Source organism: Staphylococcus ureilyticus, from assembly GCF_025558845.1.
Taxonomy (GTDB): Bacteria; Bacillota; Bacilli; order Staphylococcales; family Staphylococcaceae; genus Staphylococcus; species Staphylococcus ureilyticus.
Genome location: NZ_CP094825.1, coordinates 346029 through 403699 on the forward strand (window position 1 = coordinate 346029; position 57671 = coordinate 403699).

General features: G+C 32.4%; 59 protein-coding genes (1 of these 59 only partly in view). 42 read left to right on the forward strand and 17 right to left on the reverse strand.

The genetic code is table 11. The features are described from left to right. Positions 1-60: 60 nt before the first annotated feature. The 4 genes from MUA21_RS01590 to MUA21_RS01605 all read left to right on the forward strand — a co-directional run bounded on the left by MUA21_RS01590 (position 61) and on the right by MUA21_RS01605 (position 3044). A complete protein-coding gene (locus MUA21_RS01590; RefSeq protein ID WP_256277550.1) occupies positions 61-726 on the forward strand; it encodes a uracil-DNA glycosylase in 666 nt (221 codons plus the stop codon). A 5-nt stretch (positions 727-731) separates the two neighbouring features. Beyond that, positions 732-1103: a DUF5327 family protein gene (locus MUA21_RS01595; protein ID WP_107525600.1), complete on the forward strand. Its 372-nt coding sequence runs from the start codon at positions 732-734 to the stop codon at positions 1101-1103. Between the two features lie 24 nt (positions 1104-1127). Then, positions 1128-1490, forward strand: a complete 363-nt coding sequence (locus MUA21_RS01600) for a DUF423 domain-containing protein (RefSeq protein WP_046207271.1) — start codon at positions 1128-1130, stop codon at positions 1488-1490. Between the two features lie 63 nt (positions 1491-1553). After that, complete coding sequence (locus MUA21_RS01605; RefSeq protein WP_064209592.1) at positions 1554-3044, forward strand: APC family permease; 1491 nt, start codon at positions 1554-1556, stop codon at positions 3042-3044. A gap of 202 nt (positions 3045-3246) precedes the next feature. Here the strand turns inward: MUA21_RS01605 and MUA21_RS01610 are convergent, their stop codons facing one another. The 3 genes from MUA21_RS01610 to hemQ all read right to left on the reverse strand — a co-directional run bounded on the left by MUA21_RS01610 (position 3247) and on the right by hemQ (position 6083). Then, on the reverse strand, positions 3247-3699 hold the full coding sequence (locus MUA21_RS01610; RefSeq protein ID WP_046207273.1) for a threonine/serine exporter family protein: 453 nt from the start codon (positions 3697-3699) through the stop codon (positions 3247-3249). Between the two features lie 11 nt (positions 3700-3710). Next, entirely contained in the window at positions 3711-4484 is a 774-nt protein-coding gene (locus MUA21_RS01615) for a threonine/serine exporter family protein (RefSeq protein WP_046207274.1), read from the reverse strand. Positions 4485-5333: 849 nt separating this feature from the next. Further along, a complete protein-coding gene (gene hemQ / locus MUA21_RS01620; protein ID WP_046207275.1) occupies positions 5334-6083 on the reverse strand; it encodes a hydrogen peroxide-dependent heme synthase in 750 nt (249 codons plus the stop codon). Positions 6084-6254: 171 nt separating this feature from the next. On the opposite strand from hemQ, the gene pta reads away from it, so the two are divergent. The 6 genes from pta to MUA21_RS01650 all read left to right on the forward strand — a co-directional run bounded on the left by pta (position 6255) and on the right by MUA21_RS01650 (position 12385). Next, positions 6255-7241: a phosphate acetyltransferase gene (pta, locus tag MUA21_RS01625; protein ID WP_107525598.1), complete on the forward strand. Its 987-nt coding sequence runs from the start codon at positions 6255-6257 to the stop codon at positions 7239-7241. Further along, positions 7241-8080 (forward strand): lipoate--protein ligase family protein, encoded by an 840-nt coding sequence (locus MUA21_RS01630; RefSeq protein ID WP_046207277.1) that lies wholly within the window; start codon positions 7241-7243, stop codon positions 8078-8080. Before pta ends, MUA21_RS01630 begins: the two co-directional genes overlap by 1 nt. A 542-nt stretch (positions 8081-8622) precedes the next feature. Next, entirely contained in the window at positions 8623-9546 is a 924-nt protein-coding gene (gene mvk, locus MUA21_RS01635; RefSeq protein WP_073343428.1) for a mevalonate kinase, read from the forward strand. 4 nt (positions 9547-9550) lie between these two features. Then, the gene (gene mvaD, locus MUA21_RS01640; protein WP_064209589.1) at positions 9551-10534 is read left to right on the forward strand and encodes a diphosphomevalonate decarboxylase; all 984 of its coding nucleotides are present in this window, start codon (positions 9551-9553) and stop codon (positions 10532-10534) included. Between the two features lie 12 nt (positions 10535-10546). After that, a complete protein-coding gene (locus MUA21_RS01645) occupies positions 10547-11623 on the forward strand; it encodes a phosphomevalonate kinase (RefSeq protein ID WP_046207280.1) in 1077 nt (358 codons plus the stop codon). A gap of 423 nt (positions 11624-12046) precedes the next feature. After that, the gene (locus MUA21_RS01650; RefSeq protein ID WP_064209587.1) at positions 12047-12385 is read left to right on the forward strand and encodes a YuzB family protein; all 339 of its coding nucleotides are present in this window, start codon (positions 12047-12049) and stop codon (positions 12383-12385) included. Positions 12386-12564: 179 nt separating this feature from the next. On the opposite strand, the gene MUA21_RS01655 is transcribed toward MUA21_RS01650, so the two are convergent. The 3 genes from MUA21_RS01655 to MUA21_RS01665 are packed head-to-tail and all read right to left on the reverse strand — an operon-like array spanning position 12565 to position 16259. After that, positions 12565-13347, reverse strand: coding sequence for an SDR family NAD(P)-dependent oxidoreductase (locus MUA21_RS01655; protein WP_262561680.1), 783 nt, complete (start codon positions 13345-13347; stop codon positions 12565-12567). 19 nt (positions 13348-13366) lie between these two features. After that, positions 13367-14614 (reverse strand): MFS transporter, encoded by a 1248-nt coding sequence (locus MUA21_RS01660; RefSeq protein ID WP_046207283.1) that lies wholly within the window; start codon positions 14612-14614, stop codon positions 13367-13369. A gap of 49 nt (positions 14615-14663) precedes the next feature. Beyond that, positions 14664-16259, reverse strand: coding sequence for a xylulokinase (locus tag MUA21_RS01665; protein WP_107525596.1), 1596 nt, complete (start codon positions 16257-16259; stop codon positions 14664-14666). 275 nt (positions 16260-16534) lie between these two features. On the opposite strand from MUA21_RS01665, the gene MUA21_RS01670 reads away from it, so the two are divergent. The 16 genes from MUA21_RS01670 (at position 16535) to MUA21_RS01745 (ending at position 32004) form a co-directional block, all read left to right on the forward strand. Then, positions 16535-17515: a ketoacyl-ACP synthase III gene (locus tag MUA21_RS01670; RefSeq protein ID WP_070038945.1), complete on the forward strand. Its 981-nt coding sequence runs from the start codon at positions 16535-16537 to the stop codon at positions 17513-17515. 689 nt (positions 17516-18204) lie between these two features. Beyond that, complete coding sequence (locus tag MUA21_RS01675) at positions 18205-19140, forward strand: aldo/keto reductase (RefSeq protein WP_046207286.1); 936 nt, start codon at positions 18205-18207, stop codon at positions 19138-19140. Positions 19141-19445: 305 nt separating this feature from the next. Continuing rightward, positions 19446-19985: a flavodoxin family protein gene (locus tag MUA21_RS01680; RefSeq protein ID WP_262561683.1), complete on the forward strand. Its 540-nt coding sequence runs from the start codon at positions 19446-19448 to the stop codon at positions 19983-19985. 133 nt (positions 19986-20118) lie between these two features. Continuing rightward, entirely contained in the window at positions 20119-20598 is a 480-nt protein-coding gene (locus MUA21_RS01685; RefSeq protein WP_073343407.1) for a GNAT family N-acetyltransferase, read from the forward strand. A gap of 17 nt (positions 20599-20615) precedes the next feature. Beyond that, entirely contained in the window at positions 20616-21932 is a 1317-nt protein-coding gene (locus tag MUA21_RS01690) for an HD domain-containing protein (RefSeq protein WP_262561684.1), read from the forward strand. A gap of 125 nt (positions 21933-22057) precedes the next feature. After that, entirely contained in the window at positions 22058-22570 is a 513-nt protein-coding gene (locus tag MUA21_RS01695; RefSeq protein ID WP_064209582.1) for a YwhD family protein, read from the forward strand. A gap of 254 nt (positions 22571-22824) precedes the next feature. Then, the gene (locus tag MUA21_RS01700) at positions 22825-23277 is read left to right on the forward strand and encodes a YwiB family protein (RefSeq protein ID WP_438873795.1); all 453 of its coding nucleotides are present in this window, start codon (positions 22825-22827) and stop codon (positions 23275-23277) included. Next, the gene (gene argS, locus MUA21_RS01705) at positions 23278-24945 is read left to right on the forward strand and encodes an arginine--tRNA ligase (protein ID WP_262561686.1); all 1668 of its coding nucleotides are present in this window, start codon (positions 23278-23280) and stop codon (positions 24943-24945) included. A gap of 153 nt (positions 24946-25098) precedes the next feature. Then, positions 25099-25734 (forward strand): endonuclease III domain-containing protein, encoded by a 636-nt coding sequence (locus MUA21_RS01710; protein ID WP_262561687.1) that lies wholly within the window; start codon positions 25099-25101, stop codon positions 25732-25734. 76 nt (positions 25735-25810) lie between these two features. Continuing rightward, entirely contained in the window at positions 25811-26692 is an 882-nt protein-coding gene (locus MUA21_RS01715; protein ID WP_107525592.1) for an ABC transporter substrate-binding protein, read from the forward strand. A gap of 228 nt (positions 26693-26920) precedes the next feature. Then, entirely contained in the window at positions 26921-27871 is a 951-nt protein-coding gene (locus MUA21_RS01720; protein WP_070038959.1) for a FecCD family ABC transporter permease, read from the forward strand. 102 nt (positions 27872-27973) lie between these two features. Beyond that, a complete protein-coding gene (locus MUA21_RS01725) occupies positions 27974-28672 on the forward strand; it encodes an HAD family hydrolase (protein WP_046207296.1) in 699 nt (232 codons plus the stop codon). Positions 28673-28675: 3 nt separating this feature from the next. Further along, positions 28676-29473, forward strand: coding sequence for an alpha/beta fold hydrolase (locus MUA21_RS01730; RefSeq protein ID WP_262561688.1), 798 nt, complete (start codon positions 28676-28678; stop codon positions 29471-29473). A gap of 150 nt (positions 29474-29623) precedes the next feature. Further along, complete coding sequence (locus tag MUA21_RS01735) at positions 29624-30130, forward strand: SA0570 family protein (protein ID WP_046207298.1); 507 nt, start codon at positions 29624-29626, stop codon at positions 30128-30130. Positions 30131-30269: 139 nt separating this feature from the next. Then, positions 30270-30980 carry a hypothetical protein gene (locus MUA21_RS01740; protein ID WP_046207299.1) on the forward strand — a complete coding sequence of 237 codons (711 nt, stop codon included), beginning with the start codon at positions 30270-30272 and terminating at the stop codon, positions 30978-30980. Positions 30981-31200: 220 nt separating this feature from the next. Beyond that, positions 31201-32004, forward strand: a complete 804-nt coding sequence (locus MUA21_RS01745) for an alpha/beta fold hydrolase (protein WP_046207300.1) — start codon at positions 31201-31203, stop codon at positions 32002-32004. A 215-nt stretch (positions 32005-32219) separates the two neighbouring features. On the opposite strand, the gene sarA is transcribed toward MUA21_RS01745, so the two are convergent. The 3 genes from sarA to MUA21_RS01760 form a co-directional block, all read right to left on the reverse strand. Further along, the gene (gene sarA, locus MUA21_RS01750; protein WP_019468421.1) at positions 32220-32594 is read right to left on the reverse strand and encodes a global transcriptional regulator SarA; all 375 of its coding nucleotides are present in this window, start codon (positions 32592-32594) and stop codon (positions 32220-32222) included. A gap of 362 nt (positions 32595-32956) precedes the next feature. Continuing rightward, complete coding sequence (locus MUA21_RS01755; protein ID WP_262561689.1) at positions 32957-33880, reverse strand: efflux RND transporter periplasmic adaptor subunit; 924 nt, start codon at positions 33878-33880, stop codon at positions 32957-32959. A gap of 203 nt (positions 33881-34083) precedes the next feature. Next, a complete protein-coding gene (locus MUA21_RS01760; protein ID WP_070657583.1) occupies positions 34084-35013 on the reverse strand; it encodes a DMT family transporter in 930 nt (309 codons plus the stop codon). 252 nt (positions 35014-35265) lie between these two features. Between MUA21_RS01760 and MUA21_RS01765 the strand changes: the two genes are divergently transcribed. Further along, positions 35266-35514, forward strand: coding sequence for a hypothetical protein (locus MUA21_RS01765; RefSeq protein WP_073343377.1), 249 nt, complete (start codon positions 35266-35268; stop codon positions 35512-35514). A gap of 191 nt (positions 35515-35705) precedes the next feature. Here the strand turns inward: MUA21_RS01765 and MUA21_RS01770 are convergent, their stop codons facing one another. Both MUA21_RS01770 and sroA read right to left on the reverse strand, forming a co-directional pair. Further along, on the reverse strand, positions 35706-35924 hold the full coding sequence (locus MUA21_RS01770) for a DUF2922 domain-containing protein (protein WP_070038966.1): 219 nt from the start codon (positions 35922-35924) through the stop codon (positions 35706-35708). 14 nt (positions 35925-35938) lie between these two features. Further along, positions 35939-36145 carry a sigS mRNA-stabilizing protein SroA gene (sroA, locus tag MUA21_RS01775; protein ID WP_070038970.1) on the reverse strand — a complete coding sequence of 69 codons (207 nt, stop codon included), beginning with the start codon at positions 36143-36145 and terminating at the stop codon, positions 35939-35941. Positions 36146-36291: 146 nt separating this feature from the next. Here sroA and MUA21_RS01780 point away from each other — a divergent pair, with 146 nt between their 5' ends. From MUA21_RS01780 to MUA21_RS01820, 9 genes are all read left to right on the forward strand, one after another. Next, positions 36292-36843, forward strand: coding sequence for a tyrosine-type recombinase/integrase (locus MUA21_RS01780; RefSeq protein WP_073343373.1), 552 nt, complete (start codon positions 36292-36294; stop codon positions 36841-36843). A 23-nt stretch (positions 36844-36866) separates the two neighbouring features. Next, on the forward strand, positions 36867-39263 hold the full coding sequence (locus MUA21_RS01785; protein ID WP_262561690.1) for a DUF4040 family protein: 2397 nt from the start codon (positions 36867-36869) through the stop codon (positions 39261-39263). Next, positions 39250-39675, forward strand: coding sequence for a Na+/H+ antiporter Mnh2 subunit B (gene mnhB2, locus MUA21_RS01790; protein WP_019468412.1), 426 nt, complete (start codon positions 39250-39252; stop codon positions 39673-39675). The genes MUA21_RS01785 and mnhB2 overlap by 14 nt, the downstream gene beginning before the upstream one ends. Next, complete coding sequence (gene mnhC2, locus MUA21_RS01795) at positions 39672-40019, forward strand: Na+/H+ antiporter Mnh2 subunit C (RefSeq protein WP_019468411.1); 348 nt, start codon at positions 39672-39674, stop codon at positions 40017-40019. The genes mnhB2 and mnhC2 overlap by 4 nt, the downstream gene beginning before the upstream one ends. Further along, a complete protein-coding gene (mnhD2, locus tag MUA21_RS01800; RefSeq protein WP_107525588.1) occupies positions 40009-41511 on the forward strand; it encodes a Na+/H+ antiporter Mnh2 subunit D in 1503 nt (500 codons plus the stop codon). Before mnhC2 ends, mnhD2 begins: the two co-directional genes overlap by 11 nt. After that, positions 41511-41993 (forward strand): Na+/H+ antiporter Mnh2 subunit E, encoded by a 483-nt coding sequence (gene mnhE2, locus MUA21_RS01805; RefSeq protein WP_262561692.1) that lies wholly within the window; start codon positions 41511-41513, stop codon positions 41991-41993. The genes mnhD2 and mnhE2 overlap by 1 nt, the downstream gene beginning before the upstream one ends. After that, positions 41990-42292 (forward strand): Na+/H+ antiporter Mnh2 subunit F, encoded by a 303-nt coding sequence (mnhF2, locus tag MUA21_RS01810; protein ID WP_046207309.1) that lies wholly within the window; start codon positions 41990-41992, stop codon positions 42290-42292. Before mnhE2 ends, mnhF2 begins: the two co-directional genes overlap by 4 nt. Further along, positions 42267-42716, forward strand: coding sequence for a Na+/H+ antiporter subunit G (locus MUA21_RS01815; RefSeq protein ID WP_046207310.1), 450 nt, complete (start codon positions 42267-42269; stop codon positions 42714-42716). Before mnhF2 ends, MUA21_RS01815 begins: the two co-directional genes overlap by 26 nt. Before the next feature lie 404 nt (positions 42717-43120). Further along, the gene (locus MUA21_RS01820) at positions 43121-45172 is read left to right on the forward strand and encodes a cation:proton antiporter (protein WP_262561693.1); all 2052 of its coding nucleotides are present in this window, start codon (positions 43121-43123) and stop codon (positions 45170-45172) included. 875 nt (positions 45173-46047) lie between these two features. Here the strand turns inward: MUA21_RS01820 and mntC are convergent. The 3 genes from mntC to MUA21_RS01835 are packed head-to-tail and all read right to left on the reverse strand — an operon-like array spanning position 46048 to position 48566. Next, the gene (mntC, locus tag MUA21_RS01825; protein ID WP_262561694.1) at positions 46048-46980 is read right to left on the reverse strand and encodes a manganese ABC transporter substrate-binding lipoprotein MntC; all 933 of its coding nucleotides are present in this window, start codon (positions 46978-46980) and stop codon (positions 46048-46050) included. Further along, complete coding sequence (locus tag MUA21_RS01830; protein ID WP_262561695.1) at positions 46980-47810, reverse strand: metal ABC transporter permease; 831 nt, start codon at positions 47808-47810, stop codon at positions 46980-46982. Before MUA21_RS01830 ends, mntC begins: the two co-directional genes overlap by 1 nt. A gap of 21 nt (positions 47811-47831) precedes the next feature. Further along, on the reverse strand, positions 47832-48566 hold the full coding sequence (locus MUA21_RS01835) for a metal ABC transporter ATP-binding protein (protein WP_046207314.1): 735 nt from the start codon (positions 48564-48566) through the stop codon (positions 47832-47834). A gap of 121 nt (positions 48567-48687) precedes the next feature. Between MUA21_RS01835 and MUA21_RS01840 the strand changes: the two genes are divergently transcribed. Continuing rightward, positions 48688-49332 (forward strand): metal-dependent transcriptional regulator, encoded by a 645-nt coding sequence (locus MUA21_RS01840; protein ID WP_107525584.1) that lies wholly within the window; start codon positions 48688-48690, stop codon positions 49330-49332. Between the two features lie 404 nt (positions 49333-49736). Here MUA21_RS01840 and MUA21_RS01845 read toward each other — a convergent pair whose 3' ends face one another. Next, positions 49737-50486, reverse strand: coding sequence for a M50 family metallopeptidase (locus MUA21_RS01845; protein ID WP_107525582.1), 750 nt, complete (start codon positions 50484-50486; stop codon positions 49737-49739). A gap of 255 nt (positions 50487-50741) precedes the next feature. On the opposite strand from MUA21_RS01845, the gene tarA reads away from it, so the two are divergent. Further along, entirely contained in the window at positions 50742-51488 is a 747-nt protein-coding gene (gene tarA / locus MUA21_RS01850; protein ID WP_107525581.1) for an N-acetylglucosaminyldiphosphoundecaprenol N-acetyl-beta-D-mannosaminyltransferase TarA, read from the forward strand. A gap of 156 nt (positions 51489-51644) precedes the next feature. Here the strand turns inward: tarA and tagH are convergent, their stop codons facing one another. After that, positions 51645-52439 (reverse strand): teichoic acids export ABC transporter ATP-binding subunit TagH, encoded by a 795-nt coding sequence (gene tagH, locus MUA21_RS01855; RefSeq protein WP_073343352.1) that lies wholly within the window; start codon positions 52437-52439, stop codon positions 51645-51647. A gap of 365 nt (positions 52440-52804) precedes the next feature. On the opposite strand from tagH, the gene MUA21_RS01860 reads away from it, so the two are divergent. The 4 genes from MUA21_RS01860 (at position 52805) to tagD (ending at position 56371) form a co-directional block, all read left to right on the forward strand. Then, positions 52805-53605, forward strand: a complete 801-nt coding sequence (locus MUA21_RS01860) for an ABC transporter permease (protein WP_019468398.1) — start codon at positions 52805-52807, stop codon at positions 53603-53605. Positions 53606-53734: 129 nt separating this feature from the next. After that, the gene (tarB, locus tag MUA21_RS01865) at positions 53735-54826 is read left to right on the forward strand and encodes a teichoic acid glycerol-phosphate primase TarB (RefSeq protein WP_107525580.1); all 1092 of its coding nucleotides are present in this window, start codon (positions 53735-53737) and stop codon (positions 54824-54826) included. Continuing rightward, positions 54823-55881 (forward strand): glycosyltransferase family 2 protein, encoded by a 1059-nt coding sequence (locus MUA21_RS01870; RefSeq protein ID WP_262561696.1) that lies wholly within the window; start codon positions 54823-54825, stop codon positions 55879-55881. Before tarB ends, MUA21_RS01870 begins: the two co-directional genes overlap by 4 nt. 91 nt (positions 55882-55972) lie before the next feature. After that, positions 55973-56371 (forward strand): glycerol-3-phosphate cytidylyltransferase, encoded by a 399-nt coding sequence (gene tagD, locus MUA21_RS01875; protein ID WP_019468395.1) that lies wholly within the window; start codon positions 55973-55975, stop codon positions 56369-56371. Positions 56372-56573: 202 nt separating this feature from the next. Here tagD and pbp4 read toward each other — a convergent pair whose 3' ends face one another. Next, a protein-coding gene (gene pbp4 / locus MUA21_RS01880; RefSeq protein WP_064209566.1) for a penicillin-binding protein PBP4 crosses the window boundary here: on the reverse strand, positions 56574-57671 show its 3' portion. 195 nt of this gene lie beyond the right edge of the window; the window shows 1098 of its 1293 coding nt (coding positions 196-1293); its start codon lies beyond the right edge, outside the window; its stop codon occupies positions 56574-56576.

Below are 57671 nucleotides of genomic sequence, written 5' to 3' on the forward strand. Positions count from 1 at the left end.
GTGAGTACTACTAATCTCACGAGCGAGTAAGTAGTGCTTTATGTTACTAAATTAATCGAGGTGAGCGATATGGAGTGGTCGGATGTTTTTCATAAAATTACTACAGAACATGATTTTACTGAAATGCATAATTTTTTAGAAAATGAATATACGACAAAGATAGTCTATCCAGATAGGGAAAATATTTATCAGGCTTTTGATTTAACGCCTTTTGAAAAAGTGAAAGTTGTTATCTTAGGTCAAGATCCTTATCACGGACCAAATCAAGCACATGGTTTAGCATTTTCTGTGCAACCGAATGCTAAATTTCCGCCTTCATTAAGAAACATGTATAAAGAACTTGAAGACGATATCGGTTGTGTAAGAAAATCACCACATTTACAAGATTGGGCAAGAGAAGGCGTTTTATTATTAAATACTGTTTTGACAGTCCGACAAGGAGAAGCGCATTCTCACAGAGATATAGGGTGGGAAACTTTTACGGATGAAGTCATTAAAACAGTTTCAGAAAATTTGAGTAATGTTGTGTTTATATTGTGGGGTAAGCCTGCACAACAAAAAATAAAACTGATTGACACAGCGAAACATCATATTATTAAATCGCCACATCCAAGCCCATTATCTGCATATCGCGGATTTTTCGGTTCAAAACCGTATTCATTAACAAATGCATATTTACAAAAAAATGGTATTGAACCTATAAACTGGTGTGAAAGTGGGTTGTAAAATAAATGGAAAAAGAGAAAATTATTCAACTTATTGAGCAAGAATTAGTTCAAGCAGATGAAGCTAAAAATGATGCAGAATTTGAAAAGCATATCTATGCCATTCATACACTAACGTCACTCGTAAATAGTTCAAATAGCAAACATCATTTTAAAGATAATACGTATTCAGTATCTGATTCATTCAAATCATCTCGAAATGTAGAACAAACTGCTGCAAGTAAGAAGCAAGGCATCTCACCAGAAGAAATTCAAGCAATGGGCGGAAAAGTACCTGCCTCATCGACAAAATTTGCAAATGCTAATACTTCACTAAATGCTAATAAATTGGTAACAGATGATGAAATTGGTAATGGAGATTCAATATTTGATTTTTAATTCAAGAAAGAGAGGTTAATTTTTATGAAATTATTTATTATTCTCGGTGCTTTAAATGCTTTAATGGCTGTTGGTACTGGTGCATTTGGCGCGCATGGTTTGGAAGGTAAGTTATCGGATAAATATTTATCCGTATGGGAAAAAGCAACTACTTATCAAATGTATCACGGCCTTGGTTTACTATTAATTGGAATTATAAGTGGTACAACGTCAATTAATGTGAATTGGGCAGGATGGCTATTATTCTTAGGTATTGTATTTTTCAGTGGTTCGCTATATATTTTAGCATTAACTCAAATTCGTATACTTGGAGCAATTACACCAATTGGAGGTATTTTATTTATTATAGGTTGGTTAATGTTAGTGATTGGTACGATTAAATTATAAATTTATAATTGTTATAGAATTCATCTTAGGGGTATAATACATCCCATGAGGTGAATTTTATTTATGGGAAAAAATGATAGGAAAGTAGATAGAGGAGATTTAAAACAAAACTTATCTGAGAAATTTGTTTGGGCAATTGCCTATGGTTCATGTATCGGCTGGGGTGCATTTATTTTACCTGGTGATTGGATTGGTCAATCTGGACCTATTCCAGCAGCTATAGGTATTGTAATTGGCGCATTATTAATGATTTTAATTGCGGTAAGCTACGGCGCACTTGTTGAACGCTTCCCAGTTTCTGGTGGGGCTTTTGCGTTTAGCTTTTTAGGTTTTGGTAGATACGTAAGTTTTTTCTCATCTTGGTTTTTAACTTTTGGTTATATTTGTGTAGTAGCCTTAAACGCAACTGCATTCAGTTTATTAATTAAATTTTTATTACCTGATGTTTTAGAAACAGGTAAATTATATACCATCGCAGGATGGGATGTTTATATTACCGAAATATTAATTGCATCATTGTTATTGATTGTATTTATGTTTATTGCGATTAAGGGCACGAGTGTTTCAGGCTCACTACAATTTTATTTCTGTGTGGCAATGGTCATTACAATCTTATTGCTATTTTTCGGCTCGTTCTTTGGTAATAATTTTTCATTGGAAAATTTACAACCATTAGCGAACAAAGAAAAAGGCTGGCTTACATCAATTGTAATGATAGTTGCAGTAGCACCGTGGGCTTATGTAGGTTTTGATAATATCCCACAAACTGCCGAAGAATTTGATTTTTCTCCAAATAAAACGTTTAAACTGATTGTGTATAGTTTATTAGCAGCAGCATTCACATATGTGTTAATGATTTTATATACAGGCTGGCTAAGTAGCTCAGAAACGAGTTTGAACGGGCAATTATGGTTAACAGGTGCCGTCACGAGTGGTGCATTCGGCTATATAGGTTTAGCAATTTTAGCGATTGCTATTATCATGGGTATTTTTACTGGTTTAAATGGATTTTTAATGAGTTCAAGTCGTCTATTATTCTCAATGGGACGTTCAGGTATTATGCCTTCAGTATTTAGTAAACTGCATAATAAATATAAAACACCATATGTCGCAATAATATTCCTTGTAGCTATCACATTGATTGCACCTTGGTTAGGTCGTACAGCATTGACATGGATCGTTGATATGTCATCTACAGGTGTTTCAATCGCTTACTTTATTACATGTTTATCAGCAGCGCGTTTATTTAGCTATGACAAAACAAGTAACACTTATGGTCCGGTATATAAGACATTTGCGATTATAGGTACAGTAGTATCATTTGTTTTCTTATTACTATTATTAATTCCTGTTTCACCAGCTGGACTATCAATGCCATCTTATATTGCATTATTTGGTTGGTTAATTATAGGATTAATCTTTTTCGTAATTCGTTATCCTAAATTAAAACAAATGGATAATGATAAACTAAGTAAATTGATATTAAATCGTTCTGAAGATGAAGTAGTGAATCTGATTAATGAGAATAAAGTGACGAACCAAACACATAAATAGAAGTTAATCATTGATTATTTATGAAATAAACATATAAATCATTGGAAACGGATTTTCTGAAAAATTTTGAATATGAAACGACTCCTATCAATAGCAGTGGACTTTAAGTTCATATTGATAGGAGTTTTTAAAATCAAATAATGATATTTAATACAAAAAATCTGAGGACTTTAAAGATCCTCAGATTTTTTATGTTCAATGCTCATATGTGTTTTTTGCTAAATTTTGTGCCAGAAACGATGAGTTTAGATATTTGATCAGCAAATAATAAGCCTAAAGCGATTGCGCCGGCAATTAGCGTTACTTCTAGCATCGTGTTAATAGCTTTACTAAAGTCTAACAAAATAAGATTTTTAGTAGCGTCAAAGGCTAATCCTCCAGGCACCAATGGTATAATACCTGGTACCATAAATAGAATCACTGGTTCTTTTTTGTAGCGAGCCATTACATGACTAAGTAAACCCAATGCTAGACTTCCAAAGAAGCTTGAATAAATTGTATGAAGTTCGAGACCATCATAAAACAATGTATAAACCATCCAACCACATGCACCAACAATTCCAACAGCATTATATAAATATTTTGGAACATCAAATATAATACCGAAGAAGAGTGAAGCGGTATAACTAAATATTAAATTTAAAATCCAAAACATAAGCATTGCTCCTAAGAAATAATAAGTATTGTACCGACACCTGCACCAATACCAAAGGCAGTTACTAGGGCTTCTAATGATTTAGTAGTAAACATTAACATATGCCCGCTAAATAAATCTTGAATTGCATTTGTAATTAAAACACCAGGTACGATTGGCATCACAGCTGATATAATAATTGTTGAAATAGAGCCACCTTGTATGATGGCATTTCCAAACACTGCCACTGCTCCAATAACGAGAGCCCCCATAAATTCTGGAATGAATTTAGTATGTAAATTTCTATTCAAAAGTTCTACAACTAGATACCCTAAAGCACCTGCAACGAGTGCAGTGAATACATCCACTAAATAACCACCTTGTAAATATAGAAAACTGATTGAGATAATCGCAGCGGCAATAAATTTAAAAAACAAATCATGATTAATGCTCTGTTCATGATATATTTTTTGTAATTCTTGATATGCATCTTCAACTGATAGCGTCCCCTCGGAAAGTTGTCTAGAAACGCGATTGGTTCTTGATATACGATGTAGATTGGTGTCTCTAGTTCGTATTCTATAAATTCTTGGATAAGATTCATTATGTAACATAAAATTAATGACTGTATTTGTAACAAAACTATTACTTTCTGTATAACCTAACGTGAAAGCAATACGCGTCATTGTATCTTCTACACGTGAACCTTCTGCCCCAGACTCAAGTAAGATTCTGCCAGCGAGGATTATGACATCTTTTGCTATTTTTTCTTCATAATTTTCTGAGTATTGAACATTTCTTGTCATTTAATCACCAATTATATTTTATTTAACTAAACTATTCGTAACTGTATTTTCATGGGATATATAAGTAAGTTAATATTTTTTATTGTAACACTTTATTCAAATGATATGTTGGGTAAAAAGACACATATTGTGTTTTAAAAAATGAGTTTTATACAACTTTAGTAATGCAAATATGTTTCAAATATTTCAAATAGGTTAAAATAGTATTAGTTGACTGTTACAAAATATTGAGTAGCGACAATATTTAACAGTTGACCCTTAAATTAAGTAGTGATTAAAGTTCTCCCAAACACACTACATTCAGACAGGCACACTTGTTTTATTTCAAGTGTGCCTTTTTTAGTCGCTCTACTTTCTACGAAGTAGAAAGTTAGAGCGACTTATGCATGCGAGGAGCATGCGAACCGAATCAAACGAAGTAGAAAGTAGAGCGACTTATGCATGCGAGGAGCATGCGAACCGAATCAAACGAAGTAGAAAATAGAGCGACTTATGCATGCGAGGAGCATGCGAACCGAATCAAACGAAGTAGAAAGCAAGAGCGACTAATACATGTAACTCATGACAATAGCTATCTTTTGAGATTTAGTAGTCAAATTCAAACATAGGTATTGAATGATTTATTGTAATTGTACCTAAAAGGGCAAAATATAATGGCAGTGCGCCTAAAATATGTACGTTTGAGACGTAATTGTAGTTATATATGAATGCAAAAAAATGATATATAAAAGCCCCTCCATTATTAAATGAAGGGGTTGATCATAGTTTATAAAAAATAAAGTTATACTCTAAAACAAGAAAGATTGTAATTTGTATTAAAAATAACATTAGTTAAAATATAGTGATAAATTATATTTCAAAAAGCGTTGGTAAACTATCTTTGGTGATAATGTTACCCACATAGAAACTGCCGAAATCACCGTAACGTGCCGTCGTTTCGTCAAATCTCATTTCAGAAACAATTTTTTTAAATTGAAGTGGGTCATCTGCAAATAGCGTGACACCCCATTCGAAATCATCAAAGCCCATAGAGCCTGTGATAAATTGTTTGATTTTACCAGCATATTGACGACCGATTTTACCGTGATTGTACATTAGTTCTTGTCTTTCTTCTAATGGCAACATATACCAGTTATAAGTTTCATTACGACGTTTGTCCATAGGATAGAAACAAATATATTCGGATTGAGGTAATTCTGGATATAATCTTGGTTTGATATGTGGATTTTCGTATGGATCTTCGTCAGATTTTCCTGCTAAATAATTGCCGAGTTCAATAATCGAAACATATGAGTATGTCGGAATTAAAAAGTCAGTGATTTTCAATTTGTTAAATTCATTTTCAAAAGCATTTAAATCTTTTAATTCAGGACGTAATGCCCATAAAAGAATATCTGCTTTTTGACCAGTAATATTATAAAATGCGTGATCGCCGACATGGTTCGTACGTGCTTCTTTGTGTTTATCTAAAAATGATTGCAACTCTTCAACTAACGTTTGACGTTCATTTTCTGGAACTAGACGTAAACTAGCCCAATCTATAGCATATAATAAATGTAAACTATACCAACCATCTAAAGTTTCTGGCGCTTGTGGCATATTGAATCGCTCCTTTATAAATAATTCTATATCTACACTGAAAATTCTATCATAAAGGTAACTGTAAAACATAAGTAAATGATTACAAATTGGTGACATGGAATTCTATAAAAAAATGACGTATAATAGTAATGGAAAAAATAATAGTATTAAAAATTTGAGGAGGCCCATATGTCTTTATTAGATGTATTACAAGAGAAATTGTCAGGAAAAAATGTGAAAATTGTTTTACCTGAAGGAGAAGATGAACGCGTATTAACTGCGGCAACACAATTACAAAGTACAGATTATGTAACACCAATATTATTAGGTAATGAAGCAAATGTTAATGCGTTAGCTAAAGACAAAGGTTTAGATATTTCAAACTTAGAAATTATCGATCCTGAAACGAGTGATTTGAAACAAGAGTTAGTGACAGCTTTTGTTGAACGTCGTAAAGGGAAAGCAACTGAAGCCCAAGCTCAAGAAATGTTAAAAGACGTAAATTACTTTGGTACGATGCTAGTATATACTGGTAAAGCTGAAGGTTTAGTAAGTGGTGCTGCGCACTCTACAGGTGATACCGTTCGTCCAGCCCTACAAATTATAAAAACAAAACCAGGTGTAACTAAAACATCAGGTATATTCTTTATGATCAAAGGTGAAGAACAATATATCTTTGGTGATTGTGCGATTAATCCTACATTAGAAGCACAAGATTTAGCGGAAATTGCGGTAGAAAGTGCAAAATCTGCTCAAAGTTTTGGCATGTCTCCACGTGTAGCAATGTTAAGTTTTTCAACAAAAGGTTCTGCAAAATCGGATGATGTTGAAAAAGTTTCCAATGCGGTAGCGTTAGCACAAGAAAAGGTTGAAACTGATCAACTTAAAGATGTGGTTATTGATGGAGAATTCCAATTTGATGCAGCAATTGTACCTGAAGTTGCTAAGAAAAAGGCACCGGATGCACAAATTCAAGGCGATGCAAATGTATTTATTTTCCCAAGTTTAGAAGCGGGTAATATTGGATATAAAATCGCACAACGCCTTGGTGGTTATGATGCGGTAGGCCCGGTATTACAAGGTCTTAATTCACCAGTAAATGATTTATCTCGTGGTTGTTCAATAGAAGACGTGTATAATTTATCAATCATCACTGCTGCACAAACATTACAATAATGGATTTAGCAAGTAAGTACTTTAATAGTGCCACTTGGCGTTATGTAGATCATTCTTCTGGTTTAGCACCGATGCAGTCATTTGCATTTGATGATACTTTGTCAGAAAGTGTAGGCAAAGATTTATCAAGCAGTGTGGTACGTACTTGGATACATCAACATACAATTATTTTAGGTATCCATGATTCAAGATTACCGCACTTGCAAGATGGTATTCGCTATTTAACTGAAGAACGAGGGTATAATGCGATTGTGAGAAACTCAGGTGGTCTAGGTGTTGTATTAGACCAAGGTGTACTCAATATTTCACTTATTTTTAAAGGCAAGCATGATATTACGATTGATGAAGCATTTTCAGTCATGTACTTATTAGTGTCGAAAATGTTTGAAGATGATGATGTTGAAATTGAGACCTATGAGATTGAACAATCATATTGTCCAGGTAAATTTGATTTAAGTATTAATGGGAAGAAATTTGCCGGTATTTCGCAAAGACGTGTTCGAGGTGGCATAGCTGTCCAAGTGTATCTATGCGTAGAAGGCGATGGCAGTGAACGCGCTGCATTGATGAAAGCATTTTATGAACGCGCATTACAAGGCGAGCGTACTAAATTTGAATACCCCGATATTGATCCTCAATGCATGGCATCTTTATCGCAATTATTAGGCAGAACATTAACAGTTCAAGATGTGATGTTCCAGTTACTATATGCGTTAAAAGATTTAGGCGCCAATTTGACGATGGAAGACATTACGGATGATGAGTGGCAACGATATGAAGGTTATTTTGACAAGATGATTGAACGCAATGCTAAAGTTAATCAAAAAATGGACGAATGAGACAAAGACTAGAAACGATACAATATAATGTATTCGTTTTTAGTCTTTTTATTTATAATTGTATAATGGAAAGATTACTATAATTTGTTGAATTATAGTAATTAAATAAGTAATATAGTGAAAGTATACGTTAAAAATCAAAAATAAATTAATAAAATAAAGTGAAGTTTTTGAATAATAGGTCATCGCGTTTTATAATAAATAAGTATTGTTTATAATTAGTAGCAGGTATTAACTTTTTGCTCATTTCGTTCAATTTTGATACAAATTAAAAAACTATGTCTCAAGACGTATGTCAATATATGAAATTTGTGAGATAATATACTTTGATTTGTGTGAAAATCGATTGAGTTGTGTAAAAATGCACGTAATGGTTGCTTGATTAAAAATGAAAAGCATGAATACTATAGCGAAATGCTATTAAACACAAAATTTCCCGGGAAATGTTAAGATAACTAGGAATGAAATTGAGATTAATAAAATTCGCGGTGCAAAGCATATATTATTTAAATTTAAAGAAAATACTAAAGGTGATTGAAAATATGGCACAACAAGGTTATGGGGAAGCGAATGGCAAGGTGATTTTAATAGGTGAGCACGCGGTGACATTTGGAGAGCCTGCAATTGCGATTCCATTTACGACAGGGAGAGTGAGTGCATTAATTGAGTCTTTAAATGCATCAGAGTCTTCCTATATTAAAAGTGAAGTGTATGATGGTGAATTGGTTTACGCACCTGAACACTTAAAATCAGTAATAACGAGGTTTATTGATAAATATGATATTGCAACACCCATCAAAGTTTCTATAGATACGAACTTACCACCATCAAGAGGCCTAGGATCAAGTGCTGCAATGGCAGTCGCATTTGTACGTGCGAGTTTCGATTATATAAATAAACCCTTAACAGATGCGGTTTTGATAGAAGAAGCGAATTGGGCAGAACGTATTGCGCATGGCAAACCCAGTGGGATAGATACACAAACCATAGTATCTAACAAGCCAGTTTGGTTTCAAAAAGGAAAGGTTACTACATTAAAGCCTTTAGATTTAAATGGGTATATGGTTGTGATAGACACTGGTATTCGTGGTTCAACAAAACAAGCAGTAGAAGACGTACATAATTTATGTAAAGCGGATAGTGGATACCTTAGCTTTGTCGAACATATCGGCAAATTGGTACATGAAGCGCGAGATTCTATCGAACACCATAACTTTGAACAACTTGCTACGGTCTTTAATTTGTGTCAAGAGAATTTAAGAACACTCACTGTTAGTCATGAAAAAATTGAACAATTGTTAGAGGTTAGTAAAGAGCAAGGTGCGATAGCTGGTAAATTAACTGGAGGAGGTAGAGGCGGTAGTATGATTGTTCTAGCTTCTACTTTAGAAACGGCTGAAAAAATTGTGGAAAGTGCACAATCGTTAGGCGCACATCATACATGGATTGAATATTTAGGAGGTTAGTAAGGTGGTTAGTAGTGGCAAAGCACGTGCACATACAAATATTGCACTGATTAAATATTGGGGGAAAGCTGATGAAGCCTATATTATTCCAATGAATAATAGCTTGTCGGTAACATTAGATCGATTTTATACAGAGACTAAAGTAACTTTTTCTGAACAATATACTAAAGATTTATTGATTTTAAATGGACAAACAGTAGATGATGCTGAAGCAACTAAAATTCGTCGTTTTATGGATATTGTTAGAGAACTGGGTAAAACATCTATGTATGCACATATCGAAAGTGATAATTTCGTACCAACAGCTGCAGGTTTAGCCTCATCAGCAAGTGCTTATGCCGCATTAGCAGCAGCATGTAATGAAGCTTTAAAACTTGGATTAACGGGTAAAGCATTATCTAGACTTGCTCGAAGAGGATCAGGATCAGCTTCTAGAAGTATCTATGGCGGTTTTGTAGAGTGGGAAAAGGGTCATGATGATGCATCATCATATAGTTTCCCGATTGATGCAGATCACTGGGAAGATGATTTGTCAATGATATTTGTCGTGATCAATAATCAAACAAAAAAAGTTTCTAGTCGTGCCGGTATGTCACATACGCGTGATACATCTCGTTTTTACCAATACTGGTTAGATCATGTAGATGAAGACATAGCGTCAGTTAAGCGTGCGATTAAAGACAAAGATTTTAAGTATTTAGGAGAAGTTATTGAAGAGAATGGCTTGAGGATGCATGCAACAAATTTAGGTTCACAACCTCCTTTTACATATATGGTAGAAGATAGTTATTTAGCTATGGATATTGTACATCAATGTCGCGAAGCTGGTTACCCTTGTTATTTTACAATGGATGCAGGACCCAACGTTAAAATTTTAGTAGAAAAGAAAAATCAACAGGCAGTCATTGATGCACTAAAAAAATCATTTAATGATGATCAAATTATTGCAAGTGACATTACACGTACAGGTGTTGAAATTATTGAGTAAGGAAGAGATAACATGATTCAAGTAAAAGCGCCAGGTAAGCTTTATATTGCAGGTGAATATGCTGTTACTGAACCTGGGTATAAATCTGTGTTAATAGCTGTTAATAGATTTGTAACGGCTTCGATTGAAGACTCTAATGCTTCAGAAGGTACAATCCACTCAAAAACGTTACATCATGAACCAGTTACATTTCAAAGAGAAGAAGATAAGATAGTCTTATCTGATTTATATGCAGCAAAGCAATTAAAATACGTCATCACAGCTATAGAAGTTTTTGAGCAATTTGTGAGTAGTAATCACATTGACCTAAAACATTTTAATTTAACGATAGATAGTAATTTAGATGACGCAAATGGTCATAAATACGGTTTAGGTTCAAGTGCAGCAGTACTTGTATCTGTAGTAAAAGCTTTAAATGAATTTTATGAGATGCATTTATCAAATCTTTATATTTATAAACTTGCAGTGATTGCAAATATGAAATTGCAAAGTTTGAGTTCTTGTGGAGATATCGCAGTTAGTGTATACACAGGTTGGCTTGCTTATAGTACATTTGATCATGAGTGGGTTTCACAACAAATTGAAGATACTTCTGTCAACGAAGTACTAAATAAAAACTGGCCAGGTTTACATATTGAGCCACTACAACCACCAGAAAATATGGAAGTCTTAATTGGTTGGACAGGATCGCCTGCCTCTTCACATCACTTAGTGAGTGAAGTGAAACGGTTGAAATCTGATCCTACATTTTACGGGAAATTTTTAGAACGTTCACATGCTTGCGTAGAAAAATTAATTCATGCCTTTAAAACGAATCATATCAAAGGTGTACAGCAAATGATTCGGATGAATCGTGAAATTATTCAATCCATGGATAATGAGGCTACGATTGATATTGAAACTGCACATTTGAAAGTGTTATGCTCTGTAGCTGAAAAATATGGTGGTGCTGCTAAAACATCAGGCGCTGGTGGCGGTGATTGTGGTATCACAATCATTAATAATGAAGTTGATAAACAATCAATTTATAAAGAATGGCTAGAAAATGAAGTGAAACCGTTAGAGTTTAGTATCTATCATGGACAATAAGCTTAGGAAAAATAATTTTTAAATGTTGCGTTGTCTTAACCCGTCAAGGATGAGCGGGGGATGATGCTTTAGTTGAGTTGAAACTTATATATAAGTTATACTATCGTAATAAATTGAGAAGCAACACGGCTGTGACAATTGATTTGTCCAGCCGATTTTTGATTGAATTATAAAAATCAGACAGAAAAGTATATAGAAAAAAGTAGTATCACGAACGTGTAATGCTATGTTTTCATACACAACTTTTAGATCTTATGGGGCATAACTTGAAAAAAATTTAAAATAGAGTAAAATAATTAGAGTTGTAATTTATCGTTATAAATATCTTGATGAGGCTTTGATAGGAAATTGAGCGCATATTTCACATAATTTATCAGGAAAATGAGTGAATCATTCACGTTTGGAAAGATGAGGGGATTGATTTTGCAAAATAAATTTTTAATCTGCGATGATTGTCAGGGCGTTAATTGTAAATCTTTACAGAAAAAACTGACAAAATTAGATCCTCATGCAGAAATAGAAATAGGTTGTCAATCGTATTGTGGTCCTGGTCGACGTAAAACTTTTGCATTTGTTAATAATCGCCCATTAGCAGCCTTAACTGAAGATGAGCTTATGGAAAAAATTGAAAAACAGTTGCAAAAACCTAGAGATCCTGAAGAGGAAGAGCGCCTTAGAAAACGCAATGAGGAACGTAAACGACGTAAGGAAGAACAAGATCGCAAACTGAAAGAAAAATTAGCTAAGAAGAAAAGTAAGTGAAAGACACTCAAGGTGGCACATATGAAATGATTGAATTGCACGATGCAGTTTAATCATTTTTGTACTAATGAATATAAAAAAACACTTTTGTTCATGCCGACATATTGTATGTGCATTGAGCAAAAGTGTTTTTTAATTTAATATATTATTGAAACTAGACCATTATATGTTATTAATGTTTAAAGTGCTGTGTAACCACCATCAATTGTGAAGACGCTACCTTGTGCAAATGAAGATGCGTCAGATGCAAGATATACAACGATACCACCGAGTTCATTTGGTGTGCCTGGTCTGCCCATAGGTGTGAATCCCATCCAGTCTTCAATCATTGCTCCACCTTGATCAAAGAAGGGTTTCGTAAGTTCTGTTTTCATATAACCCGGGGCAATTGTGTTTACTTTAATATTGTATTTTGACCATTCCATAGCTAAACTTTTCGTCAACATGATGACACCAGCTTTGGAAGCATTGTACGAACATTGTTCTTGAGGTTTATTAGCAATTAGTCCTGACATAGAGGATGTATTAATGATAGAACCATAGCCTTGTTTAATCATTACACGTCCAACGGATTGAGCAACTAAGAAAATGCCGTTCAGGTTTAAATTTATAACTTTATTCCAATCTTCAAATGACATTTCTTCAGCTTTTGCATTAATCGTCATGCCAGCATTATTAACTAAAATATCAATTTTATTAAATTGTTTTGTAACTTCTTCGACCATTTGATTTACAGCATCTGGATTTGTAACATCTACTTTTAGAACGATCGCTTCTACGCTTTCAGTTTCACTAATTTCTTGTGCAGTATCATTAGCTACCGCTTCATTAATGTCAGCGATAACGATGTTAGCACCAGCTTGTGCTAATGCAGTAGCCATGGCTTTGCCTAAGCCCATCGCGCCTCCTGTTACAATTGCTACTTTTCCATCTAATTTAAATTGTTCTAATATATTTGTCATGTTAAAACTCCTATCCTTTTTAATGATTTGGTTGATTAACTTTCATAAAGAAAGTCAGTATAAATCCTATGAAATAAATAATTGCATATGTCCAAATAGTTAATACAGGACCTCCTATCGGTACGGTTAACGTTGCGATAGCTGGTCCGACAAAGTTGCTTAAGCCAGCAGATAAATTATGAATAGAAACCGCTGCCCCTTTATGATTTGGTTCTAAAATGGGAAAAATGGCTGACATCGGTACAAATGCCGCGACAGCAAAACCAAATACAATCGCTACTGCACCAGCAACCCAAATGTTGGGTCCAGTCGAGATTGGTAAATAGTAAAAGGCTAATGTAGAAATCACCATTCCCATACAGCCAAACCACCGCACTTGTCGTACCCATCCGATTTTATCGCCAACCACACCCCAAAATAGGTTAGTAAAAATAGTTACGATATACATTAATCCCCAAATTCTCAACCATTCTGATGTAGTAAATCCTACGGTATCAGTGAATACGATTGGCATGATAACGACAAGACCAAACAATGCTAATTGGTTAATGATTCTAACTACGCAAGCAATAGCAACTTGAGGATTTTTTAAAATGGTTATACCTTTAGCGAATTCAAGTAATATCTCTTTGGGCGTTAATCTATCGGATTCTTTCTCAGAGCCTTTTCTATCTTTAACTAAAAACATGGCCATTAAACCACCGATTAAAATGAATATTATGGAAGACCATAATGTTCCCATAAATCCAATCCAAGGTATTGTAAAACTAGGTAGATAGGTTCCTAAAAACCCGATACCCACGGAATACATTGCCCAGAACCAGCCCATAGCTGAAGCTAGACGATGTTTTGGAGCTGAATATGTAATCCAGACGACGAAGCTATAGATAAACATCGGATAGGCAAAGCCTCTAATACCATACATAATTAACATCATTGGATAGCTATGTTGCTCTAACCCTAAAGTTAAAAAACCGATATGAAAAATAATCCAAATGATAAACGCAAATGCCATTATTTTTCTCGGGCTAAAAATTTCAGCTAAAATACCGGAAAGCCAAGATGCAACTGCTACAATAAGACCATAAAGTGTTAAGACTGCGGATGCTTGATGTGCTTCAAACCCAAGACTAACAATATATTTTGATAAAAAAGCTTGTTCAATACCATCACCAGTCATGAAAATAGCTACTGCGATATAACCCCAAATTAAAGTTAACGGTAAGCCTAAAAATTGCTTAGAGCTATCTGTACTTAGTGTATTCACAAAAATCTCTCCTAATCTTTAAATATGATTTCTAAAATGTTAATCGACTTTAAATATACTCATCTATCTGTCGTTGGAGAGGTAATAATGTTTTAAATTTTTGAATATAATTTCTAAAACTTTCAACATCTTGAGATTTAGGGTTTAAAGTGATTTGGTCAGTGTTATCAAAAGCTTTAACGTTTAAGTAATTGGCCAAATTTGTATACTGATTTTCTAGTAAATAACGGGATAATATTGCGATACCCCATGCGCCACCTTCACTAGCAGTTTTCATAACACTGACTGGTGTTTCTAATGCTGCAGCTAAATAGGATTGTGCAACTTTGTCTGTTTTAAAAATACCACCGTGACCTAGCATGCTATCAATTTGAATATCTTCATTTTCTTTTAATAAATCAATACCAATTTTCAAAGTACTAAAGGCACTAAAAATATGTGTTTTCATAAAGTTTTCAATATTGAATTCACTATCAACGTGACGTAGGAACATCGGATAACCTTGATTGACATCCGTAATGAATTCTCCAGAGATATAGCCATAAGATAATAATTTTCCTAAGTCTTCATCTCCATTAAAAGCGCTTTCAAATAACTTGGTAAAAAGTTCATTTTTATCATATTTTACATTCATAAGTTGGAAGACTTCTTCAAACAAATGAATCCAAGCATTGATATCAGATGTACAATTATTAGCATGTATCATCGCAACATCATAACCATCAGGTGTAGTTACAATGTCTACTTCAGGATAAACATGGGTAATCGGTTTCTCTAGTACAATCATTGAAAATATACTAGTTCCTGCAGAAACATTTCCGGTTTTTGGTGCTACGCTATTCGTTGCCACCATGCCTGTTGCAGCATCTGATTCTGGTGCACACATTGGACACCCTGGTTCCAGTTCACCATTTGGGTCGATGAGTTTAGCGCCTGTTTTTGTTAAGTAACCAGCAATTTCTCCAGCTACAATGACATTTGGTAACATATCGCTAATATCTTGCGAGTAACCTAAATTTTGAAATAATGTATTAAAACGTTTTAATAGATCTTGACGGAATTGCTTACGTTCGCTGTCAACTGGGAACATACCAGATGCGTCTCCAATACCTAATACCTTTTTATCTGTTAAATACCAATGAACATATCCAGCTAGGGTAGTTAGATAACTAACTTGTTTGACGTGTGCTTCGTCATCTATTGCTGATTGGAACAGCTGAGCGATGCTCCAGCGTTCTGGTATATTTACTTTAAAATCTTCGCGTAACAATTTTGCTGCTTTATTCGCATTGTTATTGCGCCAAGTTCTGAAAGGTACTAATAAATCATCATTGTCATCAAATGCTAAGTAACCATGCATCATACCACTAATTCCTAGAGAAGCTAAGGATTTAATTTGAACATGATAGTTATCCTTAATTGATTGTGACATTTCAGCATAACTTTTTTGAATGCCTACCCATACATCATTAATGGAATAAGTCCAATAACCATTTTCATATTTGTTCTCCCATTCAAAAGAACCTGTTGCAATTGTTTCGCAATTAGGTGCGATAGCAATTGTCTTTATACGCGTAGAGCCTAATTCAATGCCTACAGATAGTTGACCTGATTCAACCAAGTGCTTGATATCATCACTTTCCATTTTGTTGCTCCTTTACTTAAAAAATAATGTAAACGTTATCAAAAATGAATGTTAATTTAAAAATTATGAAAAGTCAATTAAAGATTATTATACATTTAGTTCATATGATAATAACTATAAATTAATAATATTATTTATATTTATTTATAGTTAGGAATTATAATTTATGTTATAGGTGTTGCATTGATTGTGTTATCATTCATTAGTATGAAGCGTATGATAAATAATAAGAATTTGAAATTTTAAAGTTATAGATTGATAAAAGGAGTTATGATATGAATTCATTTGCTAAAATTACTGCACAAGGTGCTTATGTACCGGAAAAAAGAATGGATAACCATGATTTCGAGAAGATTGTTGATACTTCTGATGAATGGATCCAACAAAGAACTGGGATTGTTGAAAGAAGAATTGTAGCTGAAGATGAATATACGAGTGATATCAGTTATAAAGCAGTGCTGGATTTGCAAGAGAAATATCAAGTGGAATTAAATGATGTTGATATGATTATCAATGCTACATTGACTCCAGATTATAAAACCCCAAGTGTCGCATCTTATGTGCAAGCGAAACTTGGATTGAAAAATGCAGGGGCCATTGATATTAATGCAGCTTGTGCAGGTTTTGCCTATGGTTTGAACATAGCTAATGGTCTGATTACATCTGGTCAAAATAAAAAAGTGCTAGTTATTGGCGCGGAAACACTATCACGAATTACAGATTACACAGACCGTAATACATGTATTTTGTTTGGTGATGGAGCAGGTGTATTTTTAGTAGAATACAGTGAAGATGAAACAAGCTTTATATCTAGTAGTTCTGGCTCGGACGGTGACAAAGGGCATCATTTATATTGTTCAGAACTTTCTCATACTATGTTTGGCGAAGATTTACAAAATCCTGGTTATATTGTTCAAAATGGTCGTGGCGTATATAAATGGGCTGTCGGTAATGTTCCGAATATTATTGACAATACGTTACGTAACACGAATTATAAAAAAGAAGATATAGATTGGTTTGCGCCACATAGTGCTAATGCCAGAATGATAGAATCAATATGTGAAAAGGCTAACCTCTCTAAAGATAAAGCGCTAATGAGTCTTAAATATTATGGTAATACGTCATCGGCTACGATTCCATTATCGATTGACTTAGCTGTCCAAGCGCATCAACTTAAAAAAGGGGACCTCATGCTATTAGTTGGGTTTGGTGGCGGCTTGTCATATGCGTCTACATTAATTAAATGGACACTTTAAAAATATATTTCAACAATTAAATAAAAATGATTCGTAAGTAGGGTGTATCACGCATTGCATCCTACTTTTTTATGTGTATGTCTCTGTAATTGATTTGTCCCAGTGCATTTATATTGTAGGTAGATGATTGAACCCAAGTAAATCGTTTTATGTTTTTCAAATCAAGTCATCTTTGCAAAGGTGGATGACGAAATAATTTTAATGAAATTAGAATTCTGTCCTACGTCCCATTATGTCTAAATTTTTGAAACGTAATTTTAAGCATTTTACTTCAAGGTCTCATCAAAAACATGCTAAATTTTGAGTAGTGGTAGAAAAGTTATTCATCAACTTAATATTGTTATGTCTCAACATTACGTGTTAAATCATATGTGTTCCGAACAAATTGTGCTAGCCATAGTTGAAACAATTGAATTACATGGCAATACTTTTTTAGAGAGACAAGATATTTAAAATAGCGATGATTACTAATGAAGTTAAGTAATTTTTGTTATGTGCATAAATACGATATGTATAACATATTATTAAACTGAGTGAAAAAGGGTAGAGATATATTATATAGTATTCAGCAGTTCATGCGTTTGTTGATGGCATTGTCAAAGTATCTTTCGTAATGAAGGGATACAAAACAATTTGAGCCAGAGATTCTATAAATATTTCAAAATTAATATATAAGGAGTTGGATTGTTTTGACGGAAAAAGTTCAATTAGGAAAATCAAATGTAACGGTATCACCGATTGCTTTAGGTACAAATGCTGTTGGTGGACATAATTTTTATAATGATCTAGACGAAGAAAAAGGTAAAGAAACGGTTCGCACTGCTGTTAGAAATGGTATTACATTGTTAGATACAGCCTATATTTATGGTCCAGAACGTTCGGAAGAATTAGTAGGAGAAGCGGTTAAAGAATTTGCTAGAGACGAGTTTGCAATTGCCACAAAGGGTGCGCATTATTTTGATGAAGATGGTAATGTGAAAATGTCTAATGATCCAGCATTTCTTAAAGATCAAGTAGAAAAAAGCTTAAAACGTCTTCAAGTAGATTATATTGATTTGTATTATATTCATTTTCCAGATGATACTACGCCTAAAGATCAAGCAGTTGCTGCATTAAAAGATTTAAAAGATGAAGGTAAGATTAAAGCGATAGGAGTTTCTAATTTTACATTAGATCAACTAAAAGAAGCGAATAAAGACGGCTATGTTGATGTTGTGCAAATGGAATACAATTTATTAAATCGCGAAAATGAAGATGTATTTGAATATACAAAAGAAAATCAAATTACATTTATTCCATATTTCCCTTTAGTTTCAGGTCTTTTAGCTGGCAAATACACTGAAAATACAAAATTTGATGATATTCGTGCTAAGAATCCAGAATTCCAAGGTGAAAAATTCAAAGAAAATTTAGAGAAAATTGATGAGTTGAGAGGTATTGCAGATAATCATAATGTAGATGTTGCACATATTGTGCTTGCATTCTATTTAACTCAACCTTCATTGGATGTCGTGATTCCAGGCGCAAAGCAACCACATCAAGTCGTGGACAATTTAACAACTTTAGAGGTTAATTTAACTCAAGAAGAGATTGAAAAAATAAATCAACTATTTCCTAGAAAATAATAAATAAGTGAGTGGACTTATGTATAAGTTTTAGCTCAGGCATCACTGTGTACTTTTATTCATTCTAGTTATTATTTCCAGGTTGAGATGACGAAATTTTTAAAAGAAAATTAAGTTTCTATCCTATGCACATTTTATAAAGTTTTTAAATTTTAGTTGAAATATATAAATATATATAAATTTTCCTGCAAATCATTTAATGCTATAATATACTATTGTAAACGCATGTTATATTTATGAACTTTTGTGTAAAATTATTAAGATATCTCTAATGGAATATTTTAATATATGAAAAGGAGATTATTATGATTACAGTTTTGTTCGGGGGCAGTCGTCCGGAGGGAAACACTGCTCGATTGACTAAAATGGCCTTATCAGGACATGACTACAAATGGTTTGATTTAACTCAGTACCAATTGCATCCAGTGAGAGATGTGAGACATGATGGGACAAAGATTGATACTTATGAAGATGATTATAAAAAAATAATAGATCAAGTGTTAGCCAGTGATACAATTGTTTTTGCATCACCCGTGTATTGGTATAGTATATCAGCCTCTTTGAAAGCATTCATTGATCATTGGTCTGAAACTTTAATGGATCCTAATTATAAGGATTTTAAGGCAAAAATGGCTAAAAAAGATTTTAGACTCATTATTGTCGGCGGAGATTTTCCAAAAGTAAAAGCGAAGCCATGTATCACTCAAATCAAGTATAGCTTAGAGTTTTTAGGTGCTAAGCTATCTGGTTATATTATTGGAACTGCTGAAAAACCAGGAGATATTGATAAAGATTCGTATGCATTAAACCGCGCACGAGAATGGCAAGATACATTAAATAAGTAATATATATAGAGATAGTTTGGGCAATGTTATCTATTGTCCAAGCTATTTTCATATGAATAGATTAAGTATTTTGAACACTAAAATTATGTTATAATATGAGTATTATTACCTACTATAAATAGGGGGAACCAACATGCACAAAGTTAGGAAAGCAGCGCCAGAAGATGTTGTAGGCATCAGAGATGTAGCAACAAAAGCTTGGTATAATACTTATTTAAATATCTATGCAGCTAAAACTGTAAATGAATTATTGGCTGCTTCATATAATGAACAACATTTACTTAAAAGGTTAGAAGAACAATTATTTTTAGTCATCGAAGAAGATGATCAAATCATTGGTTTTGCTAACTTTATATATGGCACTGAATTATTCTTATCAGCCCATTACGTGAGACCTTCGTGGCAACATCATGGGTATGGTTCTGATTTACTGAAAGAAGGCTTGGCATATTTCCAAGACGAATATGATGAAGTATTTTTAGAAGTGGATAATAAGAATGATGAAGCGGTAGCTTTTTATGAACAAAAAGGGTTTGAGCGTGTGCGCTCGTATATGCACGTGATGTATGGGGAAGAAATGGATTTAGCATTGATGCGTAAAACTTTATCATAGGTGCACATTAACAAGGTATGAATAGGAGGACGACATTGACTTTTACAACTTATGCTACACAAAAGTTACCTGAAGAAAAAGTATTTAAAGACCCCATTCATAGATATATTCATGTAAGAGACCAAGTGGTTTGGGATTTGATTAAAACGAAAGAATTTCAACGGTTACGACGTATAAAGCAATTGGGTACATTATACTTATCATTTCATACCGCTGAACACAGTAGATTTGGACATTCATTAGGTGTATATGAGATTGTTCGAAGATTAATTGATGATTCGTTTGACGGTCGTGAAGCATGGAATAATGATGATCGTCCACTTGCACTATGTGCCGCATTATTACACGACTTAGGTCATGGACCATTTTCACATAGCTTCGAGAAGATTTTTAATACAGATCATGAACAATTTACGCAAAAAATTATTACTGGCCCGACAGAAGTAAATCGTGTATTACGACGTGTTTCTGAAGATTTTCCACAGCAAGTAGCTGATGTTATTAATAAAACACATGAAAATAAATTGGTCATCTCTATGATTTCTTCACAAATAGATGCTGATAGAATGGATTACTTGCAACGTGATGCATATTTTACGGGTGTTACGTATGGGCAATTTGATATGGAACGTATTTTGAGATTGATGCGACCTTCAAAAGATGAAGTACTTATTAAAGAAAGTGGTATGCATGCAGTAGAAAACTTCATTATGAGCCGTTACCAAATGTATTGGCAAGTTTACTTCCATCCAGTTAGTCGAGGTGGAGAAGTGTTGCTTAATAATTGTTTGAAACGAGCAAAGCAACTTTATAATGAAGGGTACACTTTTAAAAAATATCCTGCCGATTTTATACCGTTCTTTGAAGAATCTATGACGATTGAACAGTATGTAGATTTAGATGAAGCGGTTGTAGTTTATTACTTAAAAGCATGGATTAATGAAGATGACGCTATATTAAGTGATTTATCTCGTAGATTTATTAATCGGGATTTGTTTAAATATATGCCATTTGATGGTTCTATTATTACAATTACAGAATTAACAGATTTGTTTATACAGGCAGGTATAGATCCGAATTATTACTTTGTAAGTGAATCCTTTTCTGATTTACCTTATGATTATGACCGTCCAGGATCAGACAGACAGCCGATTCATTTGTTGAGACGTAATGGTAAAATAAGAGAAATTAGTAGTCAATCCTTAGTTATTCATAGTATAACAGGCATTAATAGACAAGATTATAAATTATATTATCCAAAAGAATTTATTTCTGATATAGAAGATGACCAAGTTAGAAATGCAATTAATAGTATATTAGATGAATTAAATTAAGCACTTAAAAATTGATAATTTTATCACTTTGTTAAATATGGCAAAATTTTAATATAGACAACTTATGTAGGATTGTAATTTAACAATTGCAGCACTACTTGTTTTAATAATGGAGGTGGAAGCTGATGGCTGAAAATAAGGGATTTAAATTCAATATTATTAAAAATGATCCGTTGGATGGTCACAAAGGTACCAATATTGGTTCTATAAGTTTAGATAACGTAGCACCAGTGTTTATCGATGTTGCAAACGAAGAGGCATTTATTGATATTGCAGGCATGCATGCGCGTTCTAGTGTTGAAAAAGGTGTCAAATGGATTAAAGATAAGGCGGCCGTTGAAGGTGAAGAGGCGAAAGAATATTGGTTGTGTTGGGTTACAACAGAACGTGGTGAAAATGGTCCCTACTATGCCGGACTAACAGCATGCTATTTATTAGTAAATAGAAGTATTCGTAGAGGTTACAAAAGTATGCCTGAACATGTCAATATGATGGACAAATCAATGAAACATAATATTGAAATCGATCAAATAGGTGACCAAAATAAAAAAATATTAGCAGCGTTTCTTAAATCGCATGATATAGATATGTGGAATAACTCTGATGCTTCATTGCATGAAGCTTTAGAGACAGTTTAATATCATTAGTTTTTAAGAGTTCAACGATATTAAACGAAGAACATCGGTATTTAAATGCATGTAACGTGTGCATTGAGATATTTGTATCATTTGAAAAGAGTAGAAATACGAAATCAGATTTTGATTTTGTTTTTTCTACTTTTTTTATGTGTGATTTTTGAATATTGTGAAGGTGTTGTAAACGAACTTTGAAAATGTAGATTATGAATTTAAATTAATTTAGCAACTGTTTTGCATATTTCAAGTATGCTATAATGGTTTGTATTATTTTAAAGATTAGGGTGAAACTTACATTGGAGAACAATGTTGAAATCCAAACGAAACAAGTGGTTAAACAATTCGATAATAAGGAAAAATTCTCATTGTCTACTACAGGATCTTGGCAAAAACGTAAAGCCGATTTTATTCGTTATCAAGAAAAGATAGACGGAGCAATCGTTAATGTGACAGTTAAAATTGAAACTTCAGGAGTAAAGATTATCCGCAATGGTGATATTAAGTTAAACCTTCATTTTGTAGAAGGTGAGGAAACGATTACTTTGTATGAAATTAGTGGCGGTCGCATACCATTGACCGTTCATACACATTCTATTTTACATTTTGTAAATGATAATGGTGGAAAATTGAAAGTGCATTATGATTTAATTCAAGATGAAGAGAAGATGGGATCTTATCAATATGAAATTACTTACAAGGAGATGCCGTAAATGAACATAATCGAACAAGTCAAACAAAAGTTGGTTGAAGAAATTAAGAAAAGTATTCAACAAGCACAACTTGCCGACGTGAATGAAATACCTGAAATTAAAATCGAAATACCAAAAGATAATAAAAATGGTGACTATTCAACAAATATAGCAATGGTCTTAACAAAAATAGCGAAACGTAATCCACGCGAAATCGCAACAGCAATTGTTGAAAATTTGGATACAACGGCTGCACAAGTTGAAAAAGTTGATATCGCAGGACCTGGTTTTATCAATTTTTATTTAGATAGTGCTTATTTGACTGCGATTATTACTGAAGCAATCAATAATGGTGATCAATTTGGTCATAAAAAAGTTAAAAATAGTGAAAATATTTTATTAGAATATGTATCGGCTAATCCTACAGGTGATTTACATATAGGTCATGCCCGTAATGCCGCAGTTGGCGATACGTTGGCCAATATATTAGAAGCGGCTGGTTATAATGTCACAAGAGAATATTATATTAATGATGCTGGTAATCAAATTACCAATTTAGCTCGTTCAATAGAAGCACGTTATTTTGAAGCGCTTGGTGATGATTCTTTTGAAATGCCAGAAGGTGGCTATCACGGAAAAGATATCATCAATATTGGTAAAGATTTGGCAGAGAAACAACCGGAAATAAAGGATTTAGACGAAGAAGCACGTATTAAAACATTCAGACAACTTGGCGTCGATTACGAAATGCAAAAACTAAGAAAAGACTTAGCTGATTTTAATACACATTATGATAATTGGTTTAGCGAAACAACGCTTTATGAATCTGGTGAAATCAAACAAGTACTTAATAAAATGACTGAACTTGGTTACACTTATGAAGAAGATGGTGCAACATGGTTACGTACAACCGATTTCTCGGATGACAAAGATCGTGTATTGATTAAAAAAGATGGTAATTATACTTACTTTTTACCAGATATTGCATACCATTTTGATAAAATTGAACGTGGTAACGATATATTAATAAACTTATTTGGTGCAGATCACCATGGCTATATACAGCGTTTGAAAGCATCAATGGAAACATTTGGTGTTGATAGCGAGCGTCTTGAAATTCAAATTATGCAAATGGTCCGCTTAATGCAGGACGGTCAAGAAGTGAAAATGAGTAAACGTACTGGAAATGCAATTACTTTACGTGAAATTATGGATGAAGTAGGCGTGGATGCCGCGAGATATTTCTTAACGATGCGCAGTCCTGATACGCATTTTGATTTTGATATGGAATTAGCAAAGCAAGAATCACAAGATAATCCGGTATATTATGCACAATATGCACATGCACGTATTTGTTCAATTTTAAAACAAGCTAAAGAAAAAGGTATTGAACCTTCAACTGACGCAGACTATTCGTTTATCACAAACGATAAAGCGATTGAGCTTATGAAAAAAATTGCTGAATTTGAACCAACAATTGAAAGTGCCGCAACACACAGAGCACCACATAGAATTACAAACTATATTCAAGATTTGGCAGCACATTTCCATAAGTTTTACAATGATGAAAAAGTTTTAACAGATGATTTAGAAAAAACAAAAGCGTTGATTGCATTAATTGATGCAGTGAGAATTACATTACATAATGCATTAAACCTTGTTGGCGTAACAGCGCCAGAGTCAATGTAATTATTATGTAATTAAAGTAGTCCTTTATTTAAGAGCAAGTTTAGGTTTGTTAATCATAGTTTGATGCATTTCCGTCAGTACTATCACCAAACCTTACTTGCTCTTTTTTGATATTGGTTACTTCATCGTGATCACTGGGAGGGTAATGCTAACATGTTAGATATTCAGTCGCTATATAAATTATTATCTTCACATATGGGGTCACAACATTGGTGGCCTGCTGAGTCTAAAATCGAAGTGATATTAGGAGCGATTTTAGTACAAAATACCAATTGGAGAAATGCTGCTTATGCGCTTGAACAATTAAAGGTGAAGACTAAATTTGATCCAGAGCAGATACTAAATTTGAATTTGGAATCTTTGCAAATGATTATAAAATCAAGCGGATTTTATAAAAATAAAGCTAAAACGATTTTGAATATACTTGCCTGGTTGAAACGTTTTGATTTTGATTATCAAGCTGTAAGATCATATTATCAACTTCAATTGCGTAATGCTTTATTAGAAATCAAAGGTATTGGCAGTGAAACGGCAGATGTGTGTTTAGTTTATGTTTTTGAAGAAGTTGTCTTTATTCCAGATAGTTATACTAGAAGAATTTTTAAAAAACTAGGCTATACCAACACAGAAAGTTATGAGAAATTGAAGCGACATATTGAACTTCCTGAAACATTTACTAATGCAGATGCTAATGAATTTCATGCGTTATTAGATAATTTTGGGAAAAATTACTTTAATGAAAAAAATGAAAACAAGTATACATTTTTAGATCCTTATTTTGAAAATTAAATTTCATAAAATAGACTTAACGATTGAGATGAGAGTTTGGTAATATAGAATAAAATAATTATTAGGAGATTAAGGTATGAAGAAATGGAATAAATTATTATGTTTGTTACTTGTTTTTGTAGTAGTCTTAACTGCTTGTGGTACGAAGTCAGACCAAAAGCATGATGAAGGGCAATCTGAGGGTCACACTTATAAACGTATTATTTCTCTAATGCCTAGTAATACGGAAATTTTATATGAACTCGGTTTGGGTGACGATGTGATAGGCGTATCAACTGTAGATGATTATCCTAAAGAAGTAAAAGATAAGAAACAATTTGATGCGATGAAACTTAATAAAGAATCATTGATGAAAGCCAAACCAGATTTAATATTGGCACATGAATCTCAAAAAGCGACGAATGATAAAGTACTTAAAGGATTAAAAGATAGTGGTGTGAAAGTCGTTTATGTGAAAGATGCACAATCTATTGATGAAATGTATGAATCATTTATGCAAATTGGTAAGGTAACGCATAAAGAAAAAGCAGCCAAAAAACTTGTTAAAGAAACAAAACAAAATATCGAAAACGTAAAAAAATCAGTGCCTAATGATGTAAAAGGGCAAAAGGTTTTCATGGAAATTTCATCTGAACCAGAAATATACACTGCAGGTAAAGAAACATTCTTTGATGATATGCTGACACAATTAAAAGCAGAAAACAGTTTTTCCAATTTAAAAGGTTGGCAAAAGGTGAGTAAAGAAGACATCATTAAGCGAAATCCAGATTTGATGATATCAACAATGGGTATTTCATCATCTGAATATCAAAAAATGATTAACAAACGTGGTGGTTTTAATCAAATTAAAGCGGTACAGCACAATAAAGTTAAAGCTGTTAATGGTGATGAAATATCAAGACCAGGTCCACGTATAGATGATGGATTGAAAAAATTGAAAGAAGCTATTTATGAATAGTAATTTTCTCAAACACAAAGATAGATTAGCCTAGGAACTAAATAGCTTTCGCTAACAAATAAACGTCAATTGCTATAGAAATGATATAGAATTGACGTTTTCTTTATGAATTTCTTATCATGTGATATTTACTTTTAGCATAAAAATATATACCATTTTAATAACGAACAATAAATATTTTTATCATTCAATATAACTGAACGATTTTATTGAAAGCGTGGCAAAGACATGAAATATAATAAAGCACTTATTATTTGTATCGTACTACTCATTATCAGTATGCTACTAAGCATGCTTTGGAATATCGGTAATATTAATGAAGCATTGTCACAATCTATATTATTTCAAGTTAGAGTGCCTAGAACACTTCAAGCATTATTAGCAGGTATTGGTTTAACATTAGCAGGTCATATGTTTCAGACGCTATTAAATAACCCATTAGCCGACAGCTTTACATTAGGTTTAGCAAGTGGGGCAACTTTTGGTTCTGGTATAGCTGTAGTATTAGGGTTATCGTTTTTATGGTTACCAGTTTTTTCTGTTATTTTTAGTGTTATAACATTAATTACAGTGATCTCACTTACTACTGCTATGTCTAAAGGCTATCCGATAAGGACACTCATCTTATCCGGTATTATGATAGGTGCATTGTTTAATGCATTTCTTTATGTATTGATTATTTTTAATCAACAGAAGATGAATAATATTGTGAATTATATGTTTGGCGGTTTCTCATCTGCAGAGTATAACGAGGTAATATATATAGGTATTACGTTATTCATCGGTATTATTGTATTATGTAGTTTAATACCAAAAATTAAGATATTACAGCTAGGCCATTTGAAAGGAACATCTTTAGGTTTAAATGTACAATCATTAACATATTGCGTGTTATTAATTGCTTCATTGATTACTGCAGTAATTGTCGCATATGTAGGCATCATTGGTTTTATAGGTATGATTATTCCACAGCTTGTACGACGTCAGGGCCAGCAGTTCAACCTTGGACAACAAATGGTACTAAATATGTTTATAGGTGGTATAGTGATGGTAATGTCGGATTGGTTAGGAAGTATATTGTTAAGCCCATTTGAAATTCCTGCTAGTATTATTTTAGCATTATTAGGCATACCAGTACTATTTTACATCATGATCACTCAGCCACGGAGCATAGAATAAACTTAAGGATTACTATCGTCTCGAGATGGTTTATACGATATAATGATATTTATTAATTAAGGTTAAGTAAAAGGTAAACCTAAGATTGAAGAGGTTATGATTATGGATTTAACTCAGGTAAAAGCGATTGTATTTGATTTAGAAGGGACATTATTAGACAGAAAGAAATCTCGAGAAAAATTTATAGAAGAGCAGTTTGAAAGGTTTCATGACTATTTTGTACGCATACAATTGGAAGACTTCAAACGTAAATTTATAGCACTAGATGATGATGAAGATCACGATAAACCTGAATTATATAAGGCGCTCATTAAAGATTTTCATGTAGATCGACTAACTTGGAAAGATTTGTTTAGTGATTTTGAAATGCATTTTTACAGATATGTATTTCCATATTATGATACACAGTATACTTTAGAAAAATTAACAGAGAATGGTTATTTGACTGGTGTGATTGCAAATGGTAAGTCAAAAATCAAACAATTTCGTCTGCACGCTTTAGGTATCGAAGATAGTATCAATTATTTATCTACATCTGAAACTGTAGGTTACCGCAAGCCCCATCCTAAAATTTTTGAAGATATGTTGTCGCAATTAGGTACCAAACCTGAAGAAACAATATATGTTGGTGATGATCCACTCAATGATGTAGCACCTGCAAGGGCCATGGGTATGATTAGTGTTTGGTTTAATGAAGATAATGAAAATGATCTAACACCTTTACCAGAAGAAGTAGATTTTACGATTAAAACTACGGAAGAATTACTTTCCATTTTATCAATTAATAAGAAAGGGAGATAAATGATGAACCTATTTACAACAAGTGATGGTGTTGCTTTAAATTACAAGACGAGTGGTGAAGGTAAAGCAATAGTCATGATTCATACTGCTTTTGATAACTTTTCAGTATTTAATGATTTAGAAACTAAATTTAATAAAGCATATCAGGTAGTGCTCATTGATCTAAGAGGACATGGCTATTCTGACAAACCGAATGACATCAAATTTAGAATATATGCGAAAGATATTAAGGAATTATTAGATTATTTATATATTAATGAATGCTCTATCATAGCTCACGAATTAGGTGGTTCTATTGCCGCATTATTTGCTACACAATACCCAGAATTAGTGTCATCATTAACGATGGTGAATCCTACACTATTGAATGACATCACGCCTGAAGAGCGATTATATAGAAAGTATTCAGATAAAATTAGAAATTGGGATGATGAGACACAACAAAAATTCCTGGATAAACAATTATATTATTCCAAAAGAAAAGCTAAAAAATTCTTAAAGCAAATTGAAAATACGAACAACATGTCTACGAAAGCAGAAATAGAAGCGGTAAAACAATCATTTATTGACAATAATGTCATGCATTATTTAAAAGCTTTAGATTTACCTACATTAATTATTGTTGGACAGCATGGAGAAAGAACTACAGTATTCGAAGCAAAAGAAGTTGCGGATTATATCGGAAATACCCAATTTGAAGTTTTTGAAGAATCAGGATTATATCCATTCGTAGAAGAAAAAGATAAATTTATCAATGAAGTAAGAAAGTTTATAGAACAACATCTTCAATTAGCATCTTAAATTATTCAGCTTTGATAGATGCCTAGAAAAGATTACAGCAATACACTTTTTTGTAATCTTTTTGTAACATCACTGTTATTTTAGTAATATTTATAGTACAATGTGAATAAGCACAATGAAGGTAAGTTAAATATAAAGGAGAGAGTGCTTATGAAAAAATTATGTGCAGCAGTTTTAGTTACAGGTTTGGCATTTTCTGGTATTTCGGCAGGAAATGTTGAAGCAGCATCAGGGAACTCTATCCAAAGTGTTAATGAATTGCAACATGGAGATCGATCATTAGAAGGTGCAAAATTAGGAAGTTCTATTCAATCAGTATTAAAAAATAATAAAAAACCAATTTATTCATATAAACCTGATGGCACAGAACATTATTATGAATTTAAAAAAGATAATGGTGTGCTAGTGGTAACTGCAGATGGTAAGAAAAATAATGGTAAAATCACACGTGTATCAATGAGTTACAACGATACAAATGGACCATCATATAAAGAAGTGAAAAATGCTGTAAGCAACCAAGCAGTTGCACGTGAACATTATAATAAAGTAACAGGCAACTTTGGATATGTTCAAGATAATCAAGTATCTTATCAATTTAGTTCGCCATCACCTAATGATAAAAATATTAAACTTTATCGAATTGATATTAGTAAATAATCTTCACTTGTAATTATTAAAATGAATCAAAACCGACAAGTTTAAAGCTATATACTTGTCGGTTATTTTATTGTTACAATAAGCGAAAGTCTAATTTTATTAATGAATAAAGCACTTATTTAACAAAAAGGAGCCTATCATGAGAGTTAATGACAAAGTATTAATAGAAAATATCAATGATTATTTCACTCATAAAGGTCTTTCTCCCAATCTTATCGATGATATTAAAGGAAAATTAAAAAAAGAGTTAAAGAAATCAGAAGCACAAGATTTGGATTATATCGAATACAGAAAGAAATCACCAGCTGAAATAATTTTAACGATTCAACGCAATTTATTTACTTTACAATTAAACCCAATTGTATTTTTTATTATCAATTTTATTTTATTATCCTATCTATATGATAAACAGTATGTACCGTTCCAAGCAGCGACTGGATTATCAATTTTTTATTGTTTAATTATTTTACCGATTTCAATCTTCATTTATTTGAGAATTGATTGGAAAAATTATCTCTATAGTAATAAATTTGAAAGAGTGATAGGGCTGAGTGTTGCAGCAGCAGCGCTTATCTTAGTATTTGCACACGCTTTTGGGTTTAATTTAGGCATTGTCGCTGTATCATTATATGCACATCAATTTATCTTTTTTGTAGGTATCATATTTAGTATTTCTGGCATCTATTTTAAAAGATTAGAGTTTACTGGTATTGGGTTGTTGTTTTGTCAAAAAACAATAGATGCGATGATTAGTAATCCTGTGATTACACAAATTGCGTCTATTGTCATTTGGGTATTGTTATTAATTGTTATCATTTATTACACAATTAGAATATCTTCCAGAAATTAAAGTTACTTTATGGGTTTCTGATATTATTGTGTAATCAGTTGTATATACTCAACTTGCATTTAATGTGTCAAAAACATTAATTGTGAGTTGAGTATTTTTTAGTTTTAAAAGGCGAGATTATAAGGTCAGAGTGAAGCTAAAGATTGCCGTTAAATATTTGAAATTGAGCATATGCGTTATAAAACGAGGGTATATAAATCATATAAGGAGGTGGCCCACAATGGAAAAAGTACAGATTAGTTGTAACACTGAATTGGCATACATCCGTGAGGGTCTAGGCTTTCCTGTAATTTTAATTCATGGTTTAGATGGTAATCTAGCTTCCCTATGTACTTTGAAAGATGAATTAAAAGAAAATTATGATGTTATTACTTATGATGTTAGAGGACATGGTAAATCATCAAAATCGAATGCATATCATTTAAAAGACCACGTAGAAGATTTGAAATTATTAATGAAACAGCTAAATATTGAAAAAGCCCATTTAGTAGGTCATGATATGGGTGGACTGATTGCTAAACATTTTGTCGATAAATATGAATCCAAGGTTGAATCATTAACGTTAATTGCATGTAATCTTATTGATAGTGTATTAGAGTTAAATAAATTAATGATTGAACATGAAGATGAAATAGAAGGCTTTGATAAATCTGAATCTTTAATCTTATTATTACCTTATATGTATAAAGATCAAGAAAAAGCTAAAAAATGGTTTCAGTCCCAGTTGATTTATAATAGACAGTCAGCTGAAGAAAGTGCAGTAGCAACAAGAGCATTAATGGAATTCCCTGTATTTAATCAAAATATTGTACTTGAACAAACCAATATTCCCACATTAATTGTAAATGGAATTTATGATCCATTGATCACTCAAGAAATGAAACGCAAATACGATCAAGTGTTTCACAATTTAGAAATGGTTGAATTTAACCAGTCAGGACATGCACCTCATATAGAAGAACCCATTCACTTTCTAGAGGTATTTTTAGCGTTTGTAAAAACAAATGAATATTCAGAACGCTGATATTGATGAAGCAATGCGATGTTTATTTTTTGATTTCAAACAATAAATATTTAGCGTTAAAAAGTCTAATACATTCAATAACATAAAAGTGCACAAATCAGGTAGGATGAAACATTAAAAATTTTTCAAAACATATATAAAACCACTTCACTGAATTCGTTCAGCGAAGTGGTTTTTGGTGTTGATAGGTATGATATGTGGGAAGCTAAAGTTAGTTATACTTCTTTTTCGTCATTTGCTTCTTGAATACGCTTATTAACACGTGATAATAATTCATTGATTTTTTTGCGTTGTTTAGAATCAACTAATATTAAAACTGTTCTTTCATCATGTTCATTACGTTTCTTATCAAAATAATCTTCTTGAGATAAATTTTTAACTGCTTTAACAACTTGAGGTTGTTTATAATTTAAGTGGTTAATAATATCTTTTAGATAATATTCTTCACTTTCGTGTTCACTAATATATGTTAATACAGCGAATTCTTCGAAACTTACTGAAAACTCTTTTTTGATAATACTTTTTAATTTATCAGCGTACGTTACCATTGCTAATAGTTCAAAACAATCGTTAATTTTGGTGATAGCCATTCTTAATTCCTCCCTAATTTATATGCCCAATCTAATATACATATTAAAAATGTTTTTGTATAATAATTTGTCTTAATTCAAAGTTGAATACAAAGTTTTTGTCATAATTTACAGCTCTAATATATTTGGATAAAATATATTAAAACTAGCATTATTTAGTTTATTATAACTAAATTAAAATAGCAAGTAAACAAAAAACTGATTAAACGGTACGGTAATGTTTAAATTTATTAATTCAATTATTTAAATACCAATCATTTAATTATAATAATTGCTATACATTTACAATTTACCACTATTTGATAAAAACTGTAAAAAACAAATTATATTTTAAAGATTTAATGTGTTTATACTGTGTACATCTAATTTTTGGGCCGCACAGTATCAACATTTTTAGCTATGATATCTCCAGGTTTTAAACCTTCAATGATAAGCGTAGTTTTTTTATTACCCGATTTTTCTGATTTAATAACTCTTTTAATAAATTTTTTATTGTTTAGTAAATAAACAAATTGTCCATTACCTATTGCAGTACGTGGTATTTCTATCTGTGTAGTTGATTTTTCGATTTTTACATGTTTACCAAAAAACTGGTCAGAATTTGGTGAAATTTCAAGCGAATATTTAGATGGTTTAGATAAATTCTTTTGATTGATTGGAAGTTTAGCAATATGTGTAATTGTACCAAAACTATTATTTGTAAAATCACTTGTTATCTTTACTTTGTCTTTGATATGTAAGACATTTTTTTCTGTCTCAGAAATTTCTGCTCTTATGACAGGCTTAGGATCATAGATTTGAATAAAGGGAAGATTTTGTGTAAACATGCGCGATGGATTTATAATAATGGTGCCAGAAATCGGCGAAAAAATTGTAGTGCGCAATTTAGATTGTAAGTGGGCAATTTCAGTTTTTAAGTTAATAAGTTCTGTTGAAGTAGGTTTACTCGTCTTAGTGAGTTGAGCTAATAGTTTTTGTTTTTGTGTGATGAGTTGTTCAATGTGAGGGTTATAATACTCAAAAAGTGGTTGGTTTTGCACTACTTTTGATTCGGTTTTCACGAACCAGTCGTGGACGGTACCTTGAGAAGGATTATAATTGATTGATACTAACTGAGAAGGTTCTTGTCTTCCGATAAGAAGTGGTGGTTTTTTATAAGTCACTTTTATTGTTTCAATTTGTTTTTCAAAGTTACTACTTTGTGATTTTAAATAAAACCATAGGGACAGGGCGATTGTGCTAAAAAGGGTTAATAATGTGGCTAATATGATAAAGATACGTTTCAAAGATTGGTCACCTCTAGATGTATTATTGTACTGATTATACTGCGTTTATAATGATTGCGCCACAGAAAAAAGAGGCTACAACAAATTAATTGTTTTAGCCTCTCATTATTAAGTTCACCGAACCATTGCTATTATTGCAGGTAGCACGACATAATCATTTTAAACTAAAATAACTACTATCCTTCATCTTAAGCTGTTATGACTTAAAATAATCTTAAAAGTACTATGCCAATCATCATGGCGATGATTCCTACGACTTTTCGTTTCGTAATTTTATTCACATATGTGCCTAATAATCCAAAGTGATCAATAATTATGCCCATTAACATCTGACCTAACATCACAATAATTGTTGTTAAGGCAGCACCGAGATGTGGCATCAATATAATATTAGTAGTGACAAAAATCACACCAAGAACACCACCAATGAAATAAATAGGTTTTAATTTACCTTTGTGTTGATTGTACGCCGTCATTTTAAGCGTTCTATTAAAGACCAAAGTCAAAATGAATAATGTTATGGTACCAATCGCAAATGAAATTAAAGATGCTAAAATCGATGAATGTAACTGTTGACCTAATGCGCTGTTAATTGCGGTCTGTATTGGTGGACAAAAACCGAATATGAAACCGATAATCAACCAAATGTATATTTGCGTATTCATGTTTTTATCTTTCGGGTTGCTACGTACATAATTCATAAGTATAATTCCGAGCATTAAAAAGAGAATGCCAAGTACTTTAAAAATAGTAAAAGGTTCAACATCTGCGCCAAACCAACCAAAAGTATCAATTGTAACGCCCATAATAATTTGACCAGCAACTGTCATTACGACGGTTAAAGAGGCACCTAATCTTGGCAACAATAATAAATTTCCTGTAAGAAAAATAACGCCTAATATACCGCCGACAAACCATATATAACTCAATGACTGATCAGTGTAAAAGTCAGTAGTAAAGACATGTGGATTGGTTACTAAATTGATTAAGATTAAAAAGATGGTTCCAGTAGCAAAAGAAATTGTAGATGCATAGAATGAAGATTTCGTATAAAGACTTAATCTTGAATTAATCGAAGTTTGAAAAGGAACAACCATCCCAGCTACAATTCCCACTAAATATAAAAAAATCATTAAATCACGCTTTCTCTTAAGATAATTATATTATATAGGAAAGGTGTGGATTTTCCTATGCTCATTTCTATTTATCGAAGAGAAGAAAAGTATAAAATAATGTACACAATTAATGAAATATAATAAAATGCTTATGTTGATGTTATAATAAAAAGAAAATTATTAAATTGAAATTAAACATCAAGACCTATAAAAATTAGTAAGATGAATTTTTGATGGTTTAAAAATATATAGAAGTGGTGACAATTTACATTGAAACAACTTTCAATCATACGCTTATTAGATGAAGAGACTTTTTTTATAGGTGCGGGAAGTAATGAAGGTATTCAAAAAGAACAATTTATTGAAGTATTAAATCCTAGAAAATCATATAAAAATCTTGCTCAAGTGACAGAAGTTTTTGGTCAGTACGCAATGTGTAAAAAATTAGGGAAAAGTAAAATTTTTTTCGGTGATACTGTTAGGCTAAGACCGCTTAGAAACAAAAGGAATCATCGATAATATAGTATATGTGGCAAACAGCGAATACAATTTGATTCGTTGTTTTGTCACTTTTTTTATTTAAAACAAACGAGCAGCCTCATGTATAGATACATAGGGCTGCTGTTATTGCTTGTGTAATTTGCTTTCATCAACTTTTTGTGACTATTCTACTTCACTAGAAAATTGTATATGTTTCAAAAATAATTGATTTAGTTTTCAAAAATTAATTTTGTAGATTTATCTATGATTTGTGCAGCGCGTACTGTTGTAGGGATTCCCGCCTTGGGGCGTAAGATATCTAGAGCAATTAATTTATTCATCCCATCTTTAACCGTACTTTCATTGATGAAATGCTCTATTTTGGGTAATTGTAATTTAATGTCTTTGTTAACAGCATCATTGAATATAAGTTCTAACGTTTGACTCATAGTGTTTAACCTCCTTAATTAACTGTTTCAGTTTTGATGATTTCTACTGTTTCAAATTTTTCGCCAGTGATTTGTTCGATAATAGATTTAAAACTTTTAATTTGTTCAGTTGTTGCTTGCGTATTCAGATTTGCGAAGTGACGTTTAAACTGTGTGGCTTTTCCATCTTTGTCATATGTTAGACGCGACATAGTGACGGCTAAGTGACTGATTTGATTCATTTGTCCAACCTCCTTTCACTATATATATCGTTGTTTAAGTTTAAATAGGTTAAAAAAATTTGAAAAAATTAGACAAAATACTTTCATGTGACAAAAACATGCTATATCATTAAATATGCAACATTAATTAATTCAGAGGTGAATTTATGAATCAAGTAGATCCTATTAGGAATACTAGTGAGATAAAAGCGATGTATGAGGTTTTAAAAGCCAAATCCATGCGTGATTATCTATTGTTTAAGTTTGCAATACATACTGGTGTGAAACTTTCCTCATTATTAAATTTAAATGTAAGTGATGTAAAAATAGAGGACGATGATATCAAACACTATTGGGTAGAGATGCATGCACCTAAAATTCAAATTAGGTTACCAGAAACTTTGAGAAATGAATTAATGACATATATATCAGAACAACAATTGAAGAATGATGAGTTATTATTTCAGTCTAATAGGACATTGAAAGGTCTATCTCGACAGCAAGCTTATCGTATTATTCATCTTGCTGCAGAAGATTTAGGGATGTTACATATTGGTTTGACGACGTTGCGTAAAACATTTGCATATCATGCTTATCAATCGGGTATTTCAATATCGATTATTCAAAAGTACTTAGGACATCAAACAACTTTTGAAACGATGAAGTTTATAGGTATTTCTACAAAAGCTAGCAAAACAACGATTGCTTTAAATTTGTAAATTATAGTTAAAGGGGGTATAGGATGAGTTTAGTTTATTTAATGAGTGCTATTGTTTTAATTATGATGGTACTTTTGCTCACAATGACGAAACGAAGTTTTCATAAATTTGCTGGGCCTATCGCTTTAATAGCTCCGATCATTTCTTCTGTTTACTTCCTATGGCAAGTGCCACAAGTAATGAAAGGGCAATTTGTAGCAATTAAAATCCCTTGGCTTACATTATTGGATATTAATATAGATTTTAGATTAGATGGATTAAGTTTATTTTTTAGTTTGTTAATATCACTCATTGGTCTAGCAGTATTTTATTATGCTACACAATACTTATCAAAAGAACATGATCATTTACCACGTTTTTATATATATATCTTGTTATTTATGTTCAGCATGCTGGGTATTGTTACAGCAAATAATACAATTTTGATGTATGTATTTTGGGAATTGACGAGTGTATCATCTTTCTTACTCATTGCCTATTGGTACGGGAAAGGTGCAAGTCAATTTGGCGCTATCCAATCATTTATGATTACAGTTTTTGGTGGTCTTGCACTATTAACAGGTTTTATCATGATTTATATTGTTACGGGTACAAATTCTATTACATCGATAATCGCACAAAGTGATAAAATAGCGGATAGTCAGTTGTTTATACCGATTATTATCTTGTTGCTTTTAGGTGCATTTACGAAATCAGCACAATTCCCTTTCCATATTTGGTTGCCAAAAGCTATGGAAGCACCGACACCCGTGAGTGCTTATCTACACTCTGCCACAATGGTAAAAGCAGGTATATTTTTACTATTTAGATTCACACCTGTTTTAGGGCTAAGTGACTTTTATATTTATTGTGTTACTTTTGTTGGTTTGATAACGATGATTTTTGGGGCAGTTAATGCTACGCGACAATATGATTTAAAAGGTATTTTAGCTTATTCTACAATCAGTCAACTAGGTATGATTGTTTCTATGGTCGGTCTCGGTGGTGGCTTTGCACAACATACGACAGGTGAACTGTCTAAAGTATATAGCCTTATTCTCTTCGCTGGACTTTTCCATTTAATGAATCACGCATTATTCAAAGGTGCCTTGTTTATGGGTGTCGGCATCATTGATCATGAAACTGGTACAAGGGATATACGTCGATTATCTGGATTAAGAAAAGTACTGCCAATTACGCATGTAGTTATGTTACTTTCAGCTTTATCTATGGCTGGTATTCCATTTCTTAATGGTTTTTTAAGTAAAGAAATGTTTTTTGATGGTTTAGTAAGTTCATATCAATTACCACAATTTAATATCATTTTAACAATTATTATTGCAGTAATAGGCGTGGTTGCTAGTATTTTCACGCTCATTTATGCAGTTTACATGATTAAGGAAGCTTTTTGGGGAGACATTAAACATAATGATTCTCCAGTACAAAATCCTCATGAACCATTTCTATTTACGCTACCTTCTGCAATTATGATGATTTTGTTGCCGATAGTGTTTTTTGTGCCAAATTTATTTGGACATCATATTATTTTACCGGCATTACGAAGTATCACAATTGGAGAAAAAGTAGATGCTATTGCACCGCATATTTCACAATGGCACGGATTTAATTTACCGCTATTGTTAAGTTTTATTGTTATTGTTGTAGGTTTTATAGCGGCGCTTAAAATTGATTGGAAAAAACAATCTGAAAAAATTAGAGTCAAATCTATAACAGATGTGTATTTAGACTCATATAAGCAATTTGAAAATTATTCAGGGTACAGTATTCGTACATTGATGAATAACCGTTTGAATCATTATATTATATTAACGTTAGCTGTTTTCATTATAGTTGTTGTTTATGGCATCATCCAAGCTGGTTTTCCTGACGTTAAACAGATACATGTCAGTGAATTCGGGCCGTTAGAAATCATCACGTTAATTGTTGTTTTTATTTTAGGTATTGCTTTAACGTTTATTCGTCAACGTTTAACGATGGTAATATTAAACGGTATTATTGGTTATTGTGTAACGATATTCTTCATTTTAATGAAAGCACCAGACTTAGCATTGACACAATTAGTGGTAGAAACAATAACTACAATATTGTTTATTGTTAGTTTTTCACGCTTACCAAACGTACCACGCTCAAAAGTTCATAAGAAACGAGAAGCTGTTAAAATTATCGTTTCATTGATGATGGCAGTTACTGTAGTCACGCTTGTCTTCATTGCACAACAGGGTGAAACGATGCCAACGATTTCAACTTTTTATCATGATGCATATAAACTGGCAGGCGGTAAAAATATTGTAAATGCGATTCTTGGTGATTTTCGTGCTATGGATACTTTATTTGAAGGTATGGTATTAATCATCGCTGGATTGGGTATCTATACATTACTTAACTTTAAGGAACGGAGGGGTCAAGATGAAAGAGAATGATGTAGTCTTACGAACAATTACTAAAATTGTTGTATTTATATTGTTAACGTTCGGGTTCTACTTATTTTTAGCAGGACATAATAATCCTGGTGGTGGATTTATCGGTGGACTTGTATTCAGTTCTGCATTTTTACTTATGTTCTTGGCCTTCGACGTTAAACAAGTATTAGTCGCCTTACCACTTGATTTTAGGATATTAATGATTATCGGTTCATTAGTATCATTTGCTACTGCTGTGATACCAATGTTTTTTGGTAAACCGTTCCTTTACCAAACCGATGCATATGTCCAATTGCCGATATTAGGTGAAGTACATTTAACGACTGTGACACTTTTTGAAGCGGGTATTGTATTAGCGGTCGTAGGCGTTGTTGTAACAGTGATGCTATCCATAAGTGGTGGTCGCTCATGAATTTGATATTGTTAATGGTGATTGGCTTTTTAATATTTATAGGAACGTATATGATATTATCAGTCAATTTAATCCGTATCGTCATAGGTATTTCAATTTATACACACGCAGGAAATTTAATTATCATGAGCATGGGACGCTATGGTAAGAATATGGTAGAACCGCTTATTGGTGAAGGGAGTAAAAACTTCGTAGATCCGTTATTGCAAGCTATTGTATTGACTGCTATTGTGATAGGTTTTGCTATGACTGCATTTTTACTTGTACTCGTATATAGAACGTATCGAGTAACTAAAGAAGATGAAATTGATGTGTTAAGAGGTGATGACGATAATGATGAGTAATTTGTTAATTCTGCCATTACTTCTTCCAGCAATTTGTGCACTTGTACTCGTATTTATCCGTACACATAGCAGATTATCAAGAATTTTTTCAATCGGCACAATGTCTATTACGACAATCATATCTTTATTGTTGTTGATTTACGTTATGCAACATAAGCCAATTGCTTTAGATTTTGGTGGTTGGAAAGCGCCTTATGGTATTCAATTTGTTGGTGACTCATTGAGTTTACTCATGGTCACGACATCTAGTTTTGTCGTTACGTTAATTATGGCGTATGGTTTTGGTAGCAGAGAAAAAAGAGCAATTCGCTATTACTTACCGAGTTTTATTCTGTTTTTAACAGTAGGCGTTATTGGTTCATTTTTAACTGCAGATTTATTTAATATATATGTTATGTTTGAAGTAATGTTGCTCGCGTCGTTTGTGTTAATTACGTTAGGACAATCAGTAGAACAATTACGTGCAGCGATTATTTACGTTGTACTTAATATTTTAGGTTCTTGGTTATTATTATTAGGTATCGGCTTACTATATAAACTTACTGGCACCTTAAACTTTGCTTTAGTAGCGCAAAGATTAACTGAGATGCAGGGTGAAAGTTCAGTAGTAATTATTTCAATGGTATTTTTAATTGCATTTGGTGCAAAAGCTGCGCTTGTATTATTCATGTGGCTTCCAAAAGCATATGCTGTTTTAAATACTGAATTAGCAGCATTATTTGCGGCATTAATGACAAAAGTCGGCGCTTATGCCTTGATTCGTTTTTTCACATTGTTATTTGATGATTATAGTGGTATTACACATCCACTATTGGTTGTCTTGTCTTGTATCACGATGTTGATTGGCGCATTTGGTGTCTTAGCTTATCGAGATATTAAAAAAATTGCGGCATATCAAGTGATTCTTTCTATAGGTTTTATTATTTTAGGTCTAGGTTCAAATACAATTTCAGGTGTCAATGGTGCTATTTTTTATCTTACAAATGACATTGTTGTGAAAACTTTACTATTCTTTATTATTGGTAGCTTAGTATATATTACTGGTTATCGACAATATAAAAATTTATATGGTTTAGCTAAAAAAGAACCATTCTTCGGTGTGGCATTTGTGGTAATGATTTTGGCCATTGGCGGTGTTCCTCCATTTAGCGGTTTCCCAGGAAAAGTGTTTATTTTTAAAGGTGCTGTTGAAAATGGTAATTATATAGGCTTAACTTTGATGATTTTAACTAGCCTGATTGGTATGTTTAGCTTGTTTAGAATTTTCTTCACAATGTATTTAGGTAATGCTGATAAAGGTGAACATATAGACTTCAAACCAATTCCTAAATATCGTAAAGGTTTGATTGGTATCCTTGTAGCCGCAATTATTGGTATGGGGCTGGCAGCTCCACTGATTTTCAAAGTAACTGACAATGCTACCCATTTAAACATGGATGATGGATTATATGAAAAAATGGTCAATCCTCATTTAGTGAAGGAGGAGAAATAATGAGACAAGTCTTACTTAATATGGTCATTGCATTTTTATGGGTGTTATTTCAAGATGAAGAATCATTTAAAGCTTCTACCTTCTTCTCAGGTCATCTTATTGGTTTAGTCGTTATTTATATCCTACATCGTTTTTTTGGCCAACAATTTTATTTGAAAAAGGTTTGGGTAGCATTTAAATTTTTAACGGTATACTTATATCAGTTAATTACATCAAGTATGACAACAATCAACTACATTTTATTTAAAACGAAAGACTTAAATCCTGGTTTAGTTAGGTATGAAACGACTTTAGAAACTGATTGGGAAGTTTCATTTTTGACTATTCTAATTATCATTACACCGGGTTCAACGGTTATTAGAATTTCAAAAGAGAGAAAAAAGATTTTTATACATGCAATTGATATCTCTGAAAAAGAAAAACAGAAACTGCTTAAAAGTATAAGACAATATGAAGGACTCATATTGGAGGTGGCAGAATGATCGAATCACTGATAAATTTCTTTATTACAAGTTCAATTATTTTATTTGGGATAGCACTTATCTTAACGTTGTTTCGGTTAGTAAAAGGACCGACGACAGCTGATAGGGTGGTTGCATTTGATACTGCTAGTGCTATATTAATGTCAACTGTCGGTGTGTTAAGTGTTGTCTTTGGTACCTTTTCTTTCTTAGATTCTATCTTATTGATTGCGATCATTTCGTTTGTAAGCACCGTTTCTATTTCAAGATTTATAGAAGGGGGGCATGTCTTTAATGCAAATAACAAGCGAAATCGTTAATTTAATTGCAGCTTTTATGATGTTTTTGGGTAGTATTATCGCTTTAATTAGTGCGATCGGTCTGATTAAGTTCCAAGATGTCTTTTTAAGAAGTCATGCCTCTACGAAAAGTTCAACATTATCAGTATTGTTAACACTTGTAGGTGTTGTCATTTATTTTATTTCTTCACAAGGTTATTTAAGTGTTCGGATGATTTTGGCATTGGTATTTATCAATTTAACATCTCCAGTAGGTGGACACTTGATATCAAGAGCGGCATACCGAACGGGCGCTTATATGTACAGGAAAAGTGATGCACCTAAACAAACAAGTATCTTATTAAGCGCTTCAGAAAATGATACATTTGAACAATTGAAAAAGCGTGCTCAAATACGGGAAGAGCGTAGACGTAAAATGAATGAAAAAGATCAGGATATGTATTAAATTAAATAAATCAGTTATTTAAGCATCTATTTATTTGCTTGAAAATAACTTATTTGGAAATTATGTATTTGACTAAGCGGGTTGGAAATCAAAGTTAAGTTTGATTTCCAACCCGCTATTTCTATATATGATGTTATTTGATTGGTATCGTGGTGTTTGTAGAATAACAAAATTTTATCATTGTTGAAGTGCAATACATTTTAGCGGTTGCTAAAAAAATGATAAAATTATATATATTTGTAATTGTGTTAATGTTAAAAAGTACATATCTGATAAATATCATTGTTCATACAAACAAAGATATGAAAGAGTTTGAGACACAATATGTTCATAAATAAAACGATTGTATTTTTGTTTCAACCTCAGCAATTATGAAAGTTTAAATGTTGAAAAGAGGTGAAACCATGCAAATATTTGAAACAATACTTATATTTTTAGCTGTAGTAATCGCAAGTTCTTTAGTTCATATTTTATTACCTAAAATCCCTTTAGCTTTTATACAAATTATACTCGGTATGTTACTGTATATTACCCCAGTTCCCGTCGAATTCCATTTTGATTCAGAATTATTTATGGTTGCTCTGATAGCACCGCTATTATTTGTTGAAGGTGTAAAAGTTTCTCGTGTACATTTAAGACGTTATATCAAACCTGTTTTAATGATGGCATTAGGTCTTGTAGTAACCACAGTAGTCGTAGTTGGTTTATTTGTGCATTGGATTTGGCCCGAGTTACCGTTAGCTGCTGCGTTTGCGCTAGCCGCAATCTTATGTCCAACTGATGCCGTTGCTGTTCAAGCAATTACGAATGGTAAAGTACTCCCTAAAGGCTCTATGACAATTTTAGAGGGTGAGTCATTATTAAATGATGCTGCTGGTATCATATCTTTTAAAATTGCTGTAGCTGCATTGATTACGGGTGGCTTTTCAATGGTGAATGCTGTTGAACAGTTTTTAATATCTTCTATTGGTGGATTTATTGTAGGTTTAATTATTGGCGTGGCACTTGTTAGGTTTAGAGTATCACTTTCTAGAAGAGGTATAGAAAATATAAATATGTTTACGTTTATACAACTTGTGACGCCTTTTATTACATATCTCGTTGCTGAAATGTTTCATGCGTCAGGCATTATTGCAGCTGTAGTAGCAGGCTTGGTTCATGGGTTTGAACGTGACCGTATTGCACAGGCACGTACTAGATTACAAATGAGTTATAACCATACTTGGAATATATTGGGTTATGCATTAAACGGTTTTGTTTTTTCCATTTTAGGATTTTTAGTTCCGGAACTTGTTGGCAGAATTATAGAAAATGAACCCCATAATTTTATTTTTCTAATTGTAGTCACAGTTTTAATTGCTTTAGCAATTTATTTATTTAGATTTTTATGGGTGTTTGTTTTATATCCTTATTTTTATTTACCAATTAGCCCATTCCAAAAAATACTAACGAATTATGAAGATAATACGAAAGTCACTGAGAAACCACCGAAACGTGGTATGTATGCTTTTATCATGACATTGTGTGGCGTACACGGGACAATATCTTTAGCAATTGCTTTGACATTACCTTATATGTTGGCTGATCATCATTCTTTCGTATTTAGAGATGACTTATTATTTATCGCATCCGGTATGGTCATTATGAGTTTAATTATTGCACAGGTTTTATTACCTATTGTGACACCTAATGCGGTTCAACCAAAGCAACACGGTATGAACTTTAAACAAGCACGGGTGTATATTTTAGAAAAAGTTATAGAACACTTAAATAAATTATCCTCTGAAGAATCAAGTTATTTATATGGAAATGTTATCAAAGAATACCATGACAAATTAGCATTTCTTAAAACTGTTGAGAACGAAGATGAAAATACTAAAGAGTTAGAACGATTACAAAAAATTGCTTTTGATGTTGAAAATAATACGTTGAATAGTTTGGTATCTAATGGCGATATAACAACAAATATCCTAGATAACTATATGCGCTATGCGGAACGTACTCAGGTTTATAAACAATCATCTCTCATTCAACGTATTAAAGTTGAAGTGAAAACGTTTGTCTTAAAAAGTAGAATTAAAACAAAAGTGAGAACAAATGCAGCTTCCTCATTATCAGTGATTGAAAACTTGAGAGAAATTTCTAATGTTATGAGAACAGTGCATTATCGTGTAGTCAGTCGTTTAGGTAAGGAAACAACTGAAGCAAATAAATTAGAAGTTGGTATGATTTGTGATAGTTATTTAATGAGAATAGAAAACTTAACGCCTTCTAATTTCTTTAATCCAAAAAGTGAAACTTCAATTACTAAAATTAAATTGGGTGCACTTAGAGAACAGCGTCGTGTTTTGAATGAACTTTCTGAAGATGAGGAAATTAGTGAAGTTACTGCTCTAAAATTACGTGAAGCGATTAATTATGATGAAATGATTATCGTAGATAGTTTAACAGATTAAAGCGCATAAATTGGCAAGTTTAATTCATGCTTAAATAAAAGAAGTCATGAGTTACCTCTTCTTTTCAAGTTTTAAGGGAATGAGCGACGATATCTAATTTTATTAAACAGATGTCGTCGTTTAACCCGATAACGATGGTATTAAGGATTACCTAATCTGCCGCTCATGCATAAGCCCCACTAACCCAACAAGTTGGGAAGTGGGGCTTTAAATTTTTAGTTCATCATCTACTGTCAATATGAAATGAGGTTGGTACGCATTGATTATGTACCAGCTTCTTTTTTATGCTCATGCATAAGTCTTACTAATTCAGCTATAGCTGAAAGTAAAAAGAGGAACGCCTGAGCTGTTGCTCATGCATAAGTCTTACTAATTCAGCTATAGCTGAAAGTATAAAGAGGAGCGCCTGAGCTGCTGCTCATGCATAAGTCTTACTAATTCAGCAAAGCTGAAAGTATAAAGAGGAACGCCTGAGCTGCTGCTCATGCATAAGTCTTACTAATTCAGCAAAGCTGAAAGTATAAAGAGGAACGCCTGAGCTGCTGCTCATGCATAAGTCTTACTAATTCAGCAAAGCTGAAAGTATAAAGAGGAACGCCTGAGCTGCTGCTCATGCATAAGTCTTACTAATTCAGCAAAGCTGAAAGTATAAAGAGGAACGCCTGAGCTGCTGCTCATGCATAAGTCTTACTAATTCAGCAAAGCTGAAAGTAAGACTAAAAAAAATCTCCATCAATGGGGGGAGGAGCCAACCATTGATGGAGTTAAGGGAGATAGATGATTTAAGGCTTGAATACCACCATACCGTACGTCATTAGGAGGGAAACGTACGGTATGGGGCTATTCACCTACAATGTAGGTTAAATAGCCTTATTTTATTCCATACTACCGTGAACAGTATTGATATTTTCTTGCATCATATTAAAATATGAATCTCCTTTAGTGCCTTTTTTACCTATAGAATCTGTATATACTTCTCCATAAATATCTAAGTTTGTTTCTTCACTTAGACTTTGCATACTTTTCTGATCTACACTCGTTTCTACAAGTAAATGTTTAAGGTTATTGTCTTGAACAAATTTTACAGCTTGCTTCATCTGTTCAGGGGTACCTTGTTTTTCGGTATTGATTTCCCAAATATAACCAGGTTTAATATCAAACTGTTTTGAGAAATATTTAAAAGCACCTTCACTTGTGATCATTGCACGTTGTTCTTTAGGTATATCGTTGAATTTATCATGACTTTCTTTTTTCAAATCTTCTAACTTAGCGATATAATCCTTGGTATTACTTTGAATATCATCTTTATACTTGTCATTTTTCTTAATCAAGGCTTTGCTTATTTCTTCTACATATTTAATACCATTATCTAAACTTAACCAAGCGTGTGGATCTTGTTTTGATTCATCGCCTTCTTTAGCACCGTTTAAGTATAAAGGTTTAACATTTTTTGAAACTTTAACAACAGAACCATCTTCATATGACTTATTAGCTTGTGATAATGCGTTTTTAAACCAACCATTACCTGTTTCTAAGTTTAGCCCGTTATAAAACACAACGTCAGCATCTGTCAATGCTTTAATATCTTTTGGTTTTACTTCATATTCATGTGGATCTTGACCGATTGGGACGATACTATGAATATCTACGTTATCGCCTCCAACATTTTTGACCATGTCATAAAGGATTGAGTTTGTTGTTACAACTTTTATTTTTTCATGTGATTGAGAATTAGAATCGTTGTTTCCTTTACCACATGCACTTAAAAATAATAAAAGAATCATTGTAATTGTTAATAGTTTTTTCATTAAATTGCTCCTTTTTTTGTGAAAAATTGCATTTTATTACAAGTGAAAATAATGATATAAATGATAAACGCACATAAGACGATAGTTGCACCACTTGGAATATTATAAATATAACTAAAATACATACCGACAATTGAACTTATAACACTAATAAGACTAGAAATGATCATCATCGTATGTAATTTTTTAGCGATTAAAAATGCAGCTGAAGCAGGCGTAATCAATAAAGCGACAACTAATATAATACCTACTGTTTGTATGCTTGCTACCGTAACGAGTGAGAGCAATAGCATAATGAAATAGTGTAAAAATGTAGTGTTTAAACCACTCATTCTACTAAAAATTGGGTCGAATGTGGATATCATTAATGGTCTGTAGAAAGTTATAATTAAAATCATAACGATTAAACCAACTACGACTGTTGACCAAAAAGTAGTGTGTGTCACTGCTAATAGGTTACCGAAAAGGATATGATATAAGTCGGTAGTACTATTAATGAGACTAATTAAAATGACCCCGGTAGCTAAAAATGCTGTAAAACTAATTCCTATCGCAGCATCGGGTTTAGTCTTACTACTTTTGGTAATGAATCCGATAAAGATACTAGCAATCATACCTGTCACTAACGCTCCAACAAACATAGGAACGCCGAATAAAAATGATAATGCAACTCCAGGTAAAACTGCGTGACTCATTGCGTCTCCCATAAGGGACAGGCCTCTTAATACAATGAGGCAACCTACTGTACCACAAACGATTCCTACAACAATTGAAATAATCAATGCATTGCTTAAAAATTTGTATTCAAATAGGTGTTGAAAAAATTCCATATCGTGTTACTTCCTTTCTATTTATGCCGATTCTGACTTTTGTTGCTCTTCCTGTGTGGGGTTTAAGAAAGTTTCGTTTAAATGGTCAGGTTGCATCGCAACATGACTTTCTCCAAAGAAACGAATTGTTTTGTTTAAAAGAATAACACGATTAAAATACTTTTCTGCTTTAGATAAATCATGGTGTACAATTAAAATTAATTTCCCAGCTTCTTTGAGCTCATTTAATTGAGTCATTATGATTTGTTCACTATGGAAATCAATACCTACAAATGGTTCATCTAAAAGATAAAGTGTACTTTCTGTCATGAGTGCTCTAGCTACTAAAACTCTTTGTAATTGACCTCCACTGAGTGCAGAAATTTGTCGATTTCTTAAATCTTGTAATTCTAATGTTGATAGCAGTTGATTAAGTCTAGCTCTTGTTTTAGGGGTAACAAACCTAAACCAACCAATATCTTTATAGGCACCTGAGAGTACAACATCTTCTACCTTAATTGGAAAGTCTAAGTCAATATGTGCTTTTTGTGGGATGTATGTAACATTTTTAAGTGTTTGTTGTATAGCAATGTTATGTAAATTAGCGATACCTGTTGACTTAAATTCACCAATAATTGATTTGAGTAAGGAAGATTTTCCTGCTCCATTGGGTCCCATAATACCTATAATTTCACCTTTTACGGGAATTTCTAAATTAATGTTTTCCAAGACATGTTTATTCCCTAAAGTGAGATTTAAGTTATTAATTTCTAACATTTTTCTACCTCCTTAAATTAAATTTTAGGCTAACCTAATTTAATTTATAATATAACATTAACTTTTAGCGTGTCAAGTAGATTCGTGATACAATAAAGTGAATGACTTGAGAGGTGAAACCATGCTAACTGAAGAAAAAGAAGATTATTTAAAAGCAATTTTGACTCATAATGGCGATCATTCTTTCGTTTCAAACAAGACGTTATCCCAGTATTTAAATATCAAACCACCATCTGTAAGTGAAATGGTGAATCGTTTAGAAAAATCGGGATTTGTAGAAACGAAGCCATATAAAGGTGTGCAATTGTCAGAAGAAGGTTTGACATATACCTTAGATATCATTAAAAGACATCGATTATTAGAATTATTTTTAATTAAGATATTAGAATATAATTGGGAAGAGGTACATCAGGAAGCTGAGGTGCTAGAACACAAAGTTTCACACTTATTTGTAGAACGTTTAGACAAATTATTAGATTACCCAATCACTTGTCCGCACGGTGGTATTATCCCTAGAGACAATAAATATAAAGAGATATATACTACAAATTTATTGTCGTTTGAAGCCAGTGATATAGTGACGATAAAACGTGTGCGAGATAGAACAGAATTGTTAGTTTATTTAACAAGTAAATCTATATTGATTGGTGAACAAATAAAAATATTAGATAAAGATGATACCAATAAAGTAGTAATGGTGCAGAAAGAAGAAAAAGTGACAGTACTGAGTTATGATAATGCAGAACATATTTATGCAGAAAAATAAGAATTTGCATACTGAAGTTTTTTATATGCAACTTAGAAGGATTTAAAAAATTGAAATCGTCTAGCTAATAAGCATAAGACAAAGCTTGAAAAGGACATTGTAGTCATATTTAATAGTTAATAGTGATATTGAAAGGAAAAAAGTCTGAGTCATAAATCCTAAAAAATAGCACACAGATGATTTAATTCAATCTATCTGTGTGCTTCTTGTTATTCAATGCTGCGGCGTATTGTTGGCTCGCTTTCTTAGAGGACAGCTTCTGCCCGTCGTCTTCAGTTTGTCCTGTTGCCTCAAGCGTCTTATCAAAATACAACCTATTAAAGCCGATTTTTATATTATTTCAATGGATATTGGCTTTTTCACTTACCCAATAACTTTATGTCTTAGACTCTTTTTGAAGAGGTCTAAGGAATAAAGTAAACTCGGAATAATTGATAAACAGTAAATAAATTGATCGCTATCCAAATGAAGCTATAGATGAAGGTTGGAACATGAGTCAATGTTTTTAAAGTGCTACCATCCCAAGTGATTTCACTTGATGAGAAAGTTAATTTGAATATTGTCCAAGATGATTGAAGAACTTCTCCTAATAAAACACCTAAGATAAAATGTTGTGTAATAGTTATAACATAAAGTATCGCTAATTGATTATCACTTTTAAATAAGCAATATAATAAAAAAATTAAAAGTAATACTATGAACATTGGTAATAGCTTTCTAGACGTTAAGCATACAAAATATATAAATATTAATAGGTAAGCAGTGATAAACAAGCTTGGATATTGATATTGCGTAGATAGAAATCCTATATATAACATCAATGGCGGCATAACGTAGCCACCGAATGTAGTGATGGACTGACCAATACTATTTTTTGATTGTGTTATGGCGTAGCCTTGTTGAGATGTTGCTAGACGCTCAGCTGGTCTTGCCACAATCACTAAGTCTCTCGCTCGTCCACCGCTCAATTTATTAAATAATATATGTCCAAACTCATGTGTTAATACAGGGATATAGTTAAAATAGATATCTAAAAATTGGTTGATAGGTTTATTTCGATAAGTATGTATGATGATATAGATTATAGCCACTAAAACAATCCAATAAAGATGTAATTGAATAGAAGAACTGAAAAACGCATTTAGCTTAGACATGAAATACCTCATTTTTAGAATACGAAAATTTAATATTTTACGAGATACGATACTAATCAAACAGTATCTCACATATAATAGTATAAAGTAAGATCATCCATAAATCATTTGGACTTTTGATGTATATTATATTTTAAAGCGGTTTGACCTAGGTTTTATTAATATTGTAATATATGCGAGAGTAACAGTATTCATATTACAAGTAATGTATTATAGGGTAACGAGAAAAAGAATTGAGTTAGGAGATAACCAATTATGACAAGAGCTAATAAATTAGAAAAGGTAAACGTATTATCTGTTTTATTCGATAATGTAACGCTGACAGAAATGCGTGACCGTATAAAGCTTTTTTTTGAATCACAATCTGAAAAAAATTTATTTATTGTAACTGCTAATCCTGAAATAGTTGACTTTTCTACTGAAAATGAAGCATATCGTAAGTTAATTAACAAAGCAGACTATGTCATTCCTGATGGTACAGGTGTAGTTATGGCTTCAAAACTGCTTAAAACCCCTTTGAAAGAACGTGTTCCAGGTATAGAATTAATGGAAGCATGTTTGAAAATTGCTAATGCTAATTATCAAAAGGTCTTTTTATTAGGTGCAAAAGATGAGGTTGTCGTTCAAGCTGTGAAGAAATTAAGTGAAAAATACCCTAATATTCATTTTGATTATCACCATGGCTATTTTAATTTAGAAGATGAAGCGGTATTGAAACACGTGAGTTCATTTAATCCAGATTATGTTTTCGTTGGGATGGGTTATCCTAAGCAAGAACAATGGATTGAACGTTATGATCATTATTTTAAACAGACATTACTAATGGGTGTTGGCGGATCTATTGAAGTTTTTAGCGGAACGAAAAAAAGAGCGCCCAAAATATTTCGTAAATTAAATATTGAATGGATTTATCGCTTTATCATTGATTGGAAACGGTTTGGCAGAATGAAAGCCATACCAAAGTTTGTATTTAAAGTGATTAAGCAAAAAGCAAAGCAATAAAAAATCGGCTATAGCATTGTTAAGCTATAGCCGATTTTTTACTACAATGACTTTGATATATTTAGCAAATATAAGTTTATTTTAGTTATGATTTATTTATTAAAATTGTCATGCAATTGTGCAGTCGTTATCTATGATATTTAACAGTCAATAAAATTATTTCACTTCAAATCTTGAGTTATCCAATTTACTTCTAAAGGCTTTTTGTTCCTCTTTGGAATATTTTTTAAAACCGTTTAAGAATTTTTCATATTCGGGTAAAACCTCATCTAGTTCACCGAATTTTTTTAATTTACCAGCTTCTATCCACGCGATTTTAGTACAAAATTCACGCACTTGTTTCATATTATGGCTTACGAAGAAAATAGTTTTACCTTGCTTTTTATACTCGTAAATTTTATCTAAACATTTTTGTGCAAAAGTTTGGTCTCCAACTGATAATGCTTCGTCAATGACAAGGATGTCTGGATTTGTTGTGATATTAATTGAGAAACCTAACTTGGCTCGCATACCACTAGAATATTTTTTAACAGGTTGATAAATGAATTCTCCTAATTCACTGAATTCAATAATATCAGGTGTTAAGGTTTTAATCTGTTTTCTTGTGAATCCCATGCATAACATTTTAAATTCTATGTTTTCAATACCTGTTAACTGTCCATTTAAACCAGCATTAATTGCAATCACACTAACTTCACCGTGTCGATTCACATCTCCAGCAGTAGGAGATAGGGAACCACCAATAATATTACTAAGCGTAGATTTACCTGACCCATTGATGCCTACAAGGCCTATAACATCACCTTCGTATGCTGTTAATGACAAATCATTCAGCGCATAAAATGTCTTGTTTTTATTAAAAGGGACTAAGGCATCTTTTAAACGCTCTTTATTATTGCGATAGATGCGGTATTCTTTAGTTACATGTTCAATGTTAACCGATACATTCATAATTTTACCTTCCTTATTTGCAGATAGTATATAGTATATTATATTATATATGAGTTGTTAAATTTATTAACCTATTGTAAAGTAAGTGAGTACAAATTTTAAGATAACGTTCTTATACAATTGTTAAAGTTTACTGAATTTAAGTTATAAAATCAACTAAAATGAGGTTATTTTAGCTTTGTTGTTTTTCTATTATACAACAATCATATGAGTAAGCACATCCGCTTTTATTACATAAAATATTTAATTTACCCAATTAAATATAGGTTGTTAAGATGAATAACAAAGCGTATATTAGATTTGAATGTAGACTTTTTATAGCATAATTATGATTAGCAAATTGATTGAAAGTGTGGTTTATTTAAATGAGTGCAGTGTGGGTAGTCTTAAAAGAGCATTTTAAAAATTTCTATCTAATTCAAAGGTTAGCACAATTCCAAGTTAAAATTACTAACACCAATAATTACCTTGGTATGGCTTGGGAATTAATTAATCCAGCAATGCAAATTATGGTTTATTGGTTTGTATTTGGTCTAGGAATTAGAACTAATAATCCAATCGAGGGTGTCCCATTTATTTATTGGTTACTCGTTGGTATTAGTATGTGGTTCTTTGTGAACCAAGGTATTTTGGAAGGTACGAAATCAATCGCAAGTAAATATAACCATGTCGCTAAGATGAATTTTCCGTTATCAATTATACCATCATATATAGTGATGAGTAGGTTCTATGGACATATCGCACTATTAGTTGCTGTTATTTTATTATGTATGTTAGGTGGTTATTATCCATCTATTTATACATTACAATTATTTTTATATGTTCCATTTGCATTAATTTTCACTACAACAGTAGCATTGTTTACTTCTACGTTAGGTGTATTAGTAAAAGATACTCAACCAGCAATTCAAGCATTGATGAGAATGGTATTCTTTGCTTCATCTATTTTAATTGTACCACCAGAAGGTATTGTTAAAGATGTTATGCAACTGAATCCAATTTATTATCTTGCTGAGGCGTATCGTGCATCGGTTCTATATAACGAATGGTATTTTGTTACACATTGGGAATTAACATTTTATAACTTCTTTATCATTGTATTTTTATTTGTCATAGGATCTATATTGCATATGCGTTATAGAGATCATTTTGCAGACTTTATGTAATGGAATTCAGACAAAGACGATTTATATTTAATCCTTTGGTGGCTTAAAAGTCATTAAAGGATTTTTCTATAATTTTAAATATAAAATAGCTATAATAAAAGAGAATAAATAATTACCGGCGGTGGAAATTTGAGACAGTTAATAAAAAAACTTTATATGACAATCATTAGTTTTTTAAATTTGATATATATAAAGAAAAAAATAAATCATCATCATATTGTCGTCATGATGACATTTGTTGAAGATGTACTTCCAATCATCGAAGCATTAAATCGAAAATCTTATGAAGTGACAGTGATTGCCAAGGAAAGTAATAGAAAATATGTTGAACAATTAGACAATGTGACATTTATACCTGCGGGTAATAAAAAAGTCTTCAAACATATAAAGTCCTTGAGTACGGCAAAAATTATTGTGATAGATACATATTATTTATTGTTTGGCGGTTTCAAAAAGAAATCGCAACAGACAATCATTCAAACTTGGCACGCAGTTGGTGCACTGAAAAATTTTGGACTTACTGACCACCAAGTAGATTTAAATAATAAAAAAATGGTGAACCAATATAAAAATGTTTATCGCGCTACTGATAAATATTTAGTAGGGGGCGAACCAATGGTGAATTGTTTTAAATCCGCGTTTGGTGCGAAAGATGATCAATTTTTAAGAACTGGATTGCCTCGTCTTGTTCCATATGTAAATTTAGATATCAAACAAAAGCAGCAAGCATTAAAGTTACAATATGGTATCAATGATAAATTAGCGCTTTATGTGCCAACGTATCGCGAGCATCACCAAGCCAATCAGATTATTGATAAGGCGCGTTTTGAAACAGCATTACCTTCATACACATTGATGAGTAAGTTACATCCATCACTACCTCAAGATGAGCAACACAATATTAGTCTACAATCGCTTATGGTTATGGCGGACGTTATCATCACAGATTATAGCTCATTAGCAATAGAAGCAAGTTTGTTAAATAAGCCGACGCTTTTTTATGTCTATGATGAAGTAAATTATGAAAAAGTACGGGGGCTAAATTCATATTATTATGAAATTCCGGAATTTTACAAAGCATATAGCGAAGAAGACATCGTTCATATACTTCAAACACATGCAAGTGCTTTAATGCCATTGTTCAAAAATTGGCATGACTATAATGTTCAAAACAGCTTAACTCAGGTTATAAATCATATAGAGAAAATGGTGAAAACATGAAAATATCAATTATCATACCTGTCTATAATGCAGCAAATACACTTCAAAGAGCAATAAGCTCGGTGGATACAAAGCAAGATTATGAAATTATTTGTATCAATGATGGATCAACAGATGAAAGTAAACAAGTTTTAGAAAGACTACAAAAAGCATACAAAAACATTCGTATTATTAATCAAGCAAATCAAGGTGCAGCTGTGAGCAGAAATAAGGCATTGGAGTATGTTACTGGTGATGCTTTTATGTTTTTAGATGCAGACGATGAATTTTTGCCAAATAGTATCGATGCTATGGCAGATTACTTTCAACAGGATGAACATGTAGATATTGTACTAGGACAAATTGGAAGACTAAATAAAGGTGCATGGCAAAGTTTTTATACACACCAACCCATACAAAAATTTGATAAAGTGAATTTAGCACAATGTCCTGAAATGATGCAATCTATTGGTCCAGGAGGCAAGTTATTTAGTGCGACATTCAAAGATTTACGCTTCGATGAAGATGTAGTGTTTTGTGAAGAGCATACATTTATGATATCAGCTTATAAGAAAGCACGAGATGTGCAATTATTACCTTTTATTGTGTATGGTTATCATGAAGAAAAAGGGTCGGTGACAGATCAAAGAGCAGATCGCTTTGTAAATTATATGAGCGATGCGATTAAAGTAAGACATAGAGTGATGCACACATTGTTATTAAGAGAAGAACGGATTTATTACAGTTATCGTATGGATGAACTCATTGTCAGTTACTTGTTGCAAGCATTTCTCACAAATAATAAAAAATTAACAGAACCATTTTTAGATGTCGTAACGTCTTATATGAATAATATGCAAGAAGCAGATTATTCAGGAGAAGCAATGTTTAGAATAATTAGGGTTGTTGAACAATGTGGAAAAAATTGGAATAAAGCGTTATATAAAAAATGGCGAGAAGCATTACTTAATATAGGCATTGGTAGACCGAATTATTACCGTTTTCAAATGGAAGTGTTACCGAAACGTGTAAAATTCAGAGGTAAAATGAAATTAAAACAAATATTAAAAAAATGAATTTTGGGTATAGTTCGTAAACTTCAAATCAGTGTGCTATACTTTTAAAAAATGTAAATTTTAATTAAATTTTGTTAAGGAGTATGAGCGTATGAAACGTGTTATTACTTATGGAACGTATGATTTATTACATTATGGTCACATTGAATTATTAAGAAGAGCTAGAGAAATGGGCGATTATTTAGTAGTTGCACTATCTACAGATGAATTTAATCGCATTAAAAATAAAAAGTCTTATTATAATTATGAACAACGAAAGATGATGCTAGAGTCTATTCGTTATGTTGATCTTGTAATCCCTGAAAGTGGCTGGGGACAAAAAGAAATCGACGTCGATCGCTATGAAATAGATACTTTTGTAATGGGGCACGACTGGGAAGGTGAGTTTGACTTCTTGAAAGATAAATGTGAAGTGATTTACCTTAACCGTACAGAAGGTATTTCTACTACTAAAATCAAGAAAGAACTTTATGGTGATGCTGAAAAATAAATCAGCAGTCATTTGTTGATATTGAATTATAATTTTAATAAATCATATGTTAAATAAATATATTAAGTGAGGCTGGGACATCGTAATGTCTCAGCCTCAACTTGTTTTGTCATCGAACGATCAAGCTATGAAAAACCCCGAGAAGATTTCTAAGTTAAAGCATCTTTTCGGGGTATCATTTTGGCATTGATAATTCATGACTTTATTTATGATTTTTTCTGTTTTTGAAAGTTTCGATAATAAGATAAATAATAATTGCGATTGCAGCTATGATTAATATCGTTCCTAATAAAGTGAGGATTGGATGTTCATCCCACGTCGTTTTCACAACTGTCGTAGTTTGATGCAGAATTGGTTTGCTTACTTTAACAGTTGGTGGGCCGTATTTATCAGAAATAAATTTTCGATCATATTCAATATGCAATTTACCATCTTCAATTACATAGTTATAATCATTTTTATCGAAATCATTTGGAAGTACATCGTATAAGTCTTTTTCTACATAATATGTTTTCCCATTAATTTTGTGATTGCCTTTTGAAATAATTTTTTTGTATTTATATTGATCAAAAGACATATTCATTAAGGCATTGCCCATCATATTACGTTGTTTCTCGCCACCTAAGTTGTCGTAGTTACCAGCACCCATTATTGTTTGATTAATTCTAAATTTATCTCTTTTTGTAGTGATAGTGTGATTGTAATCTGCAATGTCACTAGAGCCAGTTTTTAAACCATCTGTCCCCTCTAAACTCATATCCGCACCCTCTAAAGAGTGATTGAACGTGTAATATGTAACACCGTGTTGCGTTGGAGCTAATTGTTTAGTGAAATAAATGATTTTTGGTGTATCTTGAATAGTACGTTGAGCTAAAATTGCAAAATCTTTAGCGGTTGATGTATTATTCTCTTCATTTTTATATTTTTTTGGTGCAAAGTCTTTCAATTGTTTATTTTCAGCACCTGTTGGATTAACAAAATGTGTATCTTTCATACCTATTGATTTTGCTTTTTTGTTCATTGCATCTGTAAAATCTGAAAGGTTTCCAGATACTTCTTGACCTAATATAAGCGCTGCGGCATTACTTGAATTTGAAACAGTGATTTGGAGTAACTCTTTAATCGTGTAAGTCTCTCCAGGATAAAGCTTGGTATTACTTAATTCAGGCAAGGTAGACATGCTGTAATGTTTGTCTGTGATTTTAACTTTATCATCTAAAGATAAATCCCCACGATTAACGGCTTCGAGTGTTAAATACATGGTCATCAATTTGCTCATCGAAGCGGGATACCAATCTTT

What these genes read in the sequence shown, in the direction of transcription:
- MUA21_RS01595 (WP_107525600.1), top strand. Translation starts at nt 732, where the DNA reads ATGGAAAAAGAGAAAATTATTCAACTTATTGAGCAAGAATTAGTTCAA.
- MUA21_RS01600 (WP_046207271.1), top strand. Translation starts at nt 1,128, where the DNA reads ATGAAATTATTTATTATTCTCGGTGCTTTAAATGCTTTAATGGCTGTT.
- MUA21_RS01605 (WP_064209592.1), top strand. Translation starts at nt 1,554, where the DNA reads ATGGGAAAAAATGATAGGAAAGTAGATAGAGGAGATTTAAAACAAAAC.
- MUA21_RS01610 (WP_046207273.1), bottom strand. Translation starts at nt 3,699, where the DNA reads ATGTTTTGGATTTTAAATTTAATATTTAGTTATACCGCTTCACTCTTC.
- MUA21_RS01615 (WP_046207274.1), bottom strand. Translation starts at nt 4,484, where the DNA reads ATGACAAGAAATGTTCAATACTCAGAAAATTATGAAGAAAAAATAGCA.
- hemQ (WP_046207275.1), bottom strand. Translation starts at nt 6,083, where the DNA reads ATGCCACAAGCGCCAGAAACTTTAGATGGTTGGTATAGTTTACATTTA.
- pta (WP_107525598.1), top strand. Translation starts at nt 6,255, where the DNA reads ATGTCTTTATTAGATGTATTACAAGAGAAATTGTCAGGAAAAAATGTG.
- MUA21_RS01630 (WP_046207277.1), top strand. Translation starts at nt 7,241, where the DNA reads ATGGATTTAGCAAGTAAGTACTTTAATAGTGCCACTTGGCGTTATGTA.
- mvk (WP_073343428.1), top strand. Translation starts at nt 8,623, where the DNA reads ATGGCACAACAAGGTTATGGGGAAGCGAATGGCAAGGTGATTTTAATA.
- MUA21_RS01645 (WP_046207280.1), top strand. Translation starts at nt 10,547, where the DNA reads ATGATTCAAGTAAAAGCGCCAGGTAAGCTTTATATTGCAGGTGAATAT.
- MUA21_RS01655 (WP_262561680.1), bottom strand. Translation starts at nt 13,347, where the DNA reads ATGACAAATATATTAGAACAATTTAAATTAGATGGAAAAGTAGCAATT.
- MUA21_RS01665 (WP_107525596.1), bottom strand. Translation starts at nt 16,259, where the DNA reads ATGGAAAGTGATGATATCAAGCACTTGGTTGAATCAGGTCAACTATCT.
- MUA21_RS01670 (WP_070038945.1), top strand. Translation starts at nt 16,535, where the DNA reads ATGAATTCATTTGCTAAAATTACTGCACAAGGTGCTTATGTACCGGAA.
- MUA21_RS01680 (WP_262561683.1), top strand. Translation starts at nt 19,446, where the DNA reads ATGATTACAGTTTTGTTCGGGGGCAGTCGTCCGGAGGGAAACACTGCT.
- MUA21_RS01685 (WP_073343407.1), top strand. Translation starts at nt 20,119, where the DNA reads ATGCACAAAGTTAGGAAAGCAGCGCCAGAAGATGTTGTAGGCATCAGA.
- MUA21_RS01690 (WP_262561684.1), top strand. Translation starts at nt 20,616, where the DNA reads ATGAATAGGAGGACGACATTGACTTTTACAACTTATGCTACACAAAAG.
- MUA21_RS01695 (WP_064209582.1), top strand. Translation starts at nt 22,058, where the DNA reads ATGGCTGAAAATAAGGGATTTAAATTCAATATTATTAAAAATGATCCG.
- MUA21_RS01700 (WP_438873795.1), top strand. Translation starts at nt 22,825, where the DNA reads ATGGTTTGTATTATTTTAAAGATTAGGGTGAAACTTACATTGGAGAAC.
- argS (WP_262561686.1), top strand. Translation starts at nt 23,278, where the DNA reads ATGAACATAATCGAACAAGTCAAACAAAAGTTGGTTGAAGAAATTAAG.
- MUA21_RS01710 (WP_262561687.1), top strand. Translation starts at nt 25,099, where the DNA reads ATGTTAGATATTCAGTCGCTATATAAATTATTATCTTCACATATGGGG.
- MUA21_RS01715 (WP_107525592.1), top strand. Translation starts at nt 25,811, where the DNA reads ATGAAGAAATGGAATAAATTATTATGTTTGTTACTTGTTTTTGTAGTA.
- MUA21_RS01720 (WP_070038959.1), top strand. Translation starts at nt 26,921, where the DNA reads ATGAAATATAATAAAGCACTTATTATTTGTATCGTACTACTCATTATC.
- MUA21_RS01725 (WP_046207296.1), top strand. Translation starts at nt 27,974, where the DNA reads ATGGATTTAACTCAGGTAAAAGCGATTGTATTTGATTTAGAAGGGACA.
- MUA21_RS01730 (WP_262561688.1), top strand. Translation starts at nt 28,676, where the DNA reads ATGAACCTATTTACAACAAGTGATGGTGTTGCTTTAAATTACAAGACG.
- MUA21_RS01735 (WP_046207298.1), top strand. Translation starts at nt 29,624, where the DNA reads ATGAAAAAATTATGTGCAGCAGTTTTAGTTACAGGTTTGGCATTTTCT.
- MUA21_RS01740 (WP_046207299.1), top strand. Translation starts at nt 30,270, where the DNA reads ATGAGAGTTAATGACAAAGTATTAATAGAAAATATCAATGATTATTTC.
- MUA21_RS01745 (WP_046207300.1), top strand. Translation starts at nt 31,201, where the DNA reads ATGGAAAAAGTACAGATTAGTTGTAACACTGAATTGGCATACATCCGT.
- sarA (WP_019468421.1), bottom strand. Translation starts at nt 32,594, where the DNA reads ATGGCTATCACCAAAATTAACGATTGTTTTGAACTATTAGCAATGGTA.
- MUA21_RS01760 (WP_070657583.1), bottom strand. Translation starts at nt 35,013, where the DNA reads ATGATTTTTTTATATTTAGTGGGAATTGTAGCTGGGATGGTTGTTCCT.
- MUA21_RS01770 (WP_070038966.1), bottom strand. Translation starts at nt 35,924, where the DNA reads ATGAGTCAAACGTTAGAACTTATATTCAATGATGCTGTTAACAAAGAC.
- sroA (WP_070038970.1), bottom strand. Translation starts at nt 36,145, where the DNA reads ATGAATCAAATCAGTCACTTAGCCGTCACTATGTCGCGTCTAACATAT.
- MUA21_RS01780 (WP_073343373.1), top strand. Translation starts at nt 36,292, where the DNA reads ATGAATCAAGTAGATCCTATTAGGAATACTAGTGAGATAAAAGCGATG.
- MUA21_RS01785 (WP_262561690.1), top strand. Translation starts at nt 36,867, where the DNA reads ATGAGTTTAGTTTATTTAATGAGTGCTATTGTTTTAATTATGATGGTA.
- mnhB2 (WP_019468412.1), top strand. Translation starts at nt 39,250, where the DNA reads ATGAAAGAGAATGATGTAGTCTTACGAACAATTACTAAAATTGTTGTA.
- mnhC2 (WP_019468411.1), top strand. Translation starts at nt 39,672, where the DNA reads ATGAATTTGATATTGTTAATGGTGATTGGCTTTTTAATATTTATAGGA.
- mnhD2 (WP_107525588.1), top strand. Translation starts at nt 40,009, where the DNA reads ATGATGAGTAATTTGTTAATTCTGCCATTACTTCTTCCAGCAATTTGT.
- mnhE2 (WP_262561692.1), top strand. Translation starts at nt 41,511, where the DNA reads ATGAGACAAGTCTTACTTAATATGGTCATTGCATTTTTATGGGTGTTA.
- mnhF2 (WP_046207309.1), top strand. Translation starts at nt 41,990, where the DNA reads ATGATCGAATCACTGATAAATTTCTTTATTACAAGTTCAATTATTTTA.
- MUA21_RS01815 (WP_046207310.1), top strand. Translation starts at nt 42,267, where the DNA reads ATGCAAATAACAAGCGAAATCGTTAATTTAATTGCAGCTTTTATGATG.
- MUA21_RS01820 (WP_262561693.1), top strand. Translation starts at nt 43,121, where the DNA reads ATGCAAATATTTGAAACAATACTTATATTTTTAGCTGTAGTAATCGCA.
- mntC (WP_262561694.1), bottom strand. Translation starts at nt 46,980, where the DNA reads ATGAAAAAACTATTAACAATTACAATGATTCTTTTATTATTTTTAAGT.
- MUA21_RS01830 (WP_262561695.1), bottom strand. Translation starts at nt 47,810, where the DNA reads ATGGAATTTTTTCAACACCTATTTGAATACAAATTTTTAAGCAATGCA.
- MUA21_RS01835 (WP_046207314.1), bottom strand. Translation starts at nt 48,566, where the DNA reads ATGTTAGAAATTAATAACTTAAATCTCACTTTAGGGAATAAACATGTC.
- MUA21_RS01840 (WP_107525584.1), top strand. Translation starts at nt 48,688, where the DNA reads ATGCTAACTGAAGAAAAAGAAGATTATTTAAAAGCAATTTTGACTCAT.
- MUA21_RS01845 (WP_107525582.1), bottom strand. Translation starts at nt 50,486, where the DNA reads ATGTCTAAGCTAAATGCGTTTTTCAGTTCTTCTATTCAATTACATCTT.
- tarA (WP_107525581.1), top strand. Translation starts at nt 50,742, where the DNA reads ATGACAAGAGCTAATAAATTAGAAAAGGTAAACGTATTATCTGTTTTA.
- tagH (WP_073343352.1), bottom strand. Translation starts at nt 52,439, where the DNA reads ATGAATGTATCGGTTAACATTGAACATGTAACTAAAGAATACCGCATC.
- MUA21_RS01860 (WP_019468398.1), top strand. Translation starts at nt 52,805, where the DNA reads ATGAGTGCAGTGTGGGTAGTCTTAAAAGAGCATTTTAAAAATTTCTAT.
- MUA21_RS01870 (WP_262561696.1), top strand. Translation starts at nt 54,823, where the DNA reads ATGAAAATATCAATTATCATACCTGTCTATAATGCAGCAAATACACTT.
- tagD (WP_019468395.1), top strand. Translation starts at nt 55,973, where the DNA reads ATGAAACGTGTTATTACTTATGGAACGTATGATTTATTACATTATGGT.